51 protein-coding genes and 3 pseudogenes (2 of these 54 cut by a window edge) are annotated in these 57671 nt (G+C 63.1%); 37 read left to right on the top strand and 17 right to left on the bottom strand.

Going from position 1 to position 57671, the window contains the following annotated elements; all coding sequences use genetic code 11:
* From ctaD to B7G54_RS16715, 10 genes are all read left to right on the top strand, one after another.
* On the top strand, positions 1–1440 hold the 3' portion of the coding sequence (gene ctaD, locus B7G54_RS16760; protein WP_085040057.1) for a cytochrome c oxidase subunit I. The gene continues 321 nt to the left of window position 1, outside the view; only the last 1440 of its 1761 coding nucleotides appear in the window; its start codon lies off the left edge, out of view; its stop codon occupies positions 1438–1440.
* Positions 1437–2048: a cytochrome c oxidase subunit 3 gene (locus B7G54_RS16755; protein ID WP_085040056.1), complete on the top strand. Its 612-nt coding sequence runs from the start codon at positions 1437–1439 to the stop codon at positions 2046–2048. Before ctaD ends, B7G54_RS16755 begins: the two co-directional genes overlap by 4 nt.
* The gene (locus B7G54_RS16750; RefSeq protein WP_085040055.1) at positions 2045–2764 is read left to right on the top strand and encodes a heme-copper oxidase subunit III family protein; all 720 of its coding nucleotides are present in this window, start codon (positions 2045–2047) and stop codon (positions 2762–2764) included. The genes B7G54_RS16755 and B7G54_RS16750 overlap by 4 nt, the downstream gene beginning before the upstream one ends.
* A gap of 8 nt (positions 2765–2772) precedes the next feature.
* The gene (locus B7G54_RS16745; RefSeq protein ID WP_085040054.1) at positions 2773–3114 is read left to right on the top strand and encodes a cytochrome C oxidase subunit IV family protein; all 342 of its coding nucleotides are present in this window, start codon (positions 2773–2775) and stop codon (positions 3112–3114) included.
* Between the two features lie 102 nt (positions 3115–3216).
* On the top strand, positions 3217–3537 hold the full coding sequence (locus B7G54_RS16740; RefSeq protein WP_085040098.1) for a high-potential iron-sulfur protein: 321 nt from the start codon (positions 3217–3219) through the stop codon (positions 3535–3537).
* 245 nt (positions 3538–3782) lie between these two features.
* Entirely contained in the window at positions 3783–4697 is a 915-nt protein-coding gene (locus B7G54_RS16735) for a LysR substrate-binding domain-containing protein (protein ID WP_085040053.1), read from the top strand.
* Between the two features lie 184 nt (positions 4698–4881).
* The gene (locus tag B7G54_RS16730) at positions 4882–6156 is read left to right on the top strand and encodes a dicarboxylate/amino acid:cation symporter (protein WP_085040097.1); all 1275 of its coding nucleotides are present in this window, start codon (positions 4882–4884) and stop codon (positions 6154–6156) included.
* The gene (gene cuyB / locus B7G54_RS16725) at positions 6153–7625 is read left to right on the top strand and encodes a cysteate racemase (protein WP_425266490.1); all 1473 of its coding nucleotides are present in this window, start codon (positions 6153–6155) and stop codon (positions 7623–7625) included. The genes B7G54_RS16730 and cuyB overlap by 4 nt, the downstream gene beginning before the upstream one ends.
* A gap of 209 nt (positions 7626–7834) precedes the next feature.
* Complete coding sequence (gene uvrA / locus B7G54_RS16720; RefSeq protein ID WP_085040052.1) at positions 7835–13738, top strand: excinuclease ABC subunit UvrA; 5904 nt, start codon at positions 7835–7837, stop codon at positions 13736–13738.
* A 394-nt stretch (positions 13739–14132) separates the two neighbouring features.
* Positions 14133–14966, top strand: a complete 834-nt coding sequence (locus B7G54_RS16715; protein ID WP_085040051.1) for an AraC family transcriptional regulator — start codon at positions 14133–14135, stop codon at positions 14964–14966.
* 126 nt (positions 14967–15092) lie between these two features.
* Here the strand turns inward: B7G54_RS16715 and B7G54_RS16710 are convergent, their stop codons facing one another.
* Positions 15093–16022 (bottom strand): LysR family transcriptional regulator, encoded by a 930-nt coding sequence (locus B7G54_RS16710; protein WP_085040050.1) that lies wholly within the window; start codon positions 16020–16022, stop codon positions 15093–15095.
* Positions 16023–16134: 112 nt separating this feature from the next.
* Here B7G54_RS16710 and B7G54_RS16705 point away from each other — a divergent pair, with 112 nt between their 5' ends.
* The 4 genes from B7G54_RS16705 (at position 16135) to B7G54_RS16690 (ending at position 20310) form a co-directional block, all read left to right on the top strand.
* Positions 16135–17307: an acyl-CoA dehydrogenase family protein gene (locus B7G54_RS16705; RefSeq protein WP_085040049.1), complete on the top strand. Its 1173-nt coding sequence runs from the start codon at positions 16135–16137 to the stop codon at positions 17305–17307.
* 89 nt (positions 17308–17396) lie between these two features.
* Positions 17397–18254 (top strand): HTD2 family dehydratase, encoded by an 858-nt coding sequence (locus B7G54_RS16700; protein WP_085040048.1) that lies wholly within the window; start codon positions 17397–17399, stop codon positions 18252–18254.
* A gap of 10 nt (positions 18255–18264) precedes the next feature.
* Positions 18265–19455, top strand: coding sequence for a CaiB/BaiF CoA transferase family protein (locus tag B7G54_RS16695; protein WP_085040047.1), 1191 nt, complete (start codon positions 18265–18267; stop codon positions 19453–19455).
* 3 nt (positions 19456–19458) lie between these two features.
* Positions 19459–20310, top strand: coding sequence for an HpcH/HpaI aldolase/citrate lyase family protein (locus B7G54_RS16690; RefSeq protein WP_085040046.1), 852 nt, complete (start codon positions 19459–19461; stop codon positions 20308–20310).
* A 124-nt stretch (positions 20311–20434) separates the two neighbouring features.
* Here B7G54_RS16690 and B7G54_RS16685 read toward each other — a convergent pair whose 3' ends face one another.
* Positions 20435–21169, bottom strand: a complete 735-nt coding sequence (locus tag B7G54_RS16685) for an ABC transporter substrate-binding protein (RefSeq protein WP_085040045.1) — start codon at positions 21167–21169, stop codon at positions 20435–20437.
* Positions 21170–21584: 415 nt separating this feature from the next.
* Between B7G54_RS16685 and B7G54_RS16680 the strand changes: the two genes are divergently transcribed.
* Together B7G54_RS16680 and B7G54_RS16675 are read left to right on the top strand one after the other, a co-directional pair.
* Positions 21585–23030: a DEAD/DEAH box helicase gene (locus tag B7G54_RS16680; protein WP_085040044.1), complete on the top strand. Its 1446-nt coding sequence runs from the start codon at positions 21585–21587 to the stop codon at positions 23028–23030.
* Positions 23031–23193: 163 nt separating this feature from the next.
* Positions 23194–23793 carry a DJ-1/PfpI family protein gene (locus B7G54_RS16675; protein WP_085040043.1) on the top strand — a complete coding sequence of 200 codons (600 nt, stop codon included), beginning with the start codon at positions 23194–23196 and terminating at the stop codon, positions 23791–23793.
* A gap of 74 nt (positions 23794–23867) precedes the next feature.
* On the opposite strand, the gene pstS is transcribed toward B7G54_RS16675, so the two are convergent.
* On the bottom strand, positions 23868–24893 hold the full coding sequence (gene pstS, locus B7G54_RS16670; RefSeq protein ID WP_085040042.1) for a phosphate ABC transporter substrate-binding protein PstS: 1026 nt from the start codon (positions 24891–24893) through the stop codon (positions 23868–23870).
* Positions 24894–25308: 415 nt separating this feature from the next.
* A complete protein-coding gene (locus tag B7G54_RS16665) occupies positions 25309–25524 on the bottom strand; it encodes a hypothetical protein (RefSeq protein ID WP_085040095.1) in 216 nt (71 codons plus the stop codon).
* Between the two features lie 203 nt (positions 25525–25727).
* Here B7G54_RS16665 and B7G54_RS16660 point away from each other — a divergent pair, with 203 nt between their 5' ends.
* Entirely contained in the window at positions 25728–26042 is a 315-nt protein-coding gene (locus tag B7G54_RS16660; protein ID WP_085040041.1) for a hypothetical protein, read from the top strand.
* Positions 26043–26446: 404 nt separating this feature from the next.
* On the opposite strand, the gene B7G54_RS16655 is transcribed toward B7G54_RS16660, so the two are convergent.
* From B7G54_RS16655 to B7G54_RS16645, 3 genes are all read right to left on the bottom strand, one after another.
* Positions 26447–26851, bottom strand: coding sequence for a hypothetical protein (locus tag B7G54_RS16655; RefSeq protein ID WP_085040040.1), 405 nt, complete (start codon positions 26849–26851; stop codon positions 26447–26449).
* Positions 26852–27025: 174 nt separating this feature from the next.
* Complete coding sequence (locus B7G54_RS16650) at positions 27026–28264, bottom strand: dicarboxylate/amino acid:cation symporter (RefSeq protein ID WP_165765583.1); 1239 nt, start codon at positions 28262–28264, stop codon at positions 27026–27028.
* Positions 28248–28910 carry a GntR family transcriptional regulator gene (locus B7G54_RS16645; RefSeq protein WP_085040038.1) on the bottom strand — a complete coding sequence of 221 codons (663 nt, stop codon included), beginning with the start codon at positions 28908–28910 and terminating at the stop codon, positions 28248–28250. Before B7G54_RS16645 ends, B7G54_RS16650 begins: the two co-directional genes overlap by 17 nt.
* Before the next feature lie 149 nt (positions 28911–29059).
* On the opposite strand from B7G54_RS16645, the gene B7G54_RS16640 reads away from it, so the two are divergent.
* The 6 genes and pseudogenes from B7G54_RS16640 (at position 29060) to B7G54_RS16615 (ending at position 34588) form a co-directional block, all read left to right on the top strand.
* A complete protein-coding gene (locus B7G54_RS16640; protein WP_085040037.1) occupies positions 29060–29524 on the top strand; it encodes a GNAT family N-acetyltransferase in 465 nt (154 codons plus the stop codon).
* Positions 29525–30250: 726 nt separating this feature from the next.
* Positions 30251–31255 carry a hypothetical protein gene (locus B7G54_RS39700; protein WP_244289349.1) on the top strand — a complete coding sequence of 335 codons (1005 nt, stop codon included), beginning with the start codon at positions 30251–30253 and terminating at the stop codon, positions 31253–31255.
* Positions 31256–31710: 455 nt separating this feature from the next.
* Positions 31711–31950: a hypothetical protein gene (locus B7G54_RS16630; protein ID WP_085040036.1), complete on the top strand. Its 240-nt coding sequence runs from the start codon at positions 31711–31713 to the stop codon at positions 31948–31950.
* Between the two features lie 313 nt (positions 31951–32263).
* On the top strand, positions 32264–33067 hold the full coding sequence (locus B7G54_RS16625; RefSeq protein ID WP_085040035.1) for a transglutaminase-like domain-containing protein: 804 nt from the start codon (positions 32264–32266) through the stop codon (positions 33065–33067).
* 292 nt (positions 33068–33359) lie between these two features.
* Positions 33360–33975 (top strand): annotated as a pseudogene (locus B7G54_RS16620) (tyrosine-type recombinase/integrase); the annotation flags it as partial.
* Between the two features lie 250 nt (positions 33976–34225).
* Positions 34226–34588: an aegerolysin family protein gene (locus B7G54_RS16615; protein ID WP_085040093.1), complete on the top strand. Its 363-nt coding sequence runs from the start codon at positions 34226–34228 to the stop codon at positions 34586–34588.
* Between the two features lie 354 nt (positions 34589–34942).
* Here B7G54_RS16615 and B7G54_RS16610 read toward each other — a convergent pair whose 3' ends face one another.
* Together B7G54_RS16610 and B7G54_RS16605 are read right to left on the bottom strand one after the other, a co-directional pair.
* Entirely contained in the window at positions 34943–35215 is a 273-nt protein-coding gene (locus tag B7G54_RS16610) for a Pycsar system effector family protein (protein WP_085040092.1), read from the bottom strand.
* Between the two features lie 121 nt (positions 35216–35336).
* On the bottom strand, positions 35337–36230 hold the full coding sequence (locus B7G54_RS16605) for an NAD(P)/FAD-dependent oxidoreductase (protein WP_085040034.1): 894 nt from the start codon (positions 36228–36230) through the stop codon (positions 35337–35339).
* A 260-nt stretch (positions 36231–36490) separates the two neighbouring features.
* On the opposite strand from B7G54_RS16605, the gene B7G54_RS16600 reads away from it, so the two are divergent.
* The 6 genes and pseudogenes from B7G54_RS16600 (at position 36491) to B7G54_RS16580 (ending at position 42549) form a co-directional block, all read left to right on the top strand.
* Entirely contained in the window at positions 36491–37138 is a 648-nt protein-coding gene (locus B7G54_RS16600) for a TetR/AcrR family transcriptional regulator (RefSeq protein WP_085040033.1), read from the top strand.
* A gap of 32 nt (positions 37139–37170) precedes the next feature.
* Positions 37171–38034, top strand: coding sequence for a class I SAM-dependent methyltransferase (locus B7G54_RS16595; RefSeq protein ID WP_085040032.1), 864 nt, complete (start codon positions 37171–37173; stop codon positions 38032–38034).
* A 619-nt stretch (positions 38035–38653) separates the two neighbouring features.
* Positions 38654–39067 carry a hypothetical protein gene (locus B7G54_RS16590; protein ID WP_085040031.1) on the top strand — a complete coding sequence of 138 codons (414 nt, stop codon included), beginning with the start codon at positions 38654–38656 and terminating at the stop codon, positions 39065–39067.
* Positions 39068–39266: 199 nt separating this feature from the next.
* A complete protein-coding gene (locus B7G54_RS39065) occupies positions 39267–39548 on the top strand; it encodes a hypothetical protein (protein ID WP_165765579.1) in 282 nt (93 codons plus the stop codon).
* A pseudogene (locus B7G54_RS16585) lies at positions 39475–39705 on the top strand (transposase); the annotation flags it as partial. The gene B7G54_RS39065 and the pseudogene B7G54_RS16585, both read left to right, overlap by 74 nt.
* A gap of 870 nt (positions 39706–40575) precedes the next feature.
* Entirely contained in the window at positions 40576–42549 is a 1974-nt protein-coding gene (locus B7G54_RS16580) for a hypothetical protein (RefSeq protein ID WP_133059173.1), read from the top strand.
* A gap of 644 nt (positions 42550–43193) precedes the next feature.
* Here the strand turns inward: B7G54_RS16580 and B7G54_RS16575 are convergent.
* Positions 43194–43898, bottom strand: a complete 705-nt coding sequence (locus tag B7G54_RS16575) for a hypothetical protein (protein WP_208864959.1) — start codon at positions 43896–43898, stop codon at positions 43194–43196.
* Positions 43899–44024: 126 nt separating this feature from the next.
* On the opposite strand from B7G54_RS16575, the pseudogene B7G54_RS39695 reads away from it, so the two are divergent.
* The 3 genes and pseudogenes from B7G54_RS39695 to B7G54_RS16560 all read left to right on the top strand — a co-directional run.
* A pseudogene (locus tag B7G54_RS39695) lies at positions 44025–44675 on the top strand (cupin domain-containing protein); the annotation flags it as partial.
* Between the two features lie 75 nt (positions 44676–44750).
* Positions 44751–45050: a helix-turn-helix transcriptional regulator gene (locus B7G54_RS39690; RefSeq protein WP_244289353.1), complete on the top strand. Its 300-nt coding sequence runs from the start codon at positions 44751–44753 to the stop codon at positions 45048–45050.
* A 166-nt stretch (positions 45051–45216) separates the two neighbouring features.
* Positions 45217–46164, top strand: a complete 948-nt coding sequence (locus tag B7G54_RS16560; protein WP_085040027.1) for a GlxA family transcriptional regulator — start codon at positions 45217–45219, stop codon at positions 46162–46164.
* 90 nt (positions 46165–46254) lie between these two features.
* Here B7G54_RS16560 and B7G54_RS16555 read toward each other — a convergent pair whose 3' ends face one another.
* From B7G54_RS16555 to B7G54_RS16530, 6 genes are all read right to left on the bottom strand, one after another.
* The gene (locus tag B7G54_RS16555; protein WP_085040026.1) at positions 46255–46737 is read right to left on the bottom strand and encodes a YybH family protein; all 483 of its coding nucleotides are present in this window, start codon (positions 46735–46737) and stop codon (positions 46255–46257) included.
* Between the two features lie 124 nt (positions 46738–46861).
* On the bottom strand, positions 46862–47716 hold the full coding sequence (locus tag B7G54_RS16550; RefSeq protein WP_085040091.1) for a DJ-1/PfpI family protein: 855 nt from the start codon (positions 47714–47716) through the stop codon (positions 46862–46864).
* Positions 47717–47869: 153 nt separating this feature from the next.
* Complete coding sequence (locus tag B7G54_RS16545; RefSeq protein WP_085040025.1) at positions 47870–48616, bottom strand: SDR family oxidoreductase; 747 nt, start codon at positions 48614–48616, stop codon at positions 47870–47872.
* 218 nt (positions 48617–48834) lie between these two features.
* Positions 48835–49680 carry an MBL fold metallo-hydrolase gene (locus B7G54_RS16540; RefSeq protein ID WP_085040090.1) on the bottom strand — a complete coding sequence of 282 codons (846 nt, stop codon included), beginning with the start codon at positions 49678–49680 and terminating at the stop codon, positions 48835–48837.
* Positions 49681–49698: 18 nt separating this feature from the next.
* Positions 49699–50025: a hypothetical protein gene (locus B7G54_RS16535; protein WP_085040024.1), complete on the bottom strand. Its 327-nt coding sequence runs from the start codon at positions 50023–50025 to the stop codon at positions 49699–49701.
* Between the two features lie 6 nt (positions 50026–50031).
* Positions 50032–50574, bottom strand: a complete 543-nt coding sequence (locus tag B7G54_RS16530; RefSeq protein WP_085040023.1) for a sugar ABC transporter — start codon at positions 50572–50574, stop codon at positions 50032–50034.
* A gap of 168 nt (positions 50575–50742) precedes the next feature.
* Here B7G54_RS16530 and B7G54_RS16525 point away from each other — a divergent pair, with 168 nt between their 5' ends.
* Positions 50743–51648, top strand: coding sequence for a LysR substrate-binding domain-containing protein (locus tag B7G54_RS16525; protein ID WP_085040022.1), 906 nt, complete (start codon positions 50743–50745; stop codon positions 51646–51648).
* Between the two features lie 88 nt (positions 51649–51736).
* Here the strand turns inward: B7G54_RS16525 and B7G54_RS16520 are convergent, their stop codons facing one another.
* Entirely contained in the window at positions 51737–53140 is a 1404-nt protein-coding gene (locus tag B7G54_RS16520; RefSeq protein WP_085040021.1) for a GGDEF domain-containing protein, read from the bottom strand.
* 536 nt (positions 53141–53676) lie between these two features.
* Between B7G54_RS16520 and B7G54_RS16515 the strand changes: the two genes are divergently transcribed.
* The 4 genes from B7G54_RS16515 to pntB all read left to right on the top strand — a co-directional run.
* A complete protein-coding gene (locus tag B7G54_RS16515; RefSeq protein ID WP_085040020.1) occupies positions 53677–54480 on the top strand; it encodes a lipid II flippase Amj family protein in 804 nt (267 codons plus the stop codon).
* Between the two features lie 44 nt (positions 54481–54524).
* Positions 54525–55037 (top strand): chloramphenicol phosphotransferase CPT family protein, encoded by a 513-nt coding sequence (locus B7G54_RS16510; RefSeq protein ID WP_085040019.1) that lies wholly within the window; start codon positions 54525–54527, stop codon positions 55035–55037.
* 561 nt (positions 55038–55598) lie between these two features.
* Positions 55599–57191, top strand: a complete 1593-nt coding sequence (locus B7G54_RS16505; protein ID WP_085040018.1) for a Re/Si-specific NAD(P)(+) transhydrogenase subunit alpha — start codon at positions 55599–55601, stop codon at positions 57189–57191.
* A 13-nt stretch (positions 57192–57204) separates the two neighbouring features.
* Positions 57205–57671, top strand: the start of a protein-coding gene (gene pntB / locus B7G54_RS16500; RefSeq protein WP_085040017.1) for a Re/Si-specific NAD(P)(+) transhydrogenase subunit beta. It continues 946 nt past the right edge of the window; 467 of the gene's 1413 nt are visible here — the first part of the coding sequence; the start codon lies at positions 57205–57207; the stop codon falls past the right edge of the window.

Below are 57671 nucleotides of genomic sequence, written 5' to 3'. Positions count from 1 at the left end.
TTTCTCAACATGCTGAGCTACTGGGTCTACCTGCTGGCCGTGCTGGTGCTGGTGGCGAGCTTCTTCGTGCCGGGCGGGCCGACCGGCGCGGGCTGGACGCTGTATCCGCCGCAGGCCATCCTGCCGGGTACGCCGGGCGTGGAATGGGGCATCGTGCTGATGCTCGTGTCGCTGGCGATCTTCATCGTCGCGGCCACGATGGGCGGCCTGAACTACGTGACCACCACGCTGCAGGCGCGCACGCGCGGCATGACGCTGATGCGCATGCCGCTCACGGTGTGGGGCATCTTCATCGCGACCATCATGGCGCTGCTGGCGTTTCCGGCGCTGTTCGTGTCGGCGGTGATGATGCTGCTCGACCGGACGCTCGGCACCAGTTTCTTCATCCCGGCCGTGGTGTCGATGGGGCAGACGCTCACGCATGCCGGCGGCAGCCCGCTGCTGTTCCAGCACCTGTTCTGGTTCTTCGGGCATCCGGAGGTCTACATCGTCGCGCTGCCGGCCTTCGGCATCGCGTCGGACCTGATCAGCACGCACGCGCGCAAGAGCATCTTCGGCTACCGGATGATGGTGTGGGCCATTGTCATCATCGGCGCGCTGAGCTTCGTGGTCTGGGCGCACCACATGTTCATCGCCGGCATGAATCCGTACTTCGGCTTCTTCTTCGCGACCACCACGCTCATCATCGCCGTCCCGACCGCCCTCAAGGTCTACAACTGGGTGCTGACGCTGTGGCGCGGCGATATCCACCTGACCGTGCCGATGCTGTTCGCCATCGGCTTCATCAGCACCTTCGTGCTGGGCGGGCTGACCGGGCTCTACCTCGGCAACGTGAGCGTCGATATCCCGCTGTCGAACACGTACTTCGTGGTCGCGCACTTCCATATGGTGATGGCCGTGTCGCCGATCCTGGTGGTGTTCGGCGGCATCTATCACTGGTACCCGAAGGTAACGGGCCGCATGCTCGACGACAGGCTCGGGCGCGCGCACTTCTGGATCACCTTCGTCGGCACCTATGCGATCTACTTCCCGATGCACTATCTCGGCATCCTGGGCATGCCGCGGCGGTATTACGCGTATCAGGGCTACAGCTTCATTCCGCATTCGGCGCAGACGCTCAACACGTTCATCACCGTCGTCGCGCTGATCGTCGCGGCAGCGCAGTTGCTGTTCCTGTTCAACCTGGCATGGAGCCTCGTGCGCGGCCGGCGTGCCGACGGCAACCCGTGGCGCGCCACCACGCTCGAATGGCAGACGCCGCAAACGCCGCCCGTGCACGGCAACTGGGGCGCGGCGCTCCCCGTCGTCTATCGCTGGGCGTACGAATACAGTCCGCCGGGGCAGGGGGAAGACTTCGTGCCGCAAAACCAGCCGCCCGCGGCGGTGCCTGAACCCGAGGCGGCCCACCCGACGCTTCATCCCGGCGAGGCCCGCGAATGACCACGCTGCCGCGCCCCTTCGTTCCCGACGCGCCACCCAGCCTGCCGAATGCAGGCCGCACCGGCCTGGTCGTCTTCATGGCGGTAGCCACGACGTTGTTTTCGCTGCTGCTGCTCGCCTATGCGATGCGCATGCGCGAACCCGACTGGCAGCCGATCCCGCATCCGGTGCTGCTGTGGTGGAACACCGGCGCGTTGGTGCTCGCAAGCGTCGCGATGCAGCGCGCGCGGCAACCGACCGTGCACCGCATGGCGTGGCTGGTGTGCGGCGGCGTGCTGGCGGCCGTGTTCGTGACCGGGCAACTGACCGCCTGGCACCTGCTGTCGTCGGCCGGGCAGACCGTCGACGTCAATCCGTCCAACAGCTTCCTTTACCTGCTCACCGGCCTGCACGGGTTGCATGTGCTCGGCGGGCTGGCGGCGTGGGGCGTGACGATCGTGCAACTCCGGCGCGCGGACCCGTTCCGGGCCCAACGGGCCATCCGGCTGTGCGCGCTCTACTGGCATTTCCTGCTCGCAGTCTGGCTCGTGCTGCTGGCGGCGATGTGGTGGCTTACCCCCGGGATCGTCGCCGCGATCTGCGGGCCGCTGTATGGAGCCGCGCCATGACCTCACCCACGGTCCGCACCGAATCCGCTGCCGAATCCCCGGCGGCCCCGCTCGCCGACGCGCGGCCCGACGGCTGGCGCGGCATCGTCACCGACTGGTCGGCCGACCGCGAAGCCTTCAAGGTGCCGTGGGGCAAGGCGATGATGTGGATCTTCCTGCTGTCGGACACCTTCGTGTTCAGCAGCTTCCTGATCGGCTACATGACGGTGCGCATGTCGACCACGGCGCCGTGGCCCGATACCGCGAAGGTGTTCGGGCTCAGCGTGGGCGGCGTGGAAGTGCCGTTGCTGCTGATCGCCATCATGACGTTCACGCTGATCAGCAGCAGCGGCACCATGGCGATGGCCGTCAACTTCGGCTACCGGCGCAACGCACGGCCCGCCGCCGCGCTGTTGCTGGCGACCGCGCTGCTGGGCGCGACCTTCGTGTCGCTGCAGGCGTTCGAGTGGAGCAACCTGATCTTCCGTGAAGGGATACGCCCGTGGGGCAACCCGCTGGGCGCGGCGCAGTTCGGCGCGTGCTTCTTCACGATCACCGGGTTCCACGGCTTTCACGTGACCTGCGGCGTGATCTATCTGCTGCTGATCGCGCGCAAGATCCTGCAGCCGGGGTTCACCGAACACGGCAACTTCCAGATCGTCGAGATCGCCGGCCTGTACTGGCACTTCGTCGACCTGGTGTGGGTGTTCATCTTCGCGCTGTTCTATTTGTGGTGAGGCTGGCCATGGACCACACCGATCCCGCCGATCGACCCGACGCCGCACACGGCCAGCAGCATCCGATCGGCCTCTACCTGAAGATCTGGGGCCTGCTGTTCGTGCTGAGCACGTTGTCGTACCTGGTCGACTACTTCAACGTGCAGGGCCTGCTGCGCTGGGTGCTGATCGTCGTGCTGATGATCGCCAAGGCCGGGCTGATCGTGTCGATCTTCATGCACATGATGTGGGAGCGGCTGGCGCTCGTGTACGCGATCCTGATCCCGCCGCTGTGCCTGCTGGTGCTCATGGTGCTGATGGCGGCGGAAGCACATCACACGTTCGGGATGCGGGCGCTGTTCTTCCACTGATTCCTTTGGAGTCACGCGCTCGAGCCCGGCGGGTTCAGGCCTGACGAAGTATCGGGCGACGCTTCGCGGACATCCGGTCACGCAAACATGGAGGAGGACGTCATGCAATTCTCACGTCGACGTTTCATCGCAACCACCACCGTTCTTGCATCCGCGCTGGCCTTTGGCCGCCGCGCGGCGGCAGCGGATGCCGGTGCCGGCACAGTGCAGGAATCCGATGCAAACGCCCAGGCCCTCGGCTACAGGACGGATGCCAGCCGGGTCGACCATGCGAAGTTCCCGAAATTCCAGGCGGGCCAGGCCTGTGCGAATTGCCAGTTCTTCCAGGGCAAGGCCGGCGCCGCGATGGCGCCGTGTGCCATCCTCGGTGGCAAGCAGGTCAATGCGAAAGGCTGGTGCAGCGCCTATTCGAAAAAGGCGTAGCACGGCCGGGACGGCGTGGCGGCCGTGCTGCCGAATCGTCGTTGTCGACGGGGGCGCCGGCGAACATCGTCCCGTCAACGACGATGCCGCGCGGCGACATTCGGATCGGCCACCGGCGCCGTGGCGAACGCCGGCGCGATGCACGGGAGCGAGCCCCTACAATGTGAGCGTCCGCCGGCCGGTGCGTCACCCGCAATATCTGGGTGACGCACCGGCCGATCCACCCGCGACCTTCCAAGGCCAACATGGAAATCAAATGGATCGAGGATTTCCTCGCGCTCGCTCAATATCAAAGCTTTTCCCGTGCGGCTGAATTTCGCAACGTCACGCAATCGGGCTTCAGCCGTCGCATTCAGTCGCTCGAGCAGTGGATCGGCGCCGAACTGATCGACCGCAGCAGTTTTCCGCCGGTGCTGACGCCGGCGGGGCGCCTGTTCCGCGAGACGGCCGAAGACGTGCTCAGCCGCCTGTTCGACACGCGCGCCATCATCCGCACCGAGCAGCGGATCGCCGGCAAGAGCCTGCAGATCGCCGCGGGCCACACGATCGCGCTGAGTTTCCTGCCGGCCTGGCTCAAGGCGCTCGCGCCGCATTTCGGCGAAGTGCGGGCGCGCGTCATTCCGACCAATGTCCACGACTCGATCCTGATGCTGGTCAACGGCAACTGCGAGCTCATGTTCGCCTATCACCATCCGGCGTTGCCGCTGCATCTCGACCCGGTGAAGTACGAGCACCTGACCGTGGGCCTCGACACGTTGATGCCGGCCTGCCGACCGGACCGGCGATCGGCGCCCGCGTTTCGCCTTCCCGGAACGAAGCAGCGCCCGCTGCCGCTGATTTCGTATACGGAAACCAGCTATTTCGGCCGGTGTCTCGCGCTGCTGCTCGGCCGTGCGGCGGCCGTGCCGGCGTTGCAGCTGCACTACGAGTCCGACATGGCCGAAGTGCTGAAGAAGCTCGTGATGGAAGGCGAGGGTGTCGCATGGCTGCCCCGGAGCGCGATCGCCGCCGAACTCGCCGCCGGCGAACTCGTGCCGGCCGGGCCGGCGGCGTGGAACCTGGAAGTCGAACTGCGCGTGTATCGCGACGCGTCGAACCGAAGCGAATTCCTGGACACGCTCTGGCAGCATCTGCGCGCGGCGCCTTCCCGGCTGGGATAGGTGAGGGTTTTCCCGTCTTATGCGCCACTCGCATACCGGCATGTCGTACCGGCATGACGAGCGGATCGACCGCTCCTACCATTCGTTCCAGCGGCAAATGCGACGCGTGACCTGCGTCGCGCGGCCCTCTTCGCAGCGCTCGCCTGCCTGCTGGCGGCCGGGTGCCACCCACGGACGGATGGACATGAAAAATCGCCTTACCCTGAGCATTGCAATCGGCATGATCCTCGGTGTCGTTGCCGGTTACGCATGCCACACGAACATAGCGGACCCGGCCACGCTCAAAGCGGTCGCCGGTTATTTCTCGATCGTCACCGACATCTTCCTGCGCCTGATCAAGATGATCATTGCGCCGCTGGTGTTCGTGACGCTCGTGTCGGGCCTGGCCGGCATGGACGGCGGCGAAGACGTCGGGCGCATCGGTGCGCGTTCGATCGGCTGGTTCGTCTGCGCGTCGCTGATTTCGCTGAGCCTCGGCCTCGTCATGGCCAATGCGCTGCAGCCGGGCGCCGGCCTGAACCTCACGGAAACCGCCGGCGAGGTGAACACCGGGCTGAATACCGCCGCACTGAACGCCCGGGACGTGATCACGCATGCGTTCCCGACCAGCCTGCTCGACGCGATGGCGCGCAACGACATCCTGCAGATCCTGGTGTTCTCGGTCTTTCTCGGCGTCGCGCTGAGTGCGCTGAAGCACGACAAGCGGGTCGGCGTCGTGATCCAGTCGATCGACGGGATGGTGCCGGTGATGCTGCGCCTGACGAACTACGTGATGCGTGCGGCGCCGCTCGGCGTATTCGGAGCGATCGCGTCGTCGGTCACGCTGCGCGGGCTCGACGTGATCTACACGTATGGAAGGCTGATCGGCGCGTTCTATCTCGGCTTGCTCGTGCTCTGGGTGATCCTGGTCGGTGTCGGCTACGTGTTTCTCGGGCGGCGCGTCGGGAGCCTGCTGAAGGCCATGCGCGAACCCGCGCTGATCGCGTTCTCCACCGCGAGCAGCGAGGCCGCCTACCCGCGCCTGGCCGAGCAGCTCGAGAAGTTCGGCGTCGACAAGAAGGTCGTGGGCTTCACGCTGCCGCTGGGCTACGCGTTCAACCTCGACGGTTCGATGATGTATCAGGCGTTTGCCGCCATCTTCATCGCGCAGGCGTTCGGCGTGCACATGCCGCTGTCGCAGCAGGTCTTCATGTTGCTGGTGCTGATGTTGAGCAGCAAGGGCATGGCAGGCGTGCCGCGCGGCTCGGTGGTGGTGGTCGCGGCGGTTGCGCCGATGTTTCATCTGCCGGCGGCCGGCGTCGCGATGGTCCTGGCGATCGACCAGATTCTCGACATGGGCCGCACGATGACGAACGTGATCGGCAACAGCGTGGCGACCGCGGTGATCGCGAAATGGGAAAGCCGGCGTGCCGCGAAGCTGCAAGGCGCGGTATTCGACCAGCCGGAGCTGAACGCATGATGCGCACGGAGAGCGTGAATGCCCGGCAGAAATTCGGCGTGGTCGGCGGTCTCGGGCCGCTGGGCAGCGCCGACGTGTTCTTCAAGATGGTGAAGGCGACGCCTGCGTCGTCCGACGAGGAACACGCCGAGATGGTCTTCGAGCAATATCCGTTCAAGGGTTCGGGGTCGGGCAGTGCGGCGACGATCGAGCGCAAGCTGTATGTCTTCGACATGATCCGGGCGTTCGAGCAGCGTGGCGTGACGACGGTCGTGCTGCCGTGTTTCCTGAGCCATACATTCATCGACGAACTGAAGGCGAATACGCGCCTGCCGATCGTGGATATCGTCGAAGCCGTGCGCAGCCACGTGCGGCGCAGGTACCCGGGCGCGACGCGCATCGGCGTGCTGGCGTCGGACTACGTGCGGGTCAAGCGACTCTTCGAAGCGTATTTCCCGGCGCCGCAATTCGAAGTGGTCCATCCGCGGTCGCACGAGGGTATCGACCTCGTGACGGAGGCCATCTACGGCGCCGACGGCGTCAAGCGCGGCAATCTTCGGGGCCGGCCGGTCGAACTGTTGCGCCGCGCATGCGAGGACCTGGCCGATCAGGGCGCGCAGGTCATCGTTCCGGGGCTGACCGAGATCGCGCTGGTCGCGGACGAAATCGGCCCGCAGCGCGTGCCGCTCGTGGATTCGAACCTCGCGTACGCGCAGTATGCGGTGACCGGGCAGCCGGGTTCGCGGGCGGCGACGTTCAAGATCGGCGTGGTCGGCGGGGTGGGCCCGGCCGCGACGGTCGATTTCCTGGACAAGATCGTGCGCAATACGCCGGCGTCGCGCGATCAGGACCATATCAAGCTGCTGGTCGAACAGAATCCGCAGATTCCCGACCGAACCGAGAACCTGGTGGGCGCCGGCGCGGACCCGACGATCTCCCTGTACGCGACCTGCAAGAAGCTCGAGGACGGCGATGCCGACGTCATCGCGATTCCGTGCAATACCGCGCATGCGTTCGTCGAGCGGATTCAGCCTTACCTCGGCATTCCGATCGTCAACATGCTGACCGTCACGGTCGCCCACCTGCGCGACACCTATCCGGCGCTGCGGGAGGTCGGCGTGCTGGCGACGTCCGGCACGATCGAAAGCGGGGTCTACCGGAAGGCGCTGGAATCGCAAGGACTCCGGCAAGTGGCGCCGGGGCCGGCGTTGCAGGCGCGCGTGATGAAAGCGATCTACGGCAAGCAGGGTGTCAAGGCCGGTTTCACGACCGGGCAGTGCGAGGAAGATATCGGTGCGGCCATCGAGGCGTTGATGGCCGAGGGCGTGAGCGTGATCGTGCTCGGATGTACCGAACTGCCGATCCTGCTGCCGGGCGGGGAATATGTTGCGCGCAACGGGGGCCGGGCGACGCTCGTCGATCCGACCGACGTGCTTGCGCGCACGTGTATCGCCTACGCGACGGCGGGCGGTGGCCGAGTCGGCGCCTGATCGGGGCGGGCGTCGATGAGCGGAGTGATCCGGCCCGTTTTCGCCCCTTCGCGCCACTCGTGGAAAACTGTATGAATATACAGTATAGTATCCGTCGAACTCGAGCGGCGCGGGCATGACCCGTGCGGCACGTGCGCCGCGCCTGCGGGCATCCGCCGCAGCGTTCCGGCACCGTGATTCCGGCTAACTTATTCAGACGGGCAGGCAAATTGTCATCCAGCAATCTGATCCGCATTCGCGGAGCACGTCAGCACAACCTCAAGAACCTCGATCTCGATCTGCGCACCGGCGAAATGACGGTCGTCACCGGCCCGTCGGGCTCCGGCAAGTCGAGCCTCGTGTTCGACACGCTGTACGCGGAAGGCCAGCGGCGCTACGTCGAGACGTTCAGCGCGTATGCGCGGCAATTCCTCGACCGGATGGACCGTCCGCAGGTCGAGCGCGTCGACGGCGTGCCGCCCGCGATCGCGATCGACCAGACCAACCCGGTGCGCAGTTCGCGCTCGACCGTCGGCACGATGACCGAGCTGAACGATCACCTGAAGCTGCTGTACGCGCGCGCGGCCGAGCTGTTCGACCGCCAGACCGCGCGGCAGGTGCGGCACGACACGCCCGAGACGATCTACGCGGAACTCGTCGCGCGCACGCAGGCGGACGATCCGCGCGTCGTCGTCACGTTCCCGGTCGAGCTGCCGGACACGGTGTCCGACGAAGAAATCGCGCAGTGGCTGTCCGCGAGCGGCTACACGCGCGTGCAGGCGCAGCGCGAGGTCGCATCGCCCACCGGGCCGCGCAAGATGCTCGACGTGGTGGCCGACCGCTTCCGCGTGCAGCAGGCCGACAAGGTGCGCGTCGTCGAGGCGATCGAGGCGTCGCTCAAGCGCGGCGGCGGGCGCGTGAACGTGTACGTGCTCGCGGCAGAGCCGGAAAGCCCGGATGGCGCGGTCGCCGAGCCGCAGGTGTGGCGCTTCTCCACCGGGCTGCACGATCCCGACAGCGACCTGCGCTACGCGGAGCCGCAGGCGGCGCTGTTCTCGTTCAACTCGGCGTACGGCGCGTGTGAAACCTGCCGCGGCTTCGGCCGCGTGATCGGCGTCGATCTCGGCCTCGTGATCCCCGACGCGCGCAAGACGCTGCGCGGCGGCGCGATCAAGCCGATGCAGACACCCGCGTGGAAGGAATGCCAGGACGACCTGATGCGCTACGCGGCGAAAGCCGGCATCCCGCGCGACACGCCGTGGTCCGAGCTGTCGGATGCCGAGCGCGACTGGGTCGTCAACGGGTCGCCGGACTGGAACGGCAAGTGGCAGAGCCAGTGGTACGGCGTGAAGCGCTTCTTCGGCTATCTCGAATCGAAAGCGTACAAGATGCATATCCGCGTGCTGCTGTCGAAATACCGCAGCTACACGCCGTGCGACGTGTGCGGCGGCGCGCGCCTGAAGACGGAATCGCTGCAATGGCGGCTCGGCTCCAAGGAAAACGCCGATGGCGTGCTCGCGCCGGCCGGCCGCTTCATGCCGCGCGGCGTCGACTGGAGCCGCGCGCAGCTCGAAGCGCTGCCGGGCCTGACCGTGCACGACCTGATGCTGCTGCCGATCGAGCGCATCCGCCGCTTCTTCGATGGAATCACCCTGCCGAGCGCGTTGCTCGACGATGCGCTGAAGCTGCTGCTCGCCGAGGTGCGCACGCGCCTGAAATACCTGTGCGACGTCGGGCTCGGCTACCTGACGCTCGACCGGCAGAGCCGCACGCTGTCGGGCGGCGAGGTGCAGCGGATCAACCTGACGACGGCGCTCGGCACGTCGCTCACGAAAACCCTGTTCGTGCTCGACGAACCGAGCATCGGGCTGCATCCGCGCGATCTCACGCGGATCGTCGAGGCGATGCAGCGGCTGCGTGACGCGGGCAATACGCTGGTCGTGGTCGAACACGATCCGTCGGTGATGCTCGCGGCCGACCGGCTGATCGACATGGGGCCCGGCCCGGGCGAGCGCGGCGGCACGATCGTCTACGACGGCACGCCGGGCGATATCCGTTCTGCGCACACGCTGACGGGCGAGTATCTCGGTGGCCGCAAGCATGTCGCGCACGCGTCGAACTGGGCGCGCCGGGTGGTCGATGCGCATACGCCGCGCATCGTGCTCGAAGGCGCGAGCGAACACAACCTGCGCGATGTGACGGTCGAGATCCCGCTGCAGCGGCTCGTCTGCGTGACCGGTGTGTCGGGGTCCGGCAAATCCACGCTGCTGCAGGACGTGCTCTATCCGGCGATGGCGCGGCACCACGGCAAGGCGACCGAGTCGCCGGGCGCGTTCCGCAATCTCACGGGCGCCGACCAGGTGGGCGATGTCGTGTTCGTCGACCAGTCGCCGATCGGCAAGACCACGCGTTCGAACCCGGCGAGCTACGTCGGCGCGTTCGACGAGATCCGCAAGCTGTTCGCGAAGGCGCCGCTCGCGCTGCAACGCGGCTACGGTGCCGGCACGTTCAGCTTCAACTCGGGCGACGGCCGGTGCCCGACCTGCGGCGGCTCGGGCTTCGAGCACATCGAGATGCAGTTCCTGAGCGACGTCTACCTGCGCTGCCCGGACTGTGACGGCAGCCGCTACCGTGCCGAGATCCTCGAAGTGCGCATCGAGCGCAACGGCCGCGCGCTGAGCATCGCCGACGTGCTCGATCTCACGGTGAGCGAAGCGGCCGCGTTCTTCGCGACCGACGCCGAGGTGCTGCGCGTGCTGCAGCCGATCGTCGACGTCGGCCTCGAATACGTGAAGCTCGGCCAGCCGGTGCCGACGCTGTCGGGCGGCGAAGCGCAGCGCCTGAAGCTGGCCGGCTTCCTCGCCGAATCGGCGGCAGCCGTCAACGGCCGCCGGGTCGTCACGGAAGAGGCGCGCATTGCGCGGGCGAAGCTGTTCATGTTCGACGAGCCGACCACCGGGCTCCACTTCGACGACATCGCGAAGCTGATGCAGGCGTTCGGCAAGCTGCTCGCGGCCGGCCATTCGCTGATCGTGATCGAGCACAACCTCGACGTGATCCGTGCGGCCGACTGGCTGATCGATCTCGGCCCGGAAGGCGGCGACGGCGGCGGCCTCGTGCTGTGCGCGGGCACGCCCGACGACGTGAAGGCCTGCGCCGCATCGCATACCGGCGTGGCGCTGCTGCAGTACGACCGCGCGATGGATGCCGAGCTGGCGCTCGCCGACGAAGGCAAGCCGCTGCAGGCCGTGCTGAACGCGGCGCGCGAGCGGCGGGCGATCGAAGGCGAAGACGTCGTGCGGATCGTCAACGCGCGCGAGCACAACCTGAAGGCGCTCGACGTCGACATCCCGCACGGCAAGTTCAACGTGATCACCGGCGTGTCGGGTTCCGGCAAATCGACGCTCGCGTTCGACATCCTGTTCCATGAAGGCCAGCGCCGTTACCTCGAATCGCTGAACGCGTACGCGCGCTCGATCGTGCAGCCGGCCGGCCGCCCGGAAGTCGATGCGGTGTACGGCATTCCGCCGACCGTCGCGATCGAGCAGCGGCTGTCGCGCGGCGGGCGCAAGAGCACGGTGGCGACCACGTCCGAGGTCTGGCACTTCCTGCGGCTACTGTACGTGAAGCTCGGCCTGCAGCATTGCATCCACGACGGCACGCCGGTCACGTCGCAGTCGGTCGAATCGATCGCCGCGCAGTTGCTGCGCGATCATCGCGGCGAGCACGTCGGGCTGCTCGCGCCGCTCGTCGTCAACCGCAAGGGCGTGTATACGGATCTCGCGAAGTGGGCGAAGGCGCGCGGCAGCACGCATCTGCGTGTCGACGGCGAGTTCGTGCCGGTCGATCCGTGGCCGAAGCTCGACCGCTTCCGCGAGCACACGATCGAGCTCCCGGTGGCCGATATCGTCGTATCGCCGGACAACGAGGCCGAACTGCGGCGCGTGCTCGACGAGACACTCGAGCTCGGCAAGGGCGTGATGCATCTGCTCGCGCCGCTCGACGGGCTGCACGATGCGATGCAGAACGATCATTCGACCGCGCGCGTCGGCACGGTCAAGGTGCTGTCGGTCAAGCGCGCCTGCCCGGTGTGCGGCACGAGCTACCCGGAGCTGGACCCGCGGATGTTCTCGTACAACAGCAAGCATGGCTGGTGCACGACCTGCGTCGGCACCGGGGTCACGCTCACGCGCGAACAGCGCGCCGCGTACGACGACACGGTGCTCGCCGGCGACGATCGCGGCCGCGAGCAGACGCTGCCGTCGGACGAGCAGGAACCGGAAGGCGTCGGCAACGAGCCGTGCCCGGATTGCGGCGGCACGCGGCTGAACCCGTCCGCGCGCGCGGTCACGTTCGACGCGCATCCGATCGTCGAGGTCGCGCAATGGACGGTGTCCGACACGCGGCGCTGGATCGACGGGCTGGAACTGTCGGGGCGCGACGCGCAGATCGCGCGCGACATCGTCAGCGAGATCGGCAGCCGCCTCGCGTTCCTCGAGGAAGTCGGGCTCGGCTACCTGAGCCTCGATCGTGCGGCGCCGAGCCTGTCGGGCGGCGAAGCGCAGCGCATCCGGCTCGCCGCGCAGCTCGGCAGCAACCTGCAGGGCGTGTGCTACGTGCTCGACGAACCGACGATCGGCCTGCATCCGCGCGACAACCAGATCCTGCTGGACGCGCTGCGCAAGCTCGGCGACAAGGGCAATACGCTCGTCGTCGTCGAGCATGACGAGGACACGATCCGCCGCGCCGATCACATCATCGACGTCGGCCCGGGCGCGGGCAAGCGCGGCGGCACGCTGGTCGCGCAGGGCGCGGTCGCGGATCTGGCCGCGCAGTCCGATTCGGTCACGGGGCGCCTCCTTGCGCAGCCGATGACGCATCCGCTGCAGCCGCGCCGCAGCGTGAGCCTGCCGGGCAAGAAGGGCGGTGCCGCGGTGCCGGAAGCCTGGCTGACCGTGCATGGCGCACGGCTGCACAACCTGCGCGACGTCACGGTCGGCATTCCGCTCGCGCGGCTTGTCGCGGTCACGGGCGTGAGCGGCTCGGGCAAGTCGACGCTCGCGCGCGACGTGCTGATGACGAACCTGCTCGACGCGGTCGGCCGTTCAGTGCTGTCGTCGCCGGCCACGCGGCGCGCACGCAAGGCCGCGCAGCAGGATGCGCCGGCCACCAACCGCCGCTCGAGCGTGCTCGCGCGCAGCGCGCCGCGGCCGTCGCTGAACGTCACGCATGCGTGGCAGGGCTGCGAGTCGCTGAGCGGCTGGGAGCAGATCGATCGCGTGCTGGAAGTCGACCAGACGCCGATCGGCAAGACCCCGCGCTCGTGCCCGGCCACCTATATCGGTGTGTGGGACACGATCCGCAAGCTGTTCGCCGATACGTTGGAGGCACGTGCGCGCGGCTACACGGCGTCGCGCTTCTCGTTCAATACCGGCGACGGGCGCTGCCCCGCCTGCGAAGGGCAAGGCGTGCGCACGATCGGGATGAGCTTCCTGCCCGACGTGAAGGTGCCGTGCGACGTGTGTCACGGGCAGCGCTTCAACCCGGAGACGCTCGCCGTCACGTGGCGCGGCCGGAACATCGGCGACGTGCTGACGATGGAGATCGACGAGGCGGTGGAGTTCTTCGCGCCGATCTCGAACATCGCGCATCCGCTGCAGCTGATGAAGGATGTCGGCCTCGGCTACCTGACGCTCGGCCAGCCGTCGCCCACGCTGTCGGGCGGCGAGGCGCAGCGCATCAAGCTCGTCACCGAGCTGACGAAGGTGCGCGACGACATCACGCGTCGCGGCCAGAAGGCGCCGCACACGCTGTACGTGCTCGACGAACCGACGGTCGGCCTGCACATGGCGGACGTCGCGAAGCTGATCCGCGTGCTGCACCGGCTCGTCGATGCGGGGCACAGCGTCGTCGTGATCGAGCATGACCTCGACGTGATCGCGGAAGCCGACTGGATCATCGATCTCGGGCCGGAAGGCGGCGTGGGTGGCGGCACGATCGTCGCGGCGGCGCCGCCGGAAGCGCTCGTGCAGGTGAGCGCCAGCCATACCGGGCAGGCGCTCAAGCCCGTGCTGGCGCGAACGGCTGCTGATGAGGGGGAGGTCGAACGGGAGGGCGAAGCGCGGGTAGGGTGAACGCCACGGTGCGTATCGATGGCCCCCGGTGTCGGGTGATCGTCCCCCCGGCCACAAAGACATGGCCGGGGAGGGCGACGAGATCCGGCGCATACACCCGCATCGGCGGGTGTTTTCTTTGGTGTTCGATTTCGACGCCCGACTGTCGTCATGGGGCGCGCAAGCCGTCCCGGGGCGGCAGGTCAGAACGGCGAGCGATCCGACCGGCACCACGCGTCGTCGTTCATCGTGCGCACCACACGCCTGCAACCGTCGATCGTGCGGCAAGCTCATGCAGCCGCGATTGCCGGCGCGACCGCAGCGTGCGTGTAGGCGGCGGTTTCCTCCTTCTTCGGGAAAAACCGCAAAATCTGCAAACCCGCCGGCCCTACATTGCTCCTCCAGGAGCCCGCAATTGAAAACCCGAACCCTTACCCACTATGCCCGGCGCATGGATCCCGTCCTGCGCTGGCTGGCAAGCCACCCCGACGCCGACCCGGATCTGTATCTGCTTGCCGACCTCGCGTGCTTGTCGCCGTATCACTTTCATCGCGTCTACCGCGCGATGCTCGGTGAGACGGTGAACGCCACCGTGCAGCGCATCCGCATGCACCGTGCGGCGGTTGCATTGGGCAGGACCGGGGTGCCATTGCGCGATGTTGCGCAGCGCGCCGGCTATACGTCGGACGCTGCCTTCAACCGTGCGTTCGGCGCGACCTTCGGCCTGTCGCCGGGGCGCTACCGCGCGGCCCGCTCCGTTCCGTTCAATCCACAGGAGCTCGGCATGTATCCCGTTACCATCGAAACCTTCCCTGGCGCCGTACTGGCCGCGTTGCCGCACCGGGGCAGTTATCTGGAAATCGGCCCGGTCTTCACCCGGGCGTTCATGCTGGCCGCCGCCCGCGGCCTGGCGCGCCCCGAGGCGATCGGCTTCGGCGTGTATTTCGACGATCCCGAGCAGGTACCGGCCGACCGGCTACGCTCGATGGCCGGCATGTCCGTCGCGCCCGACGCCGAGGTGGGCGACGAGCTGGAACGCTTCGAGATCCCCGCCGGCCGCTGCGCGATCCTGACCTACACCGGGCCGTACAACGAGATGGACCGGCCGTATAACTGGATGTTCTCCGAATGGCTTCCCGCAAGCGGCATGGTGCCGGCCGACTTCCCGATGTTCGAGCAGTACCTGAACGACCCGCGCAGCACGCCGCCCGCGCAGTTGCAGACGCGCATCTGCTTGCCGTTGAAGTAAGCGCTGCGCGGCCCGGCGGATGCACGCCGGGGCCGGGCGGCGATGGCCTGCCCGGGCCGGCTATGCCCGCCGGGGCAGGCTGCGATCACCCTGGCGCCTGTTCGCGCCCACGGGACGGTTCACGCCCTAGCCCAGCCAGCGCGCATCGGGCCAGTCGCCCTGGTCGAACGTAGCCTTCACACAATCGAGCAGCACACCGACCACGCAGCGCACCGGCGCCGTGGCCTGCCGGCTGCTGGGCGCCGCGAGCACGATCGTGCGCCTGACGCCCGGCGACGCGAGCGGCGCCGCGCTCAGGAGGCCGCGCTCGACCTCCTGCGTCACGCCGACGGCGGGCAGGATCGTCCAGCCATGGCCTTGCGCGACCAGTTCCTTCTGGACGCTCAGCGCATTGGTTTCGGCGAAGACCTGCAACGTCACGCCCGCCTCGGCCGCCGCGTGCTCGATCGCCGCCCGCAGGCCCTGCGGCGCGGAAGGCAGGATGAACGGCTCGCGCGCGACCCGATCGAGCGACACCGGCCGCTTGCGCGACAGCTTCGCCGACGGCGCCGCGACGGCCCACAGACTCTCGTCGATCAAGGCCTTGACGTGCAGCGCGGGCGTTTCCTTCTGCCCGTACAGCAGCGCCGCATCGACATCCCCCGCTTCGAGCCAGTCCTGCAGGTGGCCCGCATAGCCGATCGTGAGCCGCAGGCGGATGTGCGGGTAGCGCCGCGCCACCTCGCCCGCCAGCCGCGTGGCCAGCAGGTCCGACGTGCTGGCCAGCAGCCCGATGCTCACGATGCCCGCCACCGGCCCCTCGGTCGGCTGGATCTCGGCCTTGGCCCGCGCGACCTCGTTGAGGATGCGGCGCGCGTATTCGAGCATCGTCTTGCCCGACGGCGTGAGCTGCATGCCGTGTCGGCTGCGGTCGAACAGCTCCGTTCCCATGTCCTCCTCGAGCAGGCGCAGCTGGCGCGACACGGCCGGCTGCACGAGATTCAACAGGCTCGACGCGCGGGTGACGTTGCCCGTTTCGGCCACGGTGACGAAGGCGCGCAGTTGCTTGAGATCCATCGCGGATACCTCGATGCCAAAAACTGATCTATCGATCAGGAAATTCTATTGTTTAAGAAATCCATCAAAATCTATTATGGCTGCAACCCTAGCCGATGACGAGACAGGATTCATGCGCGCCTCCGTTTTTTCCGCCCCCGACCAGTACCAGGAAATCCGCGATGCGGTACGCGGCCTGTGCAATCAGTATCCGGCCGAATACCACCGCAAGATCGACGAGGCGCGCGGCTACCCCGAAGCGTTCGTCACGGCCCTCACGCAGGCCGGCTGGCTGGCCGCGCTGATTCCGCAGGAATACGGCGGCCCGGGCCTGTCGATGGCCGAGGCGTCGGTCATCATGGAAGAGATCAACCGCTCCGGCGGCAATTCGGGCGCGTGCCACGGCCAGATGTACGTGATGAACACCATCGTGTTCAGCGGCACCGAAGCGCAGAAGCAGCGCTACCTGCCGCGCATCGCCGCCGGCGAACTGCGCGTGCAGTCGATGGGCGTGACCGAGCCCACCACCGGCAGCGACACCACCAAGCTCAAGACCACGGCCGTGAAGAAGGATGGCCGCTGGGTCATCAACGGCCAGAAGGTGTGGATCTCGCGGGTCCAGCACAGCGACCTGCTGATCCTGCTCGCGCGCACCACGCCGCTCGAGCAGGTGCAGAAGAAGAGCGACGGGCTGTCGTGCTTCATCGTCGAGCTGGACAAGGCGATCGGCAACGGGCTGACGGTTCGCCCCATTCTCAACATGGTCAACCACGAGACCAACGAGTTGTTCTTCGACAACCTGGAACTGCCGGAAGACGCGCTGCTCGGCACCGAAGGCAAGGGGTTGAAGGTGATCTTCGACGGCCTGAACGCCGAGCGCACGCTGATCGCGGCCGAGTGCATCGGCGACGGCTACTGGTTCCTCGAGAAAGCGCGCGACTACGCGAGCGACCGCAAGGTGTTCGGCCGCCCGATCGGCCAGAACCAGGGCATCCAGTTCCCGCTCGCCGAATCGTTCATCGAGCTGGAGGCCGCGAACCTGATGCGCTGGCGCGCCTGCGAGAAGATCGATGCGCGCCAGAACGCCGGCGTCGAGGCCAACATGGCCAAGTACCTGGCCGCGAAGGCAAGCTGGGAAGCGGCCAATGCGTGCCTGCAGACGCACGGCGGCTTCGGCTTCGCATGCGAATACGACGTGGAGCGCAAGTTCCGCGAAACGCGCCTGTACCAGGTCGCACCGATTTCCACCAACATGATCCTCGGGCATGTGGCCGAGCACGTGCTGCAGCTCCCTCGTTCTTACTGATTCCCGATGCGGTGGTGTACGGGCCGACCAACGTACCGTGACGGGGCCGGCGGCCTCTGCGACGCATCCATCATCGAACACGAAACGACATGAGTCTCGAGTCTCTCGAATCCTTCGACGCGTGGGTCGGCCGCAGCGAAGACCATACGGACCGGATTACCCAGGCCCCCGTCCGTCTGCTGCGGGCGACACTGGACTACACGAACCCATCCGAATTACCCGCGACGCTGCCGCCGCTTTGGCACTGGCTGTACTTCCTGCCGGGCGAGCGACAGTCGAACATCGGCGTCGACGGTCACCCGCAGCGCGGCGGCTTCCTGCCGCCCGTCACGCTGCCGCGCCGCATGTGGGCCGGTGGACGGTTGCAGTTCCTGCGCCCGCTCGCCATCGACGCGCCCGTGCAGCGCCGGTCCACGATCCTCAGCGTGCAGAGCAAATTCGGCCGCAGCGGCCAGCTGGTGTTTGTCACCGTGCTGCACGAGACGAGCGACGCCGAGGGCGTGGCCATCCGCGAAGAACAGGACATCGTGTATCGCGATGCGCCGCCTCCCACAGCGGCCGGCACACCGGCACCCCAGCCGGCACCGGCGCCGACCAACGAAGAGTATTCGCGCGTCGTCACGCCCGATCCGGTGCTGCTGATGCGCTTTTCCGCCCTCACCTTCAACGGCCACCGGATCCACTACGACCGGCCCTACGCGATGCAGGAAGAAGGCTATCCGGGCCTGGTGGTGCACGGCCCGCTGATTGCCTTGCTGCTCATGGAAGAGTTGCGTCGCATGCACGCCGGCAGGACCGTTCGCAGCTTCGAGTTCAAGGCCGTCAGCCCGTTGTTCGACACCGCGCCGTTCACGGTGAACGGAAAACTCGAAGGTCATGCCGCTCGCCTCTGGGCACGCGGCCCGCAAGGACAGCTGGCCATGCAGGCCAGCGCTGAACTGGAATAGCGATTCGACCATGCAAGCTCGAAAAGGCCCCCTGAGCGGGATGACCGTCGTCACGCTCGAACACGCGATCGCCGCACCCTTCTGCACACGCCAGCTCGCCGACCTGGGCGCCCGCGTCATCAAGGTGGAACGGCCCGGCGTCGGCGATTTCGCGCGCGCCTACGATCACCGCACACGCGGTCTCGCATCGCACTTCGTGTGGACCAACCGCTCGAAGGAAAGCCTCACGCTGGACCTGAAGCAACCCGCCGCGCAGGAAGTGCTGGGCGAACTCGTGGCGCAGGCCGACGTGCTGGTGCAGAACCTCGCACCCGGCGCCGCCGCGCGCATGGGTCTGTCGTTCGACGCGTTGCACGCGAAGCACCCGAGGCTCATCGTCTGCGATATCTCTGGCTATGGCGCCGACGGCCCCTACCGCGACAAGAAAGCCTACGACCTGCTGATCCAGAGCGAGGCGGCGTTTTTGTCGATCACGGGCACGGCGGACGAGCCCAGCAAGGCGGGGACGTCGATCGCCGATATCGCGGCAGGCATGTATGCGTATACGGGCGTCCTTACCGCGCTGCTGCAGCGCGGCGTCACGGGCACGGGTTCGCACGTGGAAATTTCGATGCTCGAGGCGCTGGCCGAGTGGATGGGCTTCCCGATGTACTACGCGTACGACGGCCAGGAGCAGCCCGGCCGCAACGGCGCGGCGCACGCGACCATCTACCCGTACGGTCCGTTCAAGGCCGGCGACGGCCGCGTCGTGATGCTCGGCCTGCAGAACGAGCGCGAATGGAAAGCGTTCTGCGACGTCGTGCTGTGCGACCCGGCACTCGCGACCGACCCGCGCTTCGATGCCAACGTGCGCCGTTCGGCGCATCGTGTCGAACTGAAGCGCGTGATCGAACACGCGTTCGCGTCGCTGACTGCGCAGGAGGTGATTGCGCGCCTGGACGAAGCGCAAATCGCCAACGCTGCCGTCAACCAGGTGGGCGACCTCTGGACGCATCCGCAACTGCAGGCGCGCCGGCGCTTTCGCACGGTCGATTCGCCGGCCGGCGACCTGCAAGCCTTGCTGCCGCCCGCAACGGTCGACAGCTTCGATGCCCGCATGGATCCGGTGCCCGCGCTGGGCGAGCACAGCGCGGCGATCCTGCGCGAACTCGGGCGCACCGACGCCGATATCGACCAATTGCGCGCCGCCGGCGTGATCTGAACCATGTCCACGATCCTCACTCCCGTACGGCACGCGCGCAGTCTCCTGTTCGTGCCGGCCACCCGCCCCGAGCGCTTTGCGAAGGCGCTCGACTCGGGTGCCGACTGCATCATCGTCGACCTGGAGGATGCCGTCAGCCCCGACAGCAAGGACAGTGCACGCGAGCAACTCGCGCAGCATCTTCCGCTGCTGACACCGGAGCAGCGTTCGCGCACCGTCGTGCGGGTGAACGCGGCCGGCACGCCGTGGCACGACGCGGACATCGCGCTGCTGAGCGCATGGGCCACGCAAGGCGTGGTGGCGATGCTGCCCAAGTCCGAAGACGCCGGTGCGCTGCGTCGCGTTGCGGAACGGCTCGGCGGCGAAGCGTGCATCGTGGCGTTGATCGAATCGCTGGCCGGGCTCGATGCGGCCGATGCGCTGGCGCGCGACCCGCAGGTCGTGCGCATCGCGTTTGGTCATCTCGATTTCCAGCTCGACCTCGGCATGCGCGCGACGCCTGACGAACCGGAACTGGCCTTTGCACGCAATGCGTTGGTCGCGGCGTCGCGCCGCGCCCGGCTGCCCGCGCCGATCGACGGTGTGACCACGCGCACCGACGACGCCGAGCGCCTCTCGGCCGATGCCCGACGCGCTCGCGCGTTCGGTTTCGGCGGCAAGCTGTGTATCCACCCGGCCCAGGTTACGGGCGTGAACGACGCGATGGGTTATTCGGAACACGAGCAGGCGTGGGCGCGCCGTGTGATCGACGAAGCCGCAAAACGCGGCGGCGCAGCTTTCAGCCTGGACGGCCGCATGGTCGATCTCCCGGTGATCCGCGCGGCCGAAACGATCGTCGCCAGCAAGCGATCGTGACCGCTGCGCGGCATTCCGCGAGAGAATCACCCTTGCAAAAACATCGCCGGTATCCGGACGCCACCCGCCGTTTTGAACAGGGTGGGTGCTCGCCGAGATGCTCGTTACGTCCTGCCGCGTGCAATCACGCCTGCGGCGCGACGGATGCGCCGGGGATGCCATGCCGCCGCAGCGAATCCGCGACGAAGCCCGACGCCTTCATTTCCTCGACGAACGCATTCAGCGCCGCCGCGGCCGCTTCGCCGCGACTCTTCGGCACCCCCATTGCCTGCCGGATTACCATGAACCGCTCGTCGAGCAGGCGCAGGCCGGGCGTTTTCGCCGCGTCGGCCTCGAGCTGCTGCTTCACGCCCGCCGCCACTTCCAGTTGCTGTTCGATGAAGGTCTGCACGACGGCTTGCGACGTCGGCGCACGCACGATCTGCGCGGCCTTCAGTTCGCGCGTGAGGAACAGGTCGTAGGCGCTGCCCTTGCCGACGGTCACGCGATTGTCGGGCTGGTCGACATCCGCGTTCGTGCGGATCGGCGATGCGTCGCGCACGAGATAGAACCCCTCGATCAGCACGTACGGCGCCGTGAACGCGACCGTTTCGCCGCGCAGCGGGTCGACCGCGAAGAAGCCGAAGTCGGCACGCTCGTCGGTCAGCGCCTGCACCGATTTTCCGGCGGCGTCGAACACCACGAGCTCCAGCTCCGCCGACAGGCGTTCGGCGAATGCGCGCGCGAGATCGATCGATACGCCGAACGGTTCGCCGGTTGCCGGGTCGAGGTTCGCGAGGATCGGGTTGCCGAGATTGATCGACGCGCGCAGCTTGCCGGTCGGCGTGAACGCGGAGAGGACGGAAGGGGCGAGGGGCATGGGAGGCTCGTTGCGGTCGTAGGGTCAGGGTTCGGGGCGTGTCGATGCGCGACGGGGTATCGGCATCGAGCTTATCACCTGGCCGGCGCGATTCGCGAAGCCGCTGTGGCCGACGGCTGGCTCACTACGCTGGAACGTCGGCGATCGGTCGGCGAGGCGGGAGACGGGCGAGCGGAGCGGGCCGCCAGCCTGCGTCGGGCGGAAGCCTCTCGGTCGGCCGCTTCAAACGCGTCGTGATGCTGCACTGTGCCGGGTGGCGCGCCACCGGCAAATGCCTGCGCCTGGAACTACTCGCGGGCCACCCCGGGCGGTTCCAGGCCCGGGTGAACCTTGAAACCGAAATCCAGCCAGGCGCGGCAGGCCTTGATCCGCCCGGCAACCGCTAGAATTGCGGTTTTAGCCCGGAATACCGTCCATGTCTTTTGCCTCGCTTGGCCTGATCGATCCCTTGCTGCGTAATCTGCAGGACCTCAACTATCAGGCCCCTACGCCGGTGCAGGCCAAGGCGATTCCTGCCGTGCTCGGTGGCAAGGACGTGATGGCGGGGGCCCAGACCGGCACGGGCAAAACGGCGGGTTTTGCGCTGCCGCTGTTGCAACGGCTGGTGCAACACGGCCCGGCGGTGTCCAGCAACCGTGCGCGCGTTCTGGTGCTGGTGCCTACGCGTGAACTGGCTGAACAAGTGCTGCAAAGCTTCATCGCATACGGCAAAGGCCTCGATTTGCGATTTCTGGCCGCCTACGGCGGGGTGAGTATCAACCCGCAGATGATGAAGTTGCGCAAGGGTGTGGATGTGCTCGTTGCCACGCCGGGCCGTTTGCTGGATCTCAACCGCCAGAACGCGGTGCAGTTCGATCAGGTGCAAACGCTGGTGCTGGACGAAGCCGACCGCATGCTGGATCTGGGCTTTGCGCGCGAGCTCAACGCCGTCTTTGCCGCGTTGCCCGCCCAGCGCCAGACGCTGCTGTTCTCTGCCACGTTTACCGACGATATCCGCGCGATGGCGGCGAGCATTCTGCGCGGCCCGGTCAATATCAGCGTCAGCCCGCCGAACGCCACGGCCAGCAAGATCAAGCAGTGGGTGGTGACGGTCGACAAGAGGAACAAGCCCGACCTGTTCATGCACCTCGTGGCCGAAAACAAGTGGGAGCATGCACTGGTATTCGTCAAGACGCGCAACGGCGTGGATTACCTGGCGGCCATGCTGGACGAAGCGGGCTATGCGGTCGACACCATCCACGGCGACAAGCCGCAACCCGCGCGCCTGCGTGCGCTGGAGCGCTTCAAGACGGGCGAAGTACAGATGCTGGTTGCTACCGACGTGGCGGCGCGCGGGCTGGATATCGACGACCTGCCGCTGGTGATCAACGTGGATCTGCCGATCGTGGCGCAAGACTATGTGCACCGTATCGGCCGTACCGGCCGCGCAGGCGCCAGCGGTGTGGCGGTGTCGCTGGTGTGTGCAGATGAAGCACCGCAACTGGCCGCGATTGAAGCGCTGATCCGGCAAACGCTGCGCCGTGAGGAAGAGCCGGGTTTCGAGGCGGAACATCGCGTGCCGGAAACCAGTGCGACGGGCCAGATCGTCAAGAAGCCCAAAAAGCCGAAGAAACCCAAAGTACCGCAGGCTGCGTCGGCTGGCATGCCGGTGCCCGGTAAAAAGCCGCGCCCGCAAGGCAGCGAAAACACGCGCAAGGCTGCCGCGCCGCGCGCTGGCGCGGCGGGCAAGGGCGCAAGCTTGTCCAGCGGCAGTCCATTCAGCGCGCAGAAGCCACGCAGCAAACCGGCCGGCAAGCCGGCTGCGGGGGCACGCAAGCCGGCCGGCAAACCCGCTGGCGGCCGCGGCAAGCGCCAGCCTTGATGCGTGGGGATGAGTCACGCCAGCCATGGAAGATGGCTGGCGGTTCGGGGCCCGCAGGCCGCCTCGAGTGTGTGGCATCGACGGACTGAATCGGAAGCAAGGCAAAGCCGTTCTTCACGGCGATCTGGCAATATGCATCGACAGACTTCAGATCGGGCACGCCATGCACATCGCTATTCTGACTTTCCAGGGCTTCAACGAACTCGACTCCCTCATCGCACTTGGCGTACTCAATCGAATCAGGAAGCCCGACTGGCGGGTAACGCTGTCATGCCCGGAGCATTTCGTCACGTCGATGAATGGCGTGACCGTGCAGGCGCAGTCAACGTTGGCAGAGGCGTGCACGGCGGATGCCGTCATCGTCGGGAGCGGCATTCGAACCCGGGATGTCGTCCACGACGCGACGCTGATGGCGCAGTTGAGTCTCGATCCTGCCCGGCAACTGATTGGCGCCCAATGTTCGGGCACGCTGGTTCTGGCAAAGCTTGGCCTTCTCGACAACATCCCGGCCTGCACGGACCTCACGACCAAACCCTGGGTCGTCGAGGCGGGCGTCGAAGTCCTCAACCAGCCATTCTTCGCTCAAGGTAATGTCGCAACGGCCGGTGGCTGCCTTGCTTCGCAGTATCTGGCCGCATGGATCATTGCACGCCTGGAAGGCGAGGAAGCGGCGCGGAGCGCACTGCACTACGTCGCACCGGTCGGGGAGAAGGAAGAGTACGTTGCTCGTGCGCTGACGAATATCACGCCTTATTTGCCGTAGCTCGATAAAAAGTGGCGCTGCCTCAATTGCAACGAGCCGGTTTCAGCGGTAATGCGGTGATCCGTCCGGGCCACTCAGTTTGCGATCGCCTTACCGGAGGCATCCTTGATTTTCGCCTTCCATTGCTTGCGAATTTCGGACACCACCGAATCGGGAAGCGAGATGTAGTCCAGATCGGTGGCGGCCTGGTTGCCGTTGTGGAATGCCCAGTCGAAGAACTTGAGCGTTTCCGCCCCTTGTTCCGGCTTCTCCTGCTTCGTGTACAGCAGCACGAACGTCGCGCCGACGATCGGCCATGCGTCCTTGCCCGGCTCGTTTGTCAGGATCTGGTAGAACGACTTCGTCCAGTTCGCGCCGGCAGCAGCGGCCTTGAACGTTTCCGTCTTCGGCTCGACCACCGTGCCCGCCGAGTTCTTCAGGGCCGTGTAGACCATGTTGTTCTTCTTCGCGTACGCCCATTCGACGTAGCCGATCGAGCCCGGCAGGCGCTGTACGAACGCTGCCACACCGTCGTTGCCCTTGCCGCCCGTGCCCGTCGGCCAGTTGACGGTCGTGCCTTCGCCGATCTTCGACTTCCATTCGCCGTTGACCTTCGACAGGTAGTTCGTCCAGATGAAGCTCGTGCCCGAACCATCGGCCCGGCGCACCACGGTGATGTCCGTATCCGATAGCTTGACCTTCGGGTTCAGTGCGGCGATCGCCGGGTCGTTCCACTTCTTGATCTTGCCGAGGTAGATGTCGCCGAGCACCGGGCCCGACAGCGTCAGTTCACCGGCTTTCACGCCCGGCACGTTGACGACGGGCACCACGCCGCCGACCACCGTCGGGAACTGGAACAAGCCTTTCGCCGCGAGCTCGTCATCCTTCAGCGGCGCGTCCGAACCGGCAAAATCGACCGTCTTCGCGACGATCTGCTTCAGGCCGCCCGACGAGCCGATACCTTGATAGTTGACCTTGCCACCGCCCGCCTTCCTGTACGCATCTGCCCACTTTGCGTAAATCGGCGCTGCGAATGTGCTGCCTGCGCCGGTGATATCTGCAGCGTGAGCACCGAGGGCAACAAGAACGAGGGTGCAGGGAACCAAGATCCGGATGTTCATGTAACGCCTCCTGGCTGCGATCTACTGTCGGCCTGCAAGCGGGGCCTCGGTTTAGAAGTCCGACTTGTCGAGTGGGATCTGCCGGCCGTCTTTCGGCAACGTGTGTCGGCTGACCGCGGCAGTGATTTTTTCTCGATTGCTCTTAAACACCGCGAGCAATTGCGTGGGTGTAGCCGTCTCTGCACCGCGCCTTTCTCGAATGACGTCCGCCGCGAGCTTGATTGCAACGTACTCACCAGGCGGGGCCGTAGGCAGAGAACGGCCGGCTTGGATCGACACCGACGATCGGGCAGGTCGGGCAAGTAGCGGAGTCCGTCATCGTGCGCGGTACGTAGTCTCGCATCGAAGGGTGATACGAGTATTGCATCTGGCCATGAAAACTCAAGGAGGGGTGCAATTGCTCGATCCGCCAGGTTCAATGCACGTTGCTTGCGACGATGGAGGCCAACGCTCGATCTCCGTCGCGTTGGGCAGTGACTTGAGTGGAAAACGTGTGGTGACTGAATGCGATCAGTTTGAAGCCGGATCCCGCGGAGCGAGGAACCGTGATGCCCCAGTGCCAACCACCATCTTGCTGGAACACGTGGAGGGCCGGGGGCGCTTGGCTCAGTGCTGGTGAAGAAGTCGTCATGGCGTGCTCTCCCGTCATGGGGGCGACTGCAGGGCAACTACATCGGACGTTGAAACTCAGTCTACGGATACTTTTGCTGCGGCGCAATATCCGGGATTCGCGAGAATGGCGATGCGTGAAGTGCCACAATTTTGAAATACAAATATGCAACGTCAAGGATGACTGGCATATTGATGTGACGATTAGAATTCTTTGGAGGCTTCATGGATCGCAGCTCGCTTGTATGGGCGGGGGTGCCGCATAGCAGCGATGGCGTCGTGTTTCAGATTCGGATCGGCCGCGGGCTTCAGCGCTTTCATGTTGCCCGGTTGATTCTCGAAAGGGCGTGCGACCTTGAGCGACTGGCATCTGATGCGCGACAGCTCGAATGCTTTTATGAGCACTTGGCTCCGATCCTGGCGGTTGCGCGGAAGATGCGCTCAAAGGCGAAGGCCGATACGGTTTCGCTGAATGTTTCGGATTTTGGTCGGGCGGGGAACGCGCGAGGCGAGCAGAGGTCTTGGGCGGTGATGCGGTGATGCGGTGATGCGGTGATGCGGTGAGTGCCGTAGGGAAGTGAGGGGGCGGAGTTCTCGGTCTCGGAACGGGCGGGCGTAGAGCTTGGCGTAACCTCGCGTGTTGCGCCTTGTCAGGTGCGGCGCAGGGACTGCTGCATTGTTGGCGTGATGTTTGCGGGCTTTCACGTAGTCTCGTGATTGAGCGTCGCGATGAAAGGGCATCGCTCAATGACCGCGTACCCATGAATGAAAAACGCTGGCCGGTGAACTGGCCAGCAAAATGGTCCTGGCGATCCGAGGTTGAGTGTGCCAGAACCAAAGGCACTGAACGGTGTGCGCATGCAGCCAGACGGGCATGTCAAACGATCGTCCCGAAAATCGGGGCTTTTCCGGCTCGAGCTTGCGCAACAATCTGTGATCGCAGTTTAGGCCGGGCTGGCGGATGCGACCAGACGTGCACTCACGCTCGGCAACGTGAAGGCATCGTCGGGCTTTTTCGGTACGTCCCATGTTGCGATCATCGCGTCGGTCGGGAGATAGTCAGGATCGGCCGACGCAACCCCGGCCCATACGCCTTGAGACACCTGTCTGCCATGCAGATAAAAGTGCAGTGCCCGGCCAGCGCGGTCGCAAATACACGTGATTCTCTCTACCGATTGGCCCAATCCTTTAACCCGTGCGACCTGGTTGCGATCCAGCTCGAACATGGCACTCAACACTCCGTCGCAATCGCCGATGCCAATCATGTTGCTGTCATCAGTCAACGTCCACGTTGGATGCGGCGTGCCTAAACGCAGCATGAAATAATCTGCAGATTCTGAACCAACCATCCTGTTTCTCCTGCAAAAGATACGTCGTTCTGCTAACTGAACATCAATAAAAACGAACGTTCATCCAATCCTGTCGTCGTCGCCGTACCTGGAAGCTCGAGTGGAGGTGCCCCAGCGCCTTGCAATGGGCGGGCGCAGCATCGAAACGCGCTGCGCCCGACGCCCCCGAAGCACCTACACGCTTGCCTGACGAGTCACGGTTTCCGCAGCGATACTGTCCGAACCGGAAAGTCTCACCGCAACAGCAGCGCCCGCCGTGCTGCCGTAGACGTTGAGGGCGGTTCTCCCCATGTCGAAAAAGGCATCGACGCCCAAAAGCAGCAGCACCGCATCGGCCGGCAACCCGATCGACGTCAGAACGATGGTGATGGCTACGATCGCCCCGGAGGGCACATTGGCTGCTCCGTCGATGGTGATGATCGTCAAGATCAAAATCGTGATCGCCAGCGGCCAAGACCAGGCAAGATGATAGGCGTCGGCCAGATAGCCGACCGCAAGGGCCGTATAAAGGACCGCACCGTCGCGATTGAAAATATATGCGAGAGGCAAAATCGTGGACGCCACGCCGTAGGGAACGCCCAGTTCAACCAGCTTCTTCAGGTGCAATGGGTAGGTAATTTCAGACGAACGCGTCGTGAAACCAAGGATCAGTGGTTCCTTCACCTTCCTGAGAACGGCGAGAGGCGACTGACCGGCGACGCGAATGACGATGGTGAGTACAACCGCCAGAATCGCCATGCCGAGATATGCCACGCCCAGAAGCTCGATCAGCGAGTGCACGCCGGTAAAGCCCTTGGCTGACAACATCTGCGCGATCGCGGCGAAGATGGCGAGCGGCGACCATGCGATCACCCACTGGGTCATCTTGAACAGTCCCGACAGCAGCGCCTCGAAAACCGCAATCGCAGGCTCGGCACGCTCCGGGGCAGCCGCCAATGCTGCACCGAAAATGACGCCGAAAACGAGGACTGGGAGCGAATTCCCTGCAGCGAGCGCAGCGACGATGTTTGCCGGGATCAAGTCAACGAGAAATTTCGTCCAGTCGATGCTGGACGCGAGTGCCGTGGGCATCGATCCAGAGTGAATGAGGCTCGCGCCGAGACCCGGTCGAAATACAAAGTTGAGCAGCAGGCCGAGCGATGCAGCCAGGCCAGTCATGAAAACGAAGAAGCCGATACTGGATAGTGTGACTTTTCCAAGCCGCTCGCGAAGTCGGCCCGCACGAAAGACACCGACCGTGACCGACAGGAAGATCAACGGCATGACGACCATCTTGATCGCGTGGCCGAACATCGCGCTTAGAAAGCCTAGCTTCGCTGCAAAGCCAGGAGAAAATACGCCGCAAGCGACGCCCAGGACCAGCCCGCCAAGCATTTGCATCGGGAGGGAAAGTCCCTTATTTTTCGTGTTCATGCCGCGCCTTTAGTAGTTTTATCCGTGCGGGAGTACCGTCAACGATGTGATTCCACATATGCTGACGCGCAAGCTCGCCATCGTTTGCTTCGATTGCGTGAAAGATGTGCAGGTGCTCGATCGTGCCGCGCCGAACGGTTTCGGCGTCGCTACGCGGGAGTTCGTTCAGGGCCAAGGTTTGGGCCCGCAATAGACCATACGCCGAGGAGATTCGCGCGTTCCTTGCGGCGGCAAACAACGCTTGATGAAATACCCAACCGACACGTTGCTCGAGCATGATGTCCGCGATGTCGCGGTCAATCAGCTCCTGCATTTTCTCTGCCGCCTCGCGAAGGCCTGCCGTTACCCCCGACCTGGCTGCAAGAAACGCAGCTGTACTCTCGAGGGCCAGCCGCATTTCAAAAATTTCGCGGAGATCGCTCGTCGTCGGCGATGCGACATAGGTCCCACTCTTTTCGATTACGACGACCAGCCCTTCGGATTCGAGCAAATGCAATGCGCTGCGCACGGGCATTTGACCGAAGCCAAGTTCGTCCGACAGGCCTCGATGGGATACTTTCTGCCCAGGCGCAAGCCGGCCGTCAAAGATCCTCAATCGGATCTCGTCGTAGGCAAGCTCTGCATCTGTCGAGACTTTCGACGTCATCTGTGATCGCAGTTAGCGTATGATTGGAAAAGAAATGCAGATAGGAAATTACCCTTACTGGTAACGCTCGGCAACTGCTAATTTTGCGAGTGGGTATGCCGCAAGAGAACCGGAAGAAAATCTGCGTCACGAAGAGAGTTGACAATTAGATGACTTCACACGATGTGCGCTTTACCATCTGCGTTGTTCGCGCGGAAGAAACCTATCCCCTCAGGGCCGCAATCTTGATGGCCGGAGATGAAGAGGGGAGCGCGCTACCCGGAGACCTTGCTCCAACGACAAGGCACTTTGCCGTTCGCGATGCCGACGGTATTGTTGCTGTGGCGTCAGTGTGTAAAGAAGGGCAATCCGGTGTGTTGAACGCTGAAGCCTGGCGCCTTCGCGGCATGGCCGTCCATCCATCGGTGCGGGGCCTAGGGTTCGGGCGCCTTCTGGTCAATCTATCCATTCGCTATGTCCGCGAACAGCGTGGAATTCTGCTCTGGTGCACGGCGCGCGAATCAGCATACCCATTCTACGAAATGCTTGGCTTTAATCGCGATCCGATGCCGATTTCAATGCATGGTCGCGACGACATGAGATTCTATCTAATGCAGCGCCAGATCGAGTGCTGATTTGCGTCTGCTACTGACGTGAGACGACCTGACGCTGTCTGTGTAGCCTGGTCCAGACTTCTACGTTAAGCCGTCTCCGGTTGCGTCTGATGTCCATGGGTTTTCGCGATCAACCTGAGAAAGTAAACGATCTCCTCGATCATTACATTCAGTACCATGCGGCGCCAACGTACTTAAGCGCTGCAAAATGCCGATGAGGTGAGAACCTCGGGTCGACAGGCAAAGGCAACGATCCGAGGACAGTCGAGTGCCTCTTCGTGATAGCAGCATTTGCAGTTGACGTTACAGACCTAACCGAAAACGAAGGCAGGGCCGGTAAATCAATTGCTTTTGCGAGCGACGTCACGCAATCGGAAATGGCGGTGCAAATTACGCCTGGGTGTCACTCCTCTAGAACTTGTCCAGCGATAACCGTTCCGTCCTTGCGCGGAATTCCGAATATCGTCCCTGGGGCAGCAGTTTGTCATACTCCAGACATCGGAACGCCTGCTATGTGAGCCAGGAAGTCCGGGTTTATCGACGGCCTGAACGGGATTGTTTGTCATTTGACGTCGAGATTCGGATCGAATCTGATTGCGTATCGTCGGGCCGCAAGGCCCCCATTCGACATGGTCCAGCGGATCGTCGACAATCTGCACGCGTGTCGAGCAACGACGTGGCAGTCCCGCGTTGCGCAAAGTATCTGGCGTATGGCGATGTCTTCTAACTGACGAACCGGACACTGCCATGAGCTATCCGATAACCCTGTTCATTCTGTCTGCGATCGATCCGGATCTTCTGTGCCCGTGCCTCGAGGTTCGATTCGAAACCGACGACCTGGATGCGCTGCGGCGGCTGGTCGACCCGGACGCCCCCGAGGATGTGGACCTCGACGACCACTATCTTCTATCGCCGACACAGGTCGCCGCCGTTTGCGACGTTTTCGCGATCGAGTTTGACCACGGTTCGCGCGATGGCGTCATCTCGAAGTATGTCGATACAGGTGTCCGCATTCCTTACCTTGTCCATACCGGTTACGAGCTGGCTTTGATGGCGCAAGGGCGCAAACCATTCGGATTCGTCGAATTCAACAGCGAATGGTGGCCGTCGGTCGTACTGAAGGCTCGCTTCGACGAGTATGTAGCTCGAGGTGTCTTCCACTCACAGGAAATCATCCTTGACGTACCGGCTCGTCCAGGCCGTCCGGCGCGTCGAATTGGGCAAATCCTGTATACGCTCAAAGGCGAGGAGTGGCGCATCCCGGCTCTGGATTTTTTCCGTCAGAACGTCAACCGGCAGGGCGATGGCTGCGAGAACATGGAGCGGCTGGAAGGTGCGTTGCTCGGTTACGAGTCTTGGCAAAACGACTGGTGGATCGACCATCTCGCGCGCAGCGGGAGGGGCCTTTACGGAGCGTCCAGTATCCTCAAGGTGGACCGGGCACAATTCGACTGGCTCGTTCACGCGGGTTTTCGAGCGCTTCCGCCAGTCGATGCACCGACGTTCACGCTCTATTCGTCACACTGGTTCGATGAAGCGGCAATGAAGGCGGCCATGCGCGACGACCCGACGATCGAAGCGTTCGTTCAGTTCAATGGCGGGCAGGCTCACATCGTGCACGCAGCCGATTTCCGGACTGCGGGCCCTCATGAGATTCCTGCAACACTGATTCCGACGATAAATCGTCATCTTTTGCGCGCGGTAAGAGTCTTGATTCGTCGAAGCGACTGCCTCGAACCTTCTTCTTCGTAAGGACGGGCCACGCGCATGAGTTTGGCGGCTGATCGCCCAGTCAAAAGGGAAGTGAGGGTCGGAGCGACGTCAGGAATGCGGCGCAGGTACTGCTGCATCATTGGAGTGACGGGTGCAGGTGCTGCGGTGGGTTGCATGCTCATGTGACCGGGAAAAGTTGCTTTGGCTGCCCGAGTTTACCAGCGGCCTGCACGGGACCGCTCGAAGTTCGCCGTTCGGCCAGTTGCTGGAGGTCACGACCGGCGGCTCCCGGCCACTTGCGGACGTTCGGCACATTCGCTTGGATCACCTACAATCGGGGCGCATTCACCGAATTGGCAGATGCGGGCCTAAACGCTCCGGTAAGCAGATTTTGAAGATCGCGTGGCGGCGCAAGCGTGAGCACCTAGCCCAATAGTTGCGCAGGCCGTCCAGTGCTGCCTCATGTTAGTCTCCGATGACGAAAGGGGGTTTTCATGCACCGAATGATCGTGTATCGCGGCTTCGAGATTCAGGTCGAGTTGACTCCGGCTGCTGATGAGGACACGTTTGACGTGACTTTTCAGATAAAAGGCGGAACAAACCTCGAAGTGCTCGGCGCGCGGGGAGGCCGCATACAGCTGCGCAACGGCCCTTTTACTGAACGATGGGCCTATCTGGTAGCCGAAATCGCCGGTCAAGCCGCAATCGACGTGTTACTCGGTCCCGTCGACTGATTCCATCTTCGTTTACCGGCTCAATAGGCTCAGTGATCGCACAGGGGAGGGCCACCCGCCACGTTCTGCGGTACGGTCGAAATAGTTGACGATCGCCTGCGGATGGCATTGGACTCGGGTGCGGACCCAACTTTCAGACCGGGAAGAAAGGGTTCGTTCCAACGTTTCGCTCAGGTAACACAGCAGGCGATTATTTTACATGCGAGCGTGAAGCCCGGCAGCGTGGAAACATCTCTTGTTGCGGTCTCCGGCAGTGCGCCTTCGAAATGCCAGGCCCAACGCCGCCCGGAATCAGCCGAATCAGGGAGGATTCATGAAGCTTCGCGTCGGATACGAACTGGCGTACGAGTGCCCGCAACCTACGCCGATGATGCTGATGCTGAACACGCATTTTTCGCATGCGAAGGATATTGCCGTGGCGGATCTGCTCGTTACCGATCCGCCGGTGCCGATAAGGCAGTATCGCGATTTGTTCGGCAACCTGTGCAGTCGAATCGTCGCGCCCGTCGGGCATGTGGAATTGCGGACGACAGCGCTGCTGAATGTGTCAAGTGCTATGGAAACGCGGCCCATTGACGGTTGGGGCAATCCGGTCGAGCAGTTGCCCGACGATACGCTGATTTTCCTATTGGGCAGCCGCTATTGCGAAACCGATCTGCTGGTCGAAATCGCATGGCAGATTTTCGGCCAGTGCATGCCGGGTCGTGAGACTGTTCTGGCAATCTGCGATTTCGTGCACCGACACATCGAATTTGATTACGGGCATGCGCGGCCGACCAAAACCGCGTTGGAAGCGTACCGCGAACGCAAAGGCGTCTGCCGCGACTTCGCACATCTGGGCGTCACCCTTTGCCGGGCCATGAATATTCCGGCGCGCTACTGCACCGGCTATATCAGCGATGTGGGCTTGCCGCCCGTTGCGGCGCCGATGGATTTCGCGGGGTGGTTCGAAGCCTATGTGGGCGGCAGTTGGCAGACCTTCGATCCGCGAAACAACGCGCCACGCATTGGGCGCGTTTTGATGGCATACGGACGCGATGCCGCCGATGTCGCAATCAGCAATGCATTCGGGCCCGCCGTGCTAACGCACTTCAAGGTGCACTGCGACCAGGAATGACCGAGCCACAGTCCGCTGAGCCTGCGCGGAAATGCACGGATAAGACGCGGTCGCGTGGCAATGTCGCCGTTCGAACGCAAACGGTGCATTGCGCAGCGCTGCGCGTTCGTGGCCCTACGGCGTGAGGTTGGCCCACGCATTGAGGTCTCTCCCAGCGGCCGCTTTGGAGAAAGTCGAATGCCCGCTGCGGGTCGTTAACGGGCGACCCCCAAAAGGGCGAGCGTAGGTCTTGGCGTAGGTTTGTCCGCGAAGCCTTGTCAGATAAGGCGCAGGTACTGCTGCATCATCGGGTCTGAGCGATGCGGAAGTGGGAGCGCTGATCAATTGGCTGCCGAACTTTAGCCGTAACGTTGAGGATGCGCTGACGTTGTATCTCCGGACCGGGATGAGGGACGTCGAGATTGGCGCAATGGAGGGGGCGGAAATCACCATTGAGCCGGACGGCCTGTGGTGGACGATTTCCAAAGCCAAAACAAAAAACGCCCGGCACCAGAACTGACCTGCGGGTTCCACTGATTGGGCGCGCGGAGGCGATCGTGCGACGACGCGTCGACCGCTACGGCAAGGGGTGGCTATTTCCGGCGGAACGGAGCGGTCATATGGAGCAGAAGGTGTTCGGCCACGCGGTCCATTTCCATATGCCGTATAGCGAAACACGACCGAACCAGCAGCGGCCGCGTCTCCCGGTCCCGCATTGGGTGCCTCACGATCTTCGTCGAACAACCCGCACGATGCTGGCTGCCTTGGGATGCCCATTCGAGGTCGGCGAAATCATCATTGGCCATATGCTTGCGGGCGTCGGTGGCGTATATAACCGACACAAATATGACAGAGAGCGGCGACATTGGCTTGAGAAGTTGAGTGAGAAGTTGGAGCGGATTGTGTCAATTCGCGATTTATTTAATTAAGTGAATCATGAATCCCGCGACTTGTAATTGTTGTGAATTAAGTGCTGATCGATGCGATTTTTTATGGTTTTGGAGTGCCGATTTCGGTGGGTAAAATTTTGGAATAATTTTTAGAATTGTTTAGCCGAATTGGGCTGCTATAAATGTCAGCTTTCGATGTGGGTAATTGTGTTCTATGTTTGAAGCGCATTGCGGGGTATGCATTTTAAATGGCTGCGATGCGCAATCACACTTAATTGTGGAGAGCGAAATGTCCGCACGAAGCACAGTCGTGAAGTTTCAAAACAACTCGGGAAATACGTTATTTCTGGACCCGGCATCGATCAATCTGATTCATGGCGAGTGGGTCACGTACCCTCCGGAAAAAATTCCGGATGGCCAAACTGGCCAATGGGAGAGTGATTCGGACGGTTTTATGACCGGAACGGAGGGGCAGCTTCAATATCAATTTGCTGATAGTGGTGGTATTGAGAACGTCCGACTCTACTGGGACAACCCTTATATCGGCAATAACGGCTATTCGATCACTGTTAGTGCTGCAGGTTATAAGGTCGGTTATGAAGGCGGCGTCGGAGATAACGCAACCGTCACTTTCTACGTCAAGCAAGAGTGACGGCTTGTGATTGGCTCGCGCCCATTCTGATTGGGCGCGAGTGATAGCGAATGTCTGTTTTGATCTGAAGCCTTGTCAGATAAGCCGCAGGTACTGCTGCATCATTGGGGTGACGGGTGCAGGTGCTGCGGTGGGTTGGGTGCTCATGTGACCGGGAAAGGCTGCTTTGGCTGACCGAGGTTACCAGCGCCCCCGCCCGGCAAGAGCGAAATACGCCTTTCGCACGGCCGGCGGCTGCCGGCCATCTCCGGCCGTTCGCGCGCTGCCGAACGAGCATTTAAATGTCCTGTCCTATCTGCTTAGCGGGCGCTCGCCACTGTGTTTAATTTGTCGCGTTGCCGATCATTGCGAACATCACCCCGGAGAAGTCAACGTGACCGGCTCGACTGAAGGCTTCGTTTCAAGCTTGATCCGGGGGAATGCAACTGAAACTGCTAGCAAAAGCGATATCAGCGCGAGGCCTGACGCGACATGGACGAACGCCTTCACCCAATGCAGCGTGCTGTCGAGCAGCTTTGCGTCCGTCCACACGAAGGCGAGCAACGCGCCATTGATGGCGACGAGAAAGCCGGCTATCGCTTCAAGTACCGTGATCCACTTCCGTGAAAACTCACTGGCGGCGCTCATGCTGCTCGCGGGCAAATCCCAAAGCCACCACATAGCTCCGTCGACTCGTCGCAGAACACGCTTGCTTCCCTCCTTTATCCGGCGACCAGGAAAAAGATAAATTTGCTCTGGATCTGTGCGCTCAAACCACCATCGACTGCTGGGCGAAGATGCCCGCCATCGCGCCCTGCGATGATGCCTGGGTGACCGAGGGCAACAGGGGCGTGGCAAGGTCGCCGGCGGCGTAGATGCCGGGCATGCTGGTTTGGCGGCGCTCGTCGACCTTAAGGGCGATGCCGACGGGCGTATCCACCGTGGCGAGGCCCAGCGATTCATGCAGATTTGCGGACGGCTTGTTGCGCGGATGGGCGAACAGGACGTCGACCGCGACGTTGCGGCGGTTATCGAGATTGACGGTGGTGATATGGCCCTTTCGATGGGCGATCTCGACGATCCGGCCATCGACGACAGGTACGTTGCGGCGCGCCAGATCGGCCTGGATATCGGGCGCCATGTCATGACCATCGGCGAAGACAGTCAATTTGTCAGTCCAATCGCGGAACAGCCTGACAGACTGGTGCGACTGCGGGCCGGACCAAACGAGGCCCCAATGCTGGCCGGCGACTTCAAAGCCGTCGCAATACGGGCAGGGCACGATGGACGTGCCCCAGCTTTCGGCAAAGCCCGGAACATCAGGCATTTGGTCGGCGACGCCATAGCTCAGGATCAGGCGGCGCGCCCTAAGGCTTTCGTTATCGTCGGTGACGACGCAGAAATCGTCGATGGCGCCAGACACGCTCTCGGCCCGGGCATCGACCAGCCTGATCGTCGGATAGCGCACCAGCTGCTGCCGCGCCTCGACCAGGATGTCCAGCGGCGGCTTGTGATCGTGGCCGAGCAGGCCATGCGAGTGGCCGGCAAAGCGGTTGCGCGGCCGGCCGGTATCGAGAACGGTGACCCTGCGGCGGGCACGGCCGAGCTGCAGGGCGGCGGCGAGGCCGGCAAAGCTGCCGCCGATGATGATGACGTCATTCATGGTGATGGGCTCCGTGTTGTGGAGGGAGGGGCGGGCTGGGCGCGGTGTGCAATATCGTCCGGCAATACGCGCTCGAGACGGTCAGCGAGCAGGGCTTCGGCATTGGCGAGAAAGTTGCCCATGGCTGTATTGACCGGCCAGACAATGCCGCTTCGATATCGCCGGGCGACCGGTTGCAACCTGCCCTTGGCTTGCACATTTAAGATACTGCGTGGTATCGTAGTGCGAGAATTTGAATACTGTCAAGTACTGGAATTGTCGTGACCGAAAACAGCCAGGGCCGGCGCGGCCGGCCTGCCAACGAGGCGCTTCGCCAAACGATCGTCGACGCCGCGTGCGAACTCTTTGTGGAATTGGGTTTTCAAGCGACGACCATGGACAAGGTCGCCCAGCGGGCGAAGATATCCAAGCTCAGCATCTATCGGCACTTCGAGAACAAGGAGGCGCTGTTCAGCGCGGCCATGGCGGCCCACTGCCATCAGTTCGCACCACAGGCCCTTTTTGAAGGCGCCGACGGTTCGGCCGAAGATCAGCTCATGGCGGTGGGATCATCCCTGCTTCGCACGCTGTTGAGCCCCGACGTCCGCAGTGTCGAAGCCATGGTTTTGGCCGACAAGACGAATCAAAAGTCGTTAAGCAAGCTCCATTACGAAGCCGGGCCCGCCCATGTCATCGCCCAAATCGAGGCCGTGTTGCATCAGTTGCACGCGAAAGCGATTCTGAACGTACCCGATGCGCTCAGGTCCGCCCGCTTGTTTGCCGCGCTTTTCAAAGGATCCGACCTCCTGCTTATCGCACGCTTCGATGAGGCGAGAGCAGAGGACGACAACGAAATCGAATCCTATTGCCGGTCGGCCGTCGCCATGTTCATCGCCGCGCACGGTGGCAACGATCACGCGGACGGGTAGTCCAGTTACGAACGGATGAGAAAGGAGATGGCGTGGCAGAGAAAAATGTTGATCAGGTAGCCGACTGGAATGGCCAAAGCGGGGAGCGCTGGGTCGCTTACCAGGCCCGGCTCGATGCCATGATGGCTGTGTTCGGCCAGGCCGCGATCGAAGCCACCGCGCCCGCCAAGGGCGAACGCGTGCTGGACGTCGGCTGCGGCGCGGGCGCGTCTAGTCTGGATCTGGCCGCCCGCGTCGGCGCGGGGGGCCAAGTGCTCGGCGTGGACATATCCGAACCGCTGATCCGCCGAGCGCGCGCGCTTGCGCCACAGGATGCGTCGGCCCTGTTCCGGGTGGCCGACGCCAGCAGCGCCGAGCTGCCCGAGGGCGCGTTCGACATCCTGTTCTCGCGCTTCGGCGTGATGTTCTTTGACGATCCTGCGGCGGCGTTCGCTCATATGCGCCGTGCGCTCAAGCCGGGCGCGCGAGTCGCTTTCGTCTGCTGGCGCGGCATGGCCGAGAACGATTGGGTGCGCTTGCCGATGGGTGCGATCAAGGGCATCGTCCCGCCGACGGTGCCGCCCGATCCCGAAGCACCCGGTCCATTCTCGTTCGGCGACCGGGGGCGCGTGGCACGCATCCTGACGGCCGCCGGCTTCACCGATATCGCTATCGCGCCATTCGATGCTTCCATCCCATTCGGCGAGGGGGCGACGCGGGATGCGGCAATCGACGACGCGGTAGAGATGACACTTGAGGTCGGCCCGCTTTCGCGCGTTCTCGCTGATCAGCCCGACGACATCCGGGCCCGCGCCTCGGCCGCGGTTCGTGCCGCCTTCGCGAGCCTCCCCGGCGAGCGGTCGGTGATGATCGACGGCGCGGCATGGATCGTCATGGCACGCAATCCGGCGAGCTGACAGGGATTAACAGGGGAGACGCCCCCGCTCGGTGGAGCCGGGCGTCAGGTTGACATCCCTTCTGGCTGGGTAGCCGCCATTAGCGAGCTAGAGGCTTTGATGGCATGACCTGCTCCCGGACGGGAAACTTGCGTCTTCATTGAAGTGGCATGCGAGCTTGATGGTTTCCGCAAAGGCGGCATTGGACAGCGCGCAAGCGGCAAGGCTGATCACGATAGCGCTTGACATAGATGTCCCCGGCTTTGATTGACCGCAGTATAAGTCGGTCATGGCGAACGGCCCTTGCGCCCCGGGGGCCTGCCATTCGCGGTGCGGTGCCACGAGCGTCCCGGAAGGGACGATGCCGGACGTCGACTTCGCGCGAAAGCGCATCGTTCGATGCCCATCATGGACGCGACCGCACCGAGACACGCAAGAGCTGAGTTCCGGTCTCGGTCGAAACGGCGGCCGTCTAATCGTGGAGTAGTATTCCCCCATGTCCACGTTATTGCTCGGCTTCTACGGCGCATAGTCAACCCATCCGTGACGAGGGCGGCAAGCTCGTTAAAGGGTTTGGAAACTGCTTCGACGAGACGTGCGGTTGCGTTGGCCGTGGCGACGGCATTGATGGGAATGCGTCATGTCAACCGAGTGGAAGCACCGCGTCAGACTGTTTATCCAGCGTTTCTGGCAGCCAACCAGTGCGTGCATGACCTGCATGCCGGGGAGCTGGGGCAATATCATGAGCGTTGCCCACTGGACTATTGCATTTCATACAGGTCTGCTTACTGGGCTCCTGGCTGTACTTTTGACTTTCACGCCTGCAGCGAAACTCTACGCGCATCGATACGGCAATGCGCTGGTCGTTGGTGTCCTGACAACGTTGGGCGACGCCTACTCGCACACGAGTCACTACCGTATCCCCTATGTCGAGCACGTCGTGACGGGTGCAATTTCAGGTCTCTTGACGCTGGCGGCCTCATACCTCTTCGAAGACCGCGCGCGACGCCTTCGGGCGGCATGGGGTCGGGTTTTCGGACCGCTGATCCGCTGACTTTTCGAACCCACCGGGCCAAACGGAAAGGGCTTCCCGGTGTGGCTACGTTTCATGATCGGGTGGCTGCGCATGGACAACGGGAATTCGCGACCGTTACATGCCCCGGCATCAACCAGCGCCGCGCTGGATCGCTCGACGCTCGCCATCCGGCCAGTTGTCGGGGTTGGAGAGCGGCAACTGCCGCCCAGGAGCGGTCATGGCCGTAAAGCGCAAAATGTTCTCCATAGCGGTGTGGGTGGCGTCGATACCGGACAAAATCGATGGCCAACACGGTGCGCAATCCAGGATCGTCAGCACGCTGACTAGCCGTTCTGATGTCGTCTCGAGCTTCGTTGCTCAAGGGTCATATCATGGTGATGAGGATTCTGCGGCCTTGGCCGGCTTCGCCATTGCCTTCCTTGCCGGTTTCGTCAGCGACGGGCCGGCCCTCCTACCATCCGGCGGCGCTGCTGAAGATATATATCTACGGATGCCTTAACCGGATTCAATCGAGCCGCCGCTTGGAATGCGAATGCCAACGCAATATCGAGTTGATGTGGCTGACCGGTCGTCTGGCGCCGGACTTCAAGACCATAGCTGACCTTCGATGGAACAATGGCGCGGGCATTCGTAACGCTTGTCGTAAGTGCCAGCAGGGTGAAGTTTGCCGAAAAGCTCACTCTCTGATCGGCCCGGGATTCCTAAGGCGGATCAGCAACAAACCAGTCGATTTTTTTAAAAATCACGAAAATTAAATAATCGATCAAAAAATAAATAAAATACATCCGCTTCGGCATTGGCTTTGATTTTTCTTATTGCTTACGTGATCGCCTTTCCCTTTCTGGTCGTGCTCCAAAAGTTTCCCGAGACGTATCAATATTAAGAATTGATGCAAATGTTGTGCTCTGGGTGACGAGAATTGGCTCGCAATATTCGAAGCGCAAACCGATCGCTTGAATCTGCGATGCGACGGTAAATTTTCTAATTCAGAATTTCCAATAAAGGAAAATTCTGGAATTAATTTCCGATCGCTTGATTGGCGCATTGACGCACAAACGGCTCCGCATGCTAGTATCCGGGCACAACCATGTGTGATCTATAAATTGTCGAGATTGAAGATCGTTTAGAGACCAGTGTCACATTTAATTCAATAAAAAATTTCAACAGTATCGCCGTGAAGGAATGCCGATCACGTTGTCCACCACCATTACCCTGATTTCATCGGCTGGTGTCGGCGATGCGCTGTCCGGTAGCGACAGGCGTGAACTATTCAGGATGGGAATCACGTTACACAGGGAATCAATACGGGGCATCGCGCGCAAGTACTACTCCAATGGGCCCTTGTGAATCGTTCCGCTAGAGCGGTCCGGTTTGCGGCAGCGCGTCTGCGCTAACCGGCGGAGCGAACGCGCGCGCGTCCACCCGATGAGAAAGATGGAACGCCATGCATGGTAGCAAGCTTTGTAATTTGCATTCCTGATTGATTGTTTGACTATGACTTTCCATTCATCCAAGGAGATTTGAAAATGTACACGTCACGCAACGCCGGACTTTACCGCCCGCTATTGCGGCCAAGCCGCCGTTATCTGGGCGTCGGCATCCTCGCCCTCATTGAACTGGGGCTCGCCGGCTGCGGCGATGGCACGAACGGCGAGTCGTCTGCCGCCAGCTTCGCTGCCAGTGTCAAAACCGCCGCGTCCGTCCCTCAGAATTTTCTCTATGCCACGTCAAACGAGCCCGCTGCCACGGCAGCTGATCAAACGAACCTCGCGGATGGATTCAATGCTTCGGTTAACGAAGCGACCAAGCTCGTTTTCTCCGATGCCAACTATAGCTGGCTGAGCAACTGGGGCAGCTGGAGCACCAATCCGGCGTGTGGTCAGGCCGCCATGGATACCGCGCTTGCCAATGGCGGAAATAATGGCTACCTGGCCGGCCTCTCGAACCGCTGCGCGTATTACTCGCGTGATTTCGCGCACTATCTGGTCGGTGCCCACTACATGGGGTATCACTCGCAGAATCTCGACATGGCGCGGCATTTCGCCCAGAACCTGTACCTGAACAGCGGACTCAACATGCCGTACTGGGCCTTTGGCACGAACGGTGGGGTCTACGAGCGGAAAGACGAGCAACCCGCCGTATTCGAAATCGGCCAGAGTCTCATGACACTCTACAAGCTGACCGGCGATCAGTCGTTCATTGCCACACCGCTGAAGAACTACATCGACTATATCAACAACCAATACTGGACCAAGACCTATTCGAACACCAACCTGCTTTACCAGAACGCGGACGGATTCAGGCTGTCCCGCAACGAAACGGGCGAAACCGCCACCTACAATGAGTTTGCGTACGACCCGACGGAGGGCCAGTTCATTCCGCCGGGCTATGACATTTTCCTGGGCGCTGATTCGGCGGCCACCCAGGTCGCCTACTATTGCCAACTTGCTCAATACCCCGACTTCCTGCTCGATCCAAGCACGGCGTCGACGTACAGCAATCGCTGCGCGAGCCTGAAAAGCAACTTCAATTTGCGCTGGCTGAACGCCGGGGCGAACCACTTTTACGCAGCGCTCGCTGGCGTGAAAGGCACCGTCTTTACGACGAATAACGCGTCGAAGTTGACGTATATCGACGGTTACGTCGAAGAGCCGAACATCTATCCGCTCTACAAGAACGTCATGGCGGGCGAGCAGAGCGCCGTGAATCAGGCCAACTACGTCGATGCCAACGCAGAAGCCAAGTACACGAAGAACAACAACTACACGCCGGGCATCGAGAGCTTCACGTATCTGCCGACATCCCTCTTCAACGTTTCCGATGGGTCGGCCAATCGCTACGACAACGCCTGGAAGTGGCTGCGCCGTCTCGCCAACACGGTGTCGGCCGACGCGAAACGCGAGCCCGACGGCTATGCCAGGGTCTATCCGGAAGTGCCGTTCGTGATGATCGCGGACACGATCACGAAGGTCATCGGTCTCGATTTCGACGGCCTGCACAACAGCTTCACGACGCTCCCAAGGTTGCCGTCAAACTTCGACAATAGCCATTACATGACGGTCCATCACGTGCCGCTATCCAGCAAGAGCGCGAGCGGGTCGTACACGCTTCCCGTCGACATCACGGTCAAGAAGGTTGCGAACCTTTACCCCACGGACATTACTGCCTATGGCATCCAGCTCAATTTCACGAGTACGAAGCCGTGGCAGGTGACCGGTTATTCAGGAGCACTCACGTGGACGCCGCGCTTCTCAGGCGCGAACGAGGCAAAGTCCTGCGCGATCAACGTCACGTATGACGATGGCACGACGGATACGAAGACCTACTCGACCGTGCAATCGAACCTGCCGATCTATACGTGTGCCACGTCGACAGGGGCGCCCGTCACGGTCTCGATCCCCGTGGGGACGTCGGCCAGCAAGCACGTGTCGAAGGTCGTCGCCGTCACCTACACCAGTTCGACGCCGCCGCCCGAACTGCTCAACGGCATGCCGGACTGACGCGAAACCTGAGGGAGTCGGTGCGGCAACACCGGCTCCGTACAGCCCGCCAAACTCGATGTGACCTGCTGTTGCCAGGTGGGCCGGCTCCCGGCCCGCTTGGCGGGAATCCGGCCGCCCGAGTTACCCCATCCGACACGCAAGAAAATTCTTCCCGTGGCAGCAGTGTTTGCCTCGCTTGAATCAAGAAATGCGATGGCGTAGGTTGGGTCGTGGCTTTCCAGGTTATGCCCTGTCAGATACGGCGCAGGTACTGCCGCACCATCGGTATGCCGTTGTCGTCTCGGCGACTGCAACATGTCGTCCTGTTAGCGTAGTCTTCTGCGCATCCTGATTCATCGACGCGCCCCGCCTGCTTCGGGGCTTCGATATCGAATGTTCCCGTGCGGCCCGTGTTGCCCAGGCCGCTCTTCTTCCGTGCCGCCAATGCTCGGTGCTTTGATCGTACAACGAACGAAACTGCAGGCGCTGGCCGAAGGCTGTCGGCCATGGTGCGGTTGGAAACTGCGGTCCCTCTCACGCCGGTAACTCAACCTTGGCCACGATCCCCCGCCGCAGGCGCCAGCGCCCAATCGAGCGCGAAGTCGGCGACGTCCTCCCAGCCCTTCTCACCACAGGTGTGATGGCTGCGTCCGGCGAACAACTTATACGCCGAGATCGCCCGCGAGCGCTTCGCATTCTTTTCGACGTTCTCGCGGTGCACGATCGTCGTTCGCGAAGTTATAGCGCGTCGCGGCGTTCGGGGCGACGTTCGCGAACCCGCCTTGAAACAGGATGCGCCCCGACACGGGAACCGCGTAGCGGTCGTCAACCCGCTTCGATTCATCGGGACTCAGGTTGTTCGTGAACGCATAGCGGAATTCCTTCTCGGTAATCGGCACCGCGCGATGCAGGTTGGCCGGATTGCGCAGGACCGGGAACGTCGCCTTGATCTCGCTGAACGGCAGCGCCCATACCCCCTTCACCGCGGCGCCGTCGAGCGATACGCCGGCCGAGCCGTAGCCCGCGTCGAGGAGAAGCCGGACGAACGCGCCGCCGAACGAATGCCCCATGATGATCGGCTTCGTGTCGAGTGCCGCGATGGTCTGGGCCAGGTGGTCGAAGATCTTGCGCACGCCGAGATTCACCAGCGGCGACGGATCGCGGCGGAGTGCGTCGACGCCGGCCGTGCCCGGCTGAACGCCCGGATACCCGGCGTAATGACGCGCATGCCGCGCTGCTCGTAGCGAGTGACCCAATGCTCCCACGACAACGGTGTCATCCACAGGCCGTGAATAAGTACAACCGTGTCGGTACGCGTTTACGGATTCATGTCCCTGCTCCAGTGATCGCTGGATGACGAACATCACGCCCGTAAGACCTCGGTATTTCCGGATCCGTCTGCCCCGTGCTTGCCAGCATCGAAACAAGGAGGGCGATGCGGTTGCCGCGCGCCACACGCCTGGGAATAGTCTTTGACACCGGCATCGGTCAGCGTGAATGACGTGTCCATCATAAGGATCAACCGAGTACGCGACATCGCCAAAAAGCCGGAATTCTTTGCTCGAACGCCGACGGCGCTGGACGATGACGCAGATCCATTCGCCTTCAAGCGGGATGCCTTTTCCGACGTGCTGGAACTGATGCGCATCCGTGGCAACACGGTCTTCACGTGCGCGGCATCGGCGCCTTTCGGATTGCACTTTCCTGCCGGAAAGTATCGTTTGCACATCATCCGCAGCGGCAGCGTGGCGATCGAAGTGGAGGGGCTCGAGGAGCAGTATCACGCATCATAAGGAAACCTGATTATACTGATGCATGGTCACGGCCATGTTATCTCCGACCGGCCGGGCCGCTCGGCGAGCCTCGTCACGGATCTCGCGCCACGGTACTACGACCGCGCGCGCCTGACGATAGGGAGCGGTGATACCACCTGGCTCTGCGGTGACTTCGGATTCGACGATGTGCTGTCGCAGCGTTTGCTGTCCGTGCTGCCGCCGGTGCTGGTGCTGAAAGGGTTTCGTGAACCGCCGTTCGAGTGCCTGGAGCTGAACTGCCACTTCATTCTCGACGAGGCATTGAGCCCGCGCGCGGGCGCCGCCGCGATGATCTCCCGATTGCTGGACGTCATCTTCGTCCAGTTGCTGTGCACCTGGGCGACGGAGGGCTCGGCAGGGCACGGGTGGTTGTCCGGTGCGATCGACAGCCGGATCAACCCGGCGATGTCCGCGCTTCACGCCGATCCCGGACGCGCGTGGAGCGTCAGTGATCTCGCCGAGCTGTCGAATCTATCGCGGTCGGCTTTTGCGGACCGGTTCCAGCGCGTCGTGGGGCAGGCGCCGTTGAGCTATCTCACGACCTGGCGTCTGGATCGGGCGGCGGAGTTGTTGCGGTACAGCCGCGCGCCGATTTCGGATATTGCCGGTCGGGTTGGGTATACGTCGGAAGCGGCGTTCAGTCGGGCGTTTCGAGGACGGTACGAGATGTCGCCGATGCAGTGGCGGAGGGTGAATACGGAGTAGGGTGAGGGATGGTTCTCGTCCTGGCCGAGCCGACGTCAGGGGCTAGGCATACAGACAATCGATCAGGACGTAAACGACCTTTTTCCCTCATTTCAGGCTGAATGGCGCTATTTGAGGGTTCCTTGTAAAATGCGACTTTCCAGGGTTTTCAGCTAACGACTTCGTCATGCATCGAATTGGATTCTTCGTGTGCCGTGGCTACGATGTGCTTGATCTGGGCGGCCCACTGTCGGCCTTCAATCAGGTGACCACTGCGGCGGGCCATACGCCCTATGATCTCCATGTCATCTCGCAGTCCGGCGGCCCGGTTTCCGGCAATACGGGCCTTTCGGTCGAGACGAAGCCGAGCGGAAGGCGCACGTTCGACACCGTCATTTTCGTGGGGGGCGATGTCGATCCGATGCAGACACCGGAAAACATCGCCGCAGCCAGGAAACTGGGCGCGAGGGCCGCGCGGGTGGCAAGCGTCTGTACGGGGGCGTTTCTGCTTGCGGAAACCGGCTTGCTGGACGGCTTGAGGGCCACGACGCACTGGCGATACGCGGCTCAGTTGCAGTCGCGCTTCCCGCTCACCCGGGTCGAAGGCGACAGTATCTATATCGAGCAGGGCCGCATCTGGACGTCGGCGGGTATCGCGTCTGGAATCGACCTGGCGCTTGGCCTGATTGAAAGAGATATGGGCGCGGAGACTGCGCGCGCTGTTTCCAGGCTTTTGGTTGTTCCGTATCGTCGCCCAGGAGGGCAGTCCCAATTCTCTGCAATGTCGCAGATGGAGCCGGAATCGGATCGTATCCGCATCGCGCTGAATTTCGCGAGGGAACATCTGGCCGAAGCGTTGCCCGTCGAACGGCTCGCCGACGCCGCAAGATTGAGTCTGCGACAGTTCGGGCGCGCATTTCGCCGGGAAACCGGTGAAACACCGGCCAAGGCGGTCGAGCGCCTGCGCGTCGAAGCGGCGAGGCTGCGCCTGCAGGGCGGTAGCGAACCGATCGAACAGATTGCGCTGGCTGTCGGATTCACCGATCCGGAACGGATGCGGCGGGCCTTCATCAAGCTGCACGGGCATCCGCCGCAAGCGATTCGACGCGAGAGTCGATCGAACGGCGCGCGCTGATCGGCCGGCCGATCAGCGCGCTGCCTGGTCAACGTCCGTCTGACGCACTAGCGGCGCCTTGGGTGCGCCACTATCCGGTTCGCCAGATGATCAATGGCCATCCGTTTTCAGCGGACCGTAGTCGTTCCACATGTCGCGATGCAACTTCCAGGCGTCGCCCTGCTTCAGAAAGACGAGCGTCTGCTTGCCGCGGTATTTGAGCTTTCCATCGTGGTCGTGAATCTCCGCATCCGAAACCTCCGTCACGATCCGGTCATTCCCGTAGAACTCGTAGTTGCTGAACGATACGGTCGCGGGCGTTGATCCCGCATACCCCTTGGTGAAGTACTCGACGATCGCGCTGCTCCCCGTTACCTTGTCACCTCCGGGCGGCAAGAGTGCGCCGTCGCGGGTGTAGAGGCGACCGATCGCCTCGTAGTCGCCTCGCGCAAAGGCATCGGCCCATCGCGCATTCTCGGCTTTGATGGCCGCTTCGGGCGGACGTTGCGAACCACCGGCAGTCGCCGGCGCTGCAAACGCGAAAAAGGTGACGCAGGCTGCAAGAGCAGCAGTGAAAACACGATTCCGTTGCATCGAGTGATTTCCAGTCATGGCTTGAATGAAGAGGACTACAAAAATTTTAAGGTGGAGCAGGCAATGTCGGATGCGGTAATCGTCGAGGGCTGCCGATGGCCCGCTTGCACTGCCTGCAAGCGTGTCAACGAACGCCCGGGACGCGTGCAAGCCCCCTGGATGCACCGGGCAGCTTCTTGTCGACCATCGCGACAACCTCTGGCCGCGCATCTCTCGGATGGCCGGAATGGAACGGCGGCGCGGGATCGTATTCGATCGCGAGTTGCGTGAATTCGGCGGCCTGTTGACCGCGCAGCTTCGCCGCCACGCGAAGTGCGAAGTCGATGCCCGCGGTCACGCCGCCGCCGCTCATGAACCGCCCGTTGTCGTCTTCCACGAACCGGTCGGGCACGGGAATGGCACCATACTCGGCCAGCTTGTTGACGAAGGCCCAATGGCACGCGCTTCGCTTGCCCTTGAGCACGCCCGTTGCGGCGAGCACGAGCGATCCGTTGCAAACCGACGTCACGTGCCTGGCGCTTTCCGCCAGACGCCGGATCTGCGCTTGATACGCGGGTCGCATTGGTGCCGTCAAATCGGACCCGCCGGGGACCAGGAGCACGTCTGTCTCGTCGATATCGGCCAGTCGTTCGGTCTTGCCGTACACGACGCCGAATTCGAGCGTCACGTTGCCGCCATCGAGGCTCGCGTAGCGAACGTTCGTGTTCGGTAGCCGATGAAAAATCTCGCTGGGGCCGGCGAAGTCGAGCAGCGTCCCGCCGTCGTAATTGACGATCAGGATATTGAGCGGGTCATTCGGGGCAAGTGTTCCTTCGCTGCCTGCCTGGGCAAGAGCGGGGGTTGCGCGCCCAAGCAGGGCTCCGCCGCCGAGGACGGCGCCGAGGGTGGCGATGCTTCCGAACTTGAGCACATCGCGACGCGAACGACCTGATGTGGTGAGTTGCTTTTCGAAAGCAGAGTTATCGCTACTGTCGGTCAAGATCATTTCTCCTTGCACTTCGGCCCCCTCTGCGAGCACAGCCAGGCTGGGCCGGATGGAATAGCCGCCGCGACGAAGCGCGTGGCGGACCTGAGATCAGATGTGTGGATGAGCGCGATGACGTGCAGTGCGCTGGAATCGGGCGCCGCAGGCTTAAAGCTGCGAGGCACCGCCATCGACGACCAGTTCGGTGCCGACGACGTACGAGGATTCGTCGCTGGCGAGATAGAGTGCCGCGTTGGCGATGTCCTCGGCCTTGCCCATGCGGCCCACCGGAATGGCTTCGGCGAACTCGGCCTTGCGGTCGCGAACCCATTCGTCGGGCATGCCCCACTTGGCGAGCAGAGGCGTGTCGATCGCGCCGGGGGCGATCGCGTTGAAACGGATTTTTCGACTGAGAAACTCGTAGGACCAACTGCGGGCAAGCGATCGCACGGCGGCCTTCGCGGCCGCAGTCAACGAGATGCCGTGCTTGCCGGTCTGCGCGACGAACGACGTATTGAGAATGACGGAGGCGCCTTCTCGCAAGTCCGGCAGCACCGCCTGAAGCGTGAACACCACGCCTTTGACGTTGATGTCCATGATCTCGCTATAGAGTGCGTCGTCGATGTCGTCGACTGCGGACGGGAAAGCCCAGCCAGCGTTCGCGAACACGATATCCAGGCCGCCGAACTTCTCTTTGACCTCGGCGGCAATCGCCCGCATGTCCTGGATCGAACGAACATCGCCCTTGAGAACGAGCGCATGCTCGCCCAGTTCGGCCTTCACGCGCTCGAACACGGCATCGTCGCGACCCGTAACCGCTACGCGGGCGCCTTCCGCAATGAACAGCTTCGCGGTTGCAAGACCGATGCCACTGGTACCACCGGTGATTAACGCTGACTTGTTTTCAAGCCTCATCTTTCGCTCCTTTCTACGTCGTGATGGATCGGGCCGACGGTTCAAAACGCAATTGCGTTTGTGTGCCTTTCTCGGCCCGAACTTCCACGCGAAGTATGGAACGCGAAGTGAATGGCGCAAAGGTCGTATAACCCTCAAAAAGCGCCACTCGGTTCAAATGGGTGACTAATGCATCGCGGCGTTGGGTGGTGGCATCGCACGTCGGTATACGTGTTGCCTCATTCTCCGCTCTCGTAAAGCAACGCATATCCTCGACTCATTCGCTTGATGCGTGCGAACCCGAGTTCTCCCAGATGCATGCCGGCGATCAACAACCCTTCCGAACTGGCCTGATCGAGAAGGCGTGACCGCGTAGCAACTGCCAGCGACGCATCGTGATCGAAGGCAATCGATACGTCCGGCCGCTGAATCTGGATATGCGGGAAATGAACCACATCCCCCCATACAAGAAGGCCTTGATCGCGGGATTCAACAACATATCCGGTGTGTCCATCGGTGTGCCCCGGCAGCGGTAGCGCGCTGATGCCGGGGAGTACCTGTCCGTCGTCGAACCTGCGAAGCCTGTCGTCATACGCATCGAACACCTGACGCGCTTTGAAGAAGTTGCCGCGTGCCCGCTCGCCGGCGCGGCTCAGATTGCCGTCGTCCTGCCAGAACCTGACCTCTCGCTGATGTACAACCAGCTCCGCATTCGGAAAGGCGACTTGACCTGCATCGTTCACCAGCCCCCCGACATGATCGGGATGCGCGTGGGTGAGCAGGATGGTGTCGATCGCGGCGGGCTCGATGCCGGCAAGCGCCAGGTTCGTCTCGAGCTGGCCGCCCCATTGCCTGAACCCGCCAGCCCCACCATCGATGAGAACGGTACGGCCCGCTCCGCGTATGACATAGCAATTGATGTGCACGGCGTCGGGGTCTTTCTGCCCGGCATCACGCTGCATTTTTGATGCGCCATCCGAATCGATATTCGACAGAAAGTCGAGACTGGCGGAGAGGTAGCCATCGCTGATGGCCGTAATCGTGAAATCCCCGACCTGCTGGACGGGAAAGGTGAGAGTGGACATCATGCTGCTCCGAATCGGCTAATGGCGGGCGTGGATGCTCGATGCGGTGTAGCCAAAACACCGAATGCGCGCCGTGAGACCCGTGCGGCGAACGATCGCCTGATCCAGCGCTTCCATGAACCGGTTCATGACCGCCGATGTGCGAGGCGCCCCGGCGCGATACCGGATGTCCGCGAAGACAGGGTGTCCATGCCCATGCCGAACCTCCAGAAAAATGACGTGGACGTTCTTGAGCTCTGCTCCGAGCACATGCGTACAGAGCTCGACGCAGTCGCGCGACAACTCGGCGAGATTCTCATCGGCCGGCATCCGCTTCGCATCGATCGAGAAAGTGACGTTCGGCATCGTGGTCTACTCCTGCGCAGCAGCAACGGAGCATGCGCTTGTCAGTTGCTCCGTCATCGGCGCGTAAAGGTGAATGCCCTCCGGGAGCGCCTCGCCGGGCAGCGCGCTGTTCCGTGGTACGACGGCGAGCCAACGTCGCTCCGGAAACTTCTCCAGCGCAACGGCCTGCATGGCCAGCGGTTCGAGACCCAGGCGAATCAGCGGATCAGGGCCGCCGGCACACAGCGCGAGGCGTTCGTCGTCCGTCACCGCCGGGGCAAGACCGGTAGCGCTGTAGAGATTCCGATGCCAGTCGGTGATGTGTTGCTGCCACTTCGAGAAATTGCCGCCGCCTTTGCGGCGGTATTCGTCGCCGGTCAGCACGTCGAGCCCGTCGATCGTATGGATCGCCAGATAGACAGGGCATCCGTCGCTGATTGCCTTGAACCGCTGCGACGTGTGAAACCCCGTCACCGAGATCAGGGCGGGCAGCTTTTCAACGCTGTAGAAGTCGTTCCATTCGGCTTCGCTGTCGAGATCGGCGAAGCTGCATTCCACGGTGTAGATCATCAGAATGTCCTTTGAACAGGGGGGGTACATCCATCCGCGAGCGTTTGATATTCAGTGCGGTAACGTAATGCTAAGCTCGCATTTCTGCGCCATAAAACGAATTAAAGTCAGCCTTCAGTGATATTTGCTCAAGCTGACAGCGAGTACACTCCGACCAGCGAGACGCCCATGCCCCGCAAGATCCCAAGCAATTCCGCGCTTCAGGCGTTCGAAGCCGCGGCCCGACACGGAAGTTTTGCCCGAGCCGCCGAGGAGCTGGCGCGGACGGAGGGCGCCGTCAGCCGTCAGATCGGCCGGCTGGAGGCGTTCCTGGGCGTCACCCTGTTCGAGCGGATCGGCAATCGGGTACGGCTGGCACCGAACGGTGCGCGATACGCGGTGCAGGTTCGCGAGATTCTGGACCGGCTGGAACGGGACAGCCTGTACCTGATGGGGCAGCCGATCGAAGGGGCGAGCATCGATATCGCCGCCATTCCAACCTTCGCCGCCCGCTGGCTGATCCCCCGGCTGAAGCACTTTCAAGACCGGCATCCGAGCATCACGGTGCATATCGCCGAGCGGATGGAACCGTTCCTGCTGGCCGGGAGCGGTTTCGATGCAGCCATTCATTTCGAGCATCCGGCATGGGCGGGGATGCATCTGCATCCGCTGCTGGAGGAAGTGCTGGTGCCCGTGTGCAGCCCGGCGCTGCTCGCCGGTGCCGGGGCGAATCCGTCGCTGGATGCACTGCCACGCCTGCACCGGCGACAGAACCCGGACGCGTGGCAAGCTTACGCGCACGAGTCCGGCATCGTGCTGACCAATTCGGCGGTGGGGGCGCGTTACGATCTCCATTCGATGCTGATCGAAGCGGCGCTGGCCGGCCTGGGGGTTGCGCTGGTACCGCGCCTTTACATCGACGCCGAGCTCGAGCAGGGCCGGCTGGTCGCGCCCTGGCCGGAGGGCAAGGCGATCACGAAAAATTTCTGCCTCGTCCTGCCCGAACCGATCGAACTCGCCGAGGGGCCGGTGCAGGCATTCGCGACATGGATGCTGAATGAAGCCCGAGGATCGGCGCCGCACGGCAGCGCCTGACGCGCATCGCCAAACCGTTACCACTGCGAAGGCGGCGTCGCCCGGCTGATTCGCAGGGCGCAGGCCGGGCTCGGGTACATGCGGCCGGTTACGCAGTGACCACCTGGTTGCGGCCCTGATGCTTGGCGCGGTACAGGCGTTCGTCCGCCTTGCGCAGGATTGCGTCGATCGTCTCCCCGTCCCGGCCGAATTCGGAAGCGCCTACGCTCACGGTGACCTCGATGGGCTTGCCAATGCCGGCTTCAAACGGCGCGCTCGCGATCTCCGCGCGGATGCGTTCAGCGATCGACTGCGCCGTATCCAGCGCGACTTGCGGCAACAGCACCATGAATTCTTCGCCACCGACTCGCGCGACGCCGTCGTACGGCCGGATCGCGCCAAGGCATTTCGCGACGAAGCGCTGCAACACCTGGTCGCCCGCCTGATGCCCGTAGCTGTCGTTGATCGCCTTGAAGTGGTCGAGATCGAGCGCCAGCAACGAGAACGGTGCGCCATTGCGCTTCGCCCGGGCAATTTCCGCTTCCACGCTCTCGATGAATTGCCGCCGGTTAGCCGCGCCCGTGAGCGGATCCGTTGCCGCCATATGCTCGAGCTTCTCGTTGGTCCGCTGCAGTTCCTGCCGGGCTCGCTCCGTTCTCGCCATGGCGTCTCTCAAGCGCGCAAACAGATCTTCCTGGCTGTAGATCTTCGAAAACGAACGGGTCGTATGAAAGGCCTGCACCACGCCGAAGCTGAGCAGGATGAAGCCGGCGGCAAAAATCGCGTGTGCCAGCCACCACATATGATTCCACGGGCGGCCGAGAAGGAAGGCGAGGGACGAAAAGGCGAATGACGCCACCGAAATGCCGTAGATCGTCATCAGTGGCGAGCGGATGCGGCGCAGGACGAGCGCGACGACATTCACGGTGGAGAACAGGAGCGCGCCCCCCTCCATCGAAAGACGCACCCACGGTGCACCGGCCACCGGCGAGTAGGCGATCCCGGCAACAGCAACGTCGATCAGCACGAACAGCGCGATCCACTGGGTCCAGACGCGGCGATCGGCGCGGGCGGCCTCGCTGTCGGCCGGGCGGTTGTAGGCGAGCTGCCCGACAAAAATCAGGACCGACATGGTCAGGCGGGAAGCCGGCCCGTACAGCAGGAACAGCCAGATATTGTGATGCGCCATGCCGGTGAAGGCGCCATGCAATGCATAGACCAGCGAAAAACCCAGAAAGCCCAGCGTAAGCCAACGCAACAGCGGTTCGCCCGACAGGTGATAGCAACGCCAGCAGACATAGGTGACGAATGCCCCCTCGGCCGTGGCGACGGCGATCGCCAGTTCGTGAAAGGCGTGATTCTCGAACGTCAGCGACGGATCCTGGAAGAAGTAGAGGTAGGCGATCAGATACAGCGGCACCAGCGCGAAGCCGGCCAGCAGAAGCTTCGCGTAGCCCCGTGTGACCAGTTGGATCGCGCCGGACGGCTCATTGGCGGCAACACGGATGACCATGGTCTGCCTCCTGTTTCGTCAGGTGAATCCAGTATAGGCGCGCAAATGCGTTCGGCCAGACCGGCCGGTGTCCTGCGTTGGCGACCTGATTCGGCAATGGACACATGCGGCCCGCCGCACGAACGAGCGCCAGGCGTCACGCAACGCCGAAGGCTCGGCGCAGCCGCCCGGATCGTCGTCCCGCCTTCAGCGGCTCGCCGGTGCATGGTTGCGGCATCTGCGCCAAGCTCATCGAGCTGCAGGATCCCGCAAGCCCCCGCCGGGGGAGCAAGGACGATTGGCCGTTTGTTGCGTTGTCCCAATTACGCGCTGGCCCGGGGCGGCAGGAGCCTGATGCACGGCTGCACGCATCAGTACAATTCGACGCCGAATGTTGACAACGCGGTGAGCGAGCCGAGATGGTTTTCCTCGGGGGCGCAGAATCTGGATTTTGATGCGCGTGTCGAAGTTGGTCGCGGCCTTGACCTTTCCCCTCTGGCGTATCCCACGGTAGACTGCGTGGCTTTTGAAGAACGTTCTCGGAAAGGGGTGAGTTCGTGGACAGTCAGCTCTGGATCATCTGCGGGCTTACCTTCGTGATCCATGTGATCGCGACGCTGGCTTATGCCGTGCGGATCGCTGGCGTTCGCACGCGCCGCATCGCGTTGTCGTTCTCGTTGTTCGGGATCATCGCGCTGGTGTCCCGAACGGCCAATTCGTTTCAGGGGCCGTTCATCGCGAAACGGGTCGAAATGGACATCGCGCACCGGGTGGGGAACGGATTGCTGACCGACTTCCGGTGGTTCCTGCTGTCCGCGACCGTGGCGACCATTGCCGGGTCGTTCCTGATCCCGACGTTCCAGCGTTACTTCAGTCGCGCCGTCGAACACTTCCAGGTGAACCGTTCGATTCCCCGCCTGCTGATGCACGCGTGCAGTCGTGCGGGTATCAACTATCTCCGCATTGGCGCACGACTGCCAGCCAGCCAGAATGTCACGCAACTGACCGCCAACACCGGCGTGTCGTGGGGCGTCATCGCGTTGAACGTTGCCGCGATGGCGATCTGGACGGTCGGCGTGTTCGCCTCGTTGTATGCGGGCTACCTGAAACCCGATCTGAGAGTGACGTGCGCGAATTTGTCGTCCGTCATCAACGGTTTCGCGACCGTCGTGCTGGCGGTCGTCATCGATCCGCAGGTGTCCGTCATGACCGACGATGTCATCGAAGGGCGGATATCGGAAAACAGCTTCAGGCGGGCCATCACGACACTCGCGGGTGCGCGCGTGCTCGGCACGTTGTGCGCGCAGGCAGTGCTCGTGCCGGCCGCGCTCGTCATCGTGCGCGTCGCCGAGCTGATCTAGCGCGGTAATCGGGCAACCCGCAATCTTTCCCGTCGACCATCGCCATGAAACCCGTTGCCGTCGTATTGCACGGCCCGACCAGCGCCGGGAAGAGCAGTCTGGCAAGGGCACTTCAGCAGCGCTCGGATGTGCCGACGTTTCACGTATCGCTCGACGCGTTCGTCTGCATGTCGCGCCGGCGTGACATGCGATCGGACGAAGAACTGAATCAGGCGCTGAGACTTCACCTGCTCAACCTGGAGTCGACACTCATGCGGATTGCGGCCAGCCATTTCGAGATCGTGCTGGATCTCGTGCTTCGTGATCCGGCCGCGCTCGACGAATGCATTGCCGCGCTGTCGCCTCGCCGGACCTTTGTCATCGGCGTTACGTGCCCGCTGGAGATCCTCGAGCAGCGCGAACGCGCGAGGCCCGATCGGGGCGAAGGCATGGCTCGATCCCAGTTCGGGCATCCGGCTTATTCGCGGCCATACGCGCTGCGCATCGATACATCGACCTGCACGCCGGAAGAGGGCGCGCGCCGCATACGTGCCCACGTCGACGCGCAGCGCGGATGATCGTCTCCGGATTTGATCCGGACAGGCTGCGTTCTCCTTTAAACTCGCCGGCACCGACGATCGTCAGCCATGCGGACGATGTCGTTGGCACGCGACAAATTGTATTGTGCCGACGAGCGGGAGATTCGCAATGAAACCGATTCCGATGCTTTCGTGCCGATAGCCGGTTTTTCATGTTTCGAGCGGATTCACGTATCGACGGGGCGAGCCGCGCGGTTCTGGCAGGTGAGCGGGAGGTTGCCGGCCCATTGTGTCCAGACAGGGGATTCATGGATTGAATGCGCGTCGATTCAAAAGATAAATTTCGGAAAGACTCTGGCACGGGATATGCTTCGCAGTTCTTATTCGAACGGAGCGCCCGCCCGATATTCGTCAGGATGATCAGACGAGAGCATGAACCGGGTTGATCTGGCAAGACGATCCATTAGAGGATGGATCGTTTGTGAAATCTGCGCGGCGGTGCGAAGCTGCCCGCGGAGCAAAGTCGTACACGGATTGAGTTGGGTGACTTGACACGCAGGCCGTAATTCCTTGCGACGGCCACTACTGACAGTTCAGGATATGACATTACAGATTGGGGTCCCTTTGGAGACGGCCCACGAGGAGCGGCGCGTAGCGACCGTTCCCGACGTGGTCGAAAAGCTGATCAAGCTCGGGTTCTCGGTGGCCGTGCAAAGCGGTGCCGGCACCGGCGCGAACTTCAGCGATGACGACTACCGCACGGCCGGCGCCGACGTCGTGGCGACGGCCGCCGATCTATGGGGCCGCAGCGATATCGTCCTCAAGGTGCGCCCGCCGAGCAGCGAGGAAGTCGCGCTGATGCGCGAGGGCGGCACGCTGATCGGCTTCGTCTGGCCGGCGCAGAACCCCGAACTGATGCAGCAGCTGGCCGCGAAGCGGGCCACGGTGCTGGCGATCGATTCGCTGCCGCGCACGCTGTCGCGCGCGCAGAAGATGGATGCCCTCACGTCGATGGCCGGCGTGAGCGGCTACCGCGCCGTCATCGAGGCGGCCCATGCGTTCGGCCGTTACTTCAACGGCCAGATCACGGCCGCGGGCAAGGTGCCGCCGGCCAAGGTGTTCATCGCCGGCGCAGGCGTCGCCGGTCTTGCGGCGATCGGTACGGCCGCAGGATTGGGCGCGATCGTGCGCGCCAACGACACGCGTGCGGAGGTGGCCGACCAGGTCAAGTCGCTGGGCGGCGAATTCGTCAAGGTCGACTACGAGGAAGAGGGCTCGGGCGGCGGCGGCTACGCGAAGGTGATGAGCGAAGGCTTCCAGCAGGCGCAGCGCGCGATGTACGCGCAGCAGGCCAAGGAGGCGGACATCATCATCACCACCGCGCTGATTCCCGGCAAGCCGGCGCCGAAGCTGATCACGGCCGAGATGGTGCAGTCGATGAAGCCGGGCAGCGTGATCGTCGACATGGCCGGCGAGCAAGGCGGCAACTGCGAGCTGACGGTGCCGGGCGAAGCCGTGGTGCGTCATGGCGTGACCATCGTCGGCTACACGGATCTCGCGTCGCGCCTGGCGCGACAGTCGTCGACGCTATATGCGACCAACCTGCTGCGCGTGGTCGAGGAGCTGTGCAAGGGCAAGGACGGCACGATCAACGTCGACTTCGACGATGACGCGATCCGCGGCCTCACGGTCATCAAGGAGGGCAACGTCACCTGGCCGCCGCCGCCGATCCAGCAGCCGGCCGCCGCACCGAAACCCGCCACGCCGCCGGTCGCGGCAGCCGCGTCCAAGGGCCATGGCCACGGCAGCGGCGCGCCGATGTCGGCCAAGTCGCTCGCGATCGTGTTCGCCGTCGGCGCACTGGCGTTCCTGCTGGTCGGCCAGTTCGCGCCGGCCACGTTCCTGGCGCACTTCACGGTGTTCGTGCTGGCCTGCTTCATCGGCTACATGGTGATCTGGAACGTCACGCCGTCGCTGCATACGCCGCTGATGAGCGTCACCAATGCGATCTCGTCGATCATCGCGATCGGCGCGCTGGTGCAGGTCGCGCCGCCGTTGGGCGACGCCGCGGCCGAGGGCCGTCCGTCCGGGCTGATCCTGGGCCTGGCGGTGGGCGCGCTGACGCTCACGGCCGTCAACATGTTCGGCGGCTTCGCGGTGACGCGTCGCATGCTGGCGATGTTCCGCAAGTAAGGAGACGACCACAATGACTTCCAATCTGACTACCGTCTCCTATATCGGCGCGGCCATTCTGTTCATCCTCAGCCTTGGCGGGCTGGCCAATCCGGAGACCGCGCGCCGCGGCAACCTGCTCGGCATGATCGGCATGCTGATCGCGGTGCTCGCGACCGTGCTCGGCCCACGCGTGTCGGCCGAGGGCATTCCGTATATCGTCGCTGCGCTGGTCGTCGGCGGCGCGGTCGGCCTGTACGCCGCGAAGAAGGTGCAGATGACGCAGATGCCCGAGCTGGTTGCGCTGATGCACAGCCTGGTCGGCCTGGCGGCGTGCCTGGTGGGCTTCGCGAGCTACATCGATACGTCGGTGCAGTTCACGGGTGCCGAGCACGCGATCCACGAAGTGGAAATCTACGTCGGCATCCTGATCGGCGCGGTGACCTTCGCAGGCTCGGTGATTGCGTTCGGCAAGCTCTCCGGCAAGATCGGCGGCAAGCC

The sequence above is a fragment of the Burkholderia puraquae genome (assembly GCF_002099195.1).
Lineage (GTDB): Bacteria > Pseudomonadota > Gammaproteobacteria > Burkholderiales > Burkholderiaceae > Burkholderia > Burkholderia puraquae.
Note: the sequence above shows the minus strand (reverse complement) of the source record. Positions and strands in the feature narration are given on the sequence as shown.

Coding starts and splice junctions, on each gene's coding strand:
- B7G54_RS16695 (WP_085040047.1), top strand. CDS start 18,265: ATGCAAGCTCGAAAAGGCCCCCTGAGCGGGATGACCGTCGTCACGCTC.
- B7G54_RS16700 (WP_085040048.1), top strand. CDS start 17,397: ATGAGTCTCGAGTCTCTCGAATCCTTCGACGCGTGGGTCGGCCGCAGC.
- B7G54_RS16685 (WP_085040045.1), bottom strand. CDS start 21,169: ATGCCCCTCGCCCCTTCCGTCCTCTCCGCGTTCACGCCGACCGGCAAG.
- B7G54_RS16610 (WP_085040092.1), bottom strand. CDS start 35,215: ATGAGCGCCGCCAGTGAGTTTTCACGGAAGTGGATCACGGTACTTGAA.
- B7G54_RS16590 (WP_085040031.1), top strand. CDS start 38,654: ATGTCAACCGAGTGGAAGCACCGCGTCAGACTGTTTATCCAGCGTTTC.
- B7G54_RS16545 (WP_085040025.1), bottom strand. CDS start 48,616: ATGAGGCTTGAAAACAAGTCAGCGTTAATCACCGGTGGTACCAGTGGC.
- B7G54_RS16525 (WP_085040022.1), top strand. CDS start 50,743: ATGCCCCGCAAGATCCCAAGCAATTCCGCGCTTCAGGCGTTCGAAGCC.
- B7G54_RS16530 (WP_085040023.1), bottom strand. CDS start 50,574: ATGATCTACACCGTGGAATGCAGCTTCGCCGATCTCGACAGCGAAGCC.
- B7G54_RS16510 (WP_085040019.1), top strand. CDS start 54,525: ATGAAACCCGTTGCCGTCGTATTGCACGGCCCGACCAGCGCCGGGAAG.
- B7G54_RS16625 (WP_085040035.1), top strand. CDS start 32,264: ATGAAGCTTCGCGTCGGATACGAACTGGCGTACGAGTGCCCGCAACCT.
- B7G54_RS16680 (WP_085040044.1), top strand. CDS start 21,585: ATGTCTTTTGCCTCGCTTGGCCTGATCGATCCCTTGCTGCGTAATCTG.
- B7G54_RS16615 (WP_085040093.1), top strand. CDS start 34,226: ATGTCCGCACGAAGCACAGTCGTGAAGTTTCAAAACAACTCGGGAAAT.
- B7G54_RS16665 (WP_085040095.1), bottom strand. CDS start 25,524: ATGACGACTTCTTCACCAGCACTGAGCCAAGCGCCCCCGGCCCTCCAC.
- B7G54_RS39700 (WP_244289349.1), top strand. CDS start 30,251: ATGAGCTATCCGATAACCCTGTTCATTCTGTCTGCGATCGATCCGGAT.
- B7G54_RS39690 (WP_244289353.1), top strand. CDS start 44,751: ATGTCCGCGCTTCACGCCGATCCCGGACGCGCGTGGAGCGTCAGTGAT.
- B7G54_RS16650 (WP_165765583.1), bottom strand. CDS start 28,264: ATGAACACGAAAAATAAGGGACTTTCCCTCCCGATGCAAATGCTTGGC.
- B7G54_RS16630 (WP_085040036.1), top strand. CDS start 31,711: ATGCACCGAATGATCGTGTATCGCGGCTTCGAGATTCAGGTCGAGTTG.
- B7G54_RS16660 (WP_085040041.1), top strand. CDS start 25,728: ATGGATCGCAGCTCGCTTGTATGGGCGGGGGTGCCGCATAGCAGCGAT.
- cuyB (WP_425266490.1), top strand. CDS start 6,153: ATGATGCGCACGGAGAGCGTGAATGCCCGGCAGAAATTCGGCGTGGTC.
- B7G54_RS16655 (WP_085040040.1), bottom strand. CDS start 26,851: ATGGTTGGTTCAGAATCTGCAGATTATTTCATGCTGCGTTTAGGCACG.
- B7G54_RS16675 (WP_085040043.1), top strand. CDS start 23,194: ATGCACATCGCTATTCTGACTTTCCAGGGCTTCAACGAACTCGACTCC.
- B7G54_RS16750 (WP_085040055.1), top strand. CDS start 2,045: ATGACCTCACCCACGGTCCGCACCGAATCCGCTGCCGAATCCCCGGCG.
- B7G54_RS16580 (WP_133059173.1), top strand. CDS start 40,576: ATGTACACGTCACGCAACGCCGGACTTTACCGCCCGCTATTGCGGCCA.
- B7G54_RS16640 (WP_085040037.1), top strand. CDS start 29,060: ATGACTTCACACGATGTGCGCTTTACCATCTGCGTTGTTCGCGCGGAA.
- B7G54_RS16730 (WP_085040097.1), top strand. CDS start 4,882: ATGAAAAATCGCCTTACCCTGAGCATTGCAATCGGCATGATCCTCGGT.
- B7G54_RS16745 (WP_085040054.1), top strand. CDS start 2,773: ATGGACCACACCGATCCCGCCGATCGACCCGACGCCGCACACGGCCAG.
- B7G54_RS16555 (WP_085040026.1), bottom strand. CDS start 46,737: ATGCAACGGAATCGTGTTTTCACTGCTGCTCTTGCAGCCTGCGTCACC.
- B7G54_RS16755 (WP_085040056.1), top strand. CDS start 1,437: ATGACCACGCTGCCGCGCCCCTTCGTTCCCGACGCGCCACCCAGCCTG.
- B7G54_RS16505 (WP_085040018.1), top strand. CDS start 55,599: ATGACATTACAGATTGGGGTCCCTTTGGAGACGGCCCACGAGGAGCGG.
- B7G54_RS16560 (WP_085040027.1), top strand. CDS start 45,217: ATGCATCGAATTGGATTCTTCGTGTGCCGTGGCTACGATGTGCTTGAT.
- B7G54_RS16705 (WP_085040049.1), top strand. CDS start 16,135: ATGCGCGCCTCCGTTTTTTCCGCCCCCGACCAGTACCAGGAAATCCGC.
- B7G54_RS16690 (WP_085040046.1), top strand. CDS start 19,459: ATGTCCACGATCCTCACTCCCGTACGGCACGCGCGCAGTCTCCTGTTC.
- B7G54_RS39065 (WP_165765579.1), top strand. CDS start 39,267: ATGGCCGTAAAGCGCAAAATGTTCTCCATAGCGGTGTGGGTGGCGTCG.
- B7G54_RS16735 (WP_085040053.1), top strand. CDS start 3,783: ATGGAAATCAAATGGATCGAGGATTTCCTCGCGCTCGCTCAATATCAA.
- B7G54_RS16605 (WP_085040034.1), bottom strand. CDS start 36,230: ATGAATGACGTCATCATCATCGGCGGCAGCTTTGCCGGCCTCGCCGCC.
- B7G54_RS16520 (WP_085040021.1), bottom strand. CDS start 53,140: ATGGTCATCCGTGTTGCCGCCAATGAGCCGTCCGGCGCGATCCAACTG.
- B7G54_RS16535 (WP_085040024.1), bottom strand. CDS start 50,025: ATGCCGAACGTCACTTTCTCGATCGATGCGAAGCGGATGCCGGCCGAT.
- B7G54_RS16710 (WP_085040050.1), bottom strand. CDS start 16,022: ATGGATCTCAAGCAACTGCGCGCCTTCGTCACCGTGGCCGAAACGGGC.
- B7G54_RS16740 (WP_085040098.1), top strand. CDS start 3,217: ATGCAATTCTCACGTCGACGTTTCATCGCAACCACCACCGTTCTTGCA.
- B7G54_RS16540 (WP_085040090.1), bottom strand. CDS start 49,680: ATGTCCACTCTCACCTTTCCCGTCCAGCAGGTCGGGGATTTCACGATT.
- B7G54_RS16645 (WP_085040038.1), bottom strand. CDS start 28,910: ATGACGTCGAAAGTCTCGACAGATGCAGAGCTTGCCTACGACGAGATC.
- pstS (WP_085040042.1), bottom strand. CDS start 24,893: ATGAACATCCGGATCTTGGTTCCCTGCACCCTCGTTCTTGTTGCCCTC.